Annotated in this window: 40 protein-coding genes and 1 pseudogene; 25 read left to right on the top strand and 16 right to left on the bottom strand. The window is 45.1% G+C overall.

All coding sequences use genetic code 11. The features are described from left to right. Window positions 1-342: 342 nt before the first annotated feature. The gene (locus QUB64_RS26565; protein ID WP_333275700.1) at window positions 343-909 is read left to right on the top strand and encodes a transposase; all 567 of its coding nucleotides are present in this window, start codon (window positions 343-345) and stop codon (window positions 907-909) included. A gap of 282 nt (window positions 910-1,191) precedes the next feature. Here QUB64_RS26565 and QUB64_RS26560 read toward each other — a convergent pair whose 3' ends face one another. Continuing rightward, the gene (locus QUB64_RS26560) at window positions 1,192-3,690 is read right to left on the bottom strand and encodes a tetratricopeptide repeat protein (RefSeq protein WP_333275702.1); all 2,499 of its coding nucleotides are present in this window, start codon (window positions 3,688-3,690) and stop codon (window positions 1,192-1,194) included. 167 nt (window positions 3,691-3,857) lie between these two features. Here QUB64_RS26560 and QUB64_RS26555 point away from each other — a divergent pair, with 167 nt between their 5' ends. The 4 genes from QUB64_RS26555 to QUB64_RS26540 all read left to right on the top strand — a co-directional run bounded on the left by QUB64_RS26555 (window position 3,858) and on the right by QUB64_RS26540 (window position 6,800). Next, complete coding sequence (locus QUB64_RS26555; RefSeq protein ID WP_333275704.1) at window positions 3,858-4,337, top strand: glycine-rich domain-containing protein; 480 nt, start codon at window positions 3,858-3,860, stop codon at window positions 4,335-4,337. A gap of 223 nt (window positions 4,338-4,560) precedes the next feature. Further along, entirely contained in the window at window positions 4,561-5,511 is a 951-nt protein-coding gene (locus QUB64_RS26550) for a CHAP domain-containing protein (RefSeq protein WP_333275706.1), read from the top strand. Window positions 5,512-6,020: 509 nt separating this feature from the next. Continuing rightward, on the top strand, window positions 6,021-6,164 hold the full coding sequence (locus tag QUB64_RS26545) for an element excision factor XisI family protein (protein ID WP_442921720.1): 144 nt from the start codon (window positions 6,021-6,023) through the stop codon (window positions 6,162-6,164). Between the two features lie 84 nt (window positions 6,165-6,248). Next, the gene (locus QUB64_RS26540) at window positions 6,249-6,800 is read left to right on the top strand and encodes a Uma2 family endonuclease (protein WP_333275708.1); all 552 of its coding nucleotides are present in this window, start codon (window positions 6,249-6,251) and stop codon (window positions 6,798-6,800) included. A gap of 211 nt (window positions 6,801-7,011) precedes the next feature. Here QUB64_RS26540 and QUB64_RS26535 read toward each other — a convergent pair whose 3' ends face one another. Then, window positions 7,012-7,884, bottom strand: a complete 873-nt coding sequence (locus QUB64_RS26535; protein WP_333275709.1) for a sensor histidine kinase — start codon at window positions 7,882-7,884, stop codon at window positions 7,012-7,014. 33 nt (window positions 7,885-7,917) lie between these two features. Further along, window positions 7,918-8,247 carry a hypothetical protein gene (locus tag QUB64_RS26530; RefSeq protein ID WP_333275711.1) on the bottom strand — a complete coding sequence of 110 codons (330 nt, stop codon included), beginning with the start codon at window positions 8,245-8,247 and terminating at the stop codon, window positions 7,918-7,920. An 81-nt stretch (window positions 8,248-8,328) separates the two neighbouring features. On the opposite strand from QUB64_RS26530, the gene QUB64_RS26525 reads away from it, so the two are divergent. Continuing rightward, window positions 8,329-8,544, top strand: coding sequence for a hypothetical protein (locus QUB64_RS26525; RefSeq protein WP_333394260.1), 216 nt, complete (start codon window positions 8,329-8,331; stop codon window positions 8,542-8,544). Here QUB64_RS26525 and QUB64_RS26520 read toward each other — a convergent pair. Further along, window positions 8,514-9,269 carry a class II glutamine amidotransferase gene (locus QUB64_RS26520; RefSeq protein WP_333275715.1) on the bottom strand — a complete coding sequence of 252 codons (756 nt, stop codon included), beginning with the start codon at window positions 9,267-9,269 and terminating at the stop codon, window positions 8,514-8,516. The two genes, QUB64_RS26525 and QUB64_RS26520, sit on opposite strands and share 31 nt — an antisense overlap. A gap of 1,035 nt (window positions 9,270-10,304) precedes the next feature. On the opposite strand from QUB64_RS26520, the gene QUB64_RS26515 reads away from it, so the two are divergent. Further along, window positions 10,305-12,254: an iron uptake porin gene (locus QUB64_RS26515; RefSeq protein WP_333275717.1), complete on the top strand. Its 1,950-nt coding sequence runs from the start codon at window positions 10,305-10,307 to the stop codon at window positions 12,252-12,254. A gap of 262 nt (window positions 12,255-12,516) precedes the next feature. Here the strand turns inward: QUB64_RS26515 and QUB64_RS26510 are convergent, their stop codons facing one another. Further along, entirely contained in the window at window positions 12,517-13,476 is a 960-nt protein-coding gene (locus tag QUB64_RS26510) for an aldo/keto reductase (protein WP_333275719.1), read from the bottom strand. Between the two features lie 125 nt (window positions 13,477-13,601). Between QUB64_RS26510 and QUB64_RS26505 the strand changes: the two genes are divergently transcribed. Both QUB64_RS26505 and QUB64_RS26500 read left to right on the top strand, forming a co-directional pair. Further along, on the top strand, window positions 13,602-14,216 hold the full coding sequence (locus QUB64_RS26505) for a DUF1802 family protein (RefSeq protein ID WP_333275721.1): 615 nt from the start codon (window positions 13,602-13,604) through the stop codon (window positions 14,214-14,216). 414 nt (window positions 14,217-14,630) lie between these two features. Next, a complete protein-coding gene (locus QUB64_RS26500; RefSeq protein ID WP_333275723.1) occupies window positions 14,631-17,927 on the top strand; it encodes a PAS domain-containing protein in 3,297 nt (1,098 codons plus the stop codon). Between the two features lie 155 nt (window positions 17,928-18,082). Here the strand turns inward: QUB64_RS26500 and QUB64_RS26495 are convergent, their stop codons facing one another. From QUB64_RS26495 to QUB64_RS26485, 3 genes are all read right to left on the bottom strand, one after another. Beyond that, entirely contained in the window at window positions 18,083-18,733 is a 651-nt protein-coding gene (locus QUB64_RS26495; protein ID WP_333275725.1) for an ABC transporter permease, read from the bottom strand. Window positions 18,734-18,965: 232 nt separating this feature from the next. Next, window positions 18,966-19,706 (bottom strand): ATP-binding cassette domain-containing protein, encoded by a 741-nt coding sequence (locus QUB64_RS26490; RefSeq protein ID WP_333275727.1) that lies wholly within the window; start codon window positions 19,704-19,706, stop codon window positions 18,966-18,968. Between the two features lie 67 nt (window positions 19,707-19,773). Beyond that, complete coding sequence (locus QUB64_RS26485; protein ID WP_333275729.1) at window positions 19,774-20,331, bottom strand: NUDIX hydrolase; 558 nt, start codon at window positions 20,329-20,331, stop codon at window positions 19,774-19,776. Between the two features lie 425 nt (window positions 20,332-20,756). Between QUB64_RS26485 and QUB64_RS26480 the strand changes: the two genes are divergently transcribed. Next, window positions 20,757-21,023 carry a hypothetical protein gene (locus tag QUB64_RS26480; RefSeq protein WP_333275731.1) on the top strand — a complete coding sequence of 89 codons (267 nt, stop codon included), beginning with the start codon at window positions 20,757-20,759 and terminating at the stop codon, window positions 21,021-21,023. Window positions 21,024-21,397: 374 nt separating this feature from the next. Here QUB64_RS26480 and QUB64_RS26475 read toward each other — a convergent pair whose 3' ends face one another. Continuing rightward, window positions 21,398-21,817 carry a hypothetical protein gene (locus QUB64_RS26475; RefSeq protein ID WP_333275733.1) on the bottom strand — a complete coding sequence of 140 codons (420 nt, stop codon included), beginning with the start codon at window positions 21,815-21,817 and terminating at the stop codon, window positions 21,398-21,400. A 508-nt stretch (window positions 21,818-22,325) separates the two neighbouring features. Here QUB64_RS26475 and era point away from each other — a divergent pair. From era to QUB64_RS26460, 3 genes are all read left to right on the top strand, one after another. Then, window positions 22,326-23,237, top strand: a complete 912-nt coding sequence (era, locus tag QUB64_RS26470; protein ID WP_333275825.1) for a GTPase Era — start codon at window positions 22,326-22,328, stop codon at window positions 23,235-23,237. A gap of 168 nt (window positions 23,238-23,405) precedes the next feature. Continuing rightward, a complete protein-coding gene (locus QUB64_RS26465; protein ID WP_006634608.1) occupies window positions 23,406-23,636 on the top strand; it encodes a DUF433 domain-containing protein in 231 nt (76 codons plus the stop codon). Then, window positions 23,633-23,965 carry a DUF5615 family PIN-like protein gene (locus QUB64_RS26460; protein WP_333275735.1) on the top strand — a complete coding sequence of 111 codons (333 nt, stop codon included), beginning with the start codon at window positions 23,633-23,635 and terminating at the stop codon, window positions 23,963-23,965. Before QUB64_RS26465 ends, QUB64_RS26460 begins: the two co-directional genes overlap by 4 nt. A 216-nt stretch (window positions 23,966-24,181) precedes the next feature. Here the strand turns inward: QUB64_RS26460 and QUB64_RS26455 are convergent, their stop codons facing one another. Beyond that, window positions 24,182-24,361 carry a tyrosine-type recombinase/integrase gene (locus QUB64_RS26455; protein ID WP_442921719.1) on the bottom strand — a complete coding sequence of 60 codons (180 nt, stop codon included), beginning with the start codon at window positions 24,359-24,361 and terminating at the stop codon, window positions 24,182-24,184. Between the two features lie 188 nt (window positions 24,362-24,549). Between QUB64_RS26455 and QUB64_RS26450 the strand changes: the two genes are divergently transcribed. From QUB64_RS26450 to QUB64_RS26435, 5 genes are all read left to right on the top strand, one after another. After that, a complete protein-coding gene (locus QUB64_RS26450; RefSeq protein ID WP_333275738.1) occupies window positions 24,550-25,116 on the top strand; it encodes a GNAT family N-acetyltransferase in 567 nt (188 codons plus the stop codon). Between the two features lie 340 nt (window positions 25,117-25,456). Next, window positions 25,457-25,594 (top strand): hypothetical protein, encoded by a 138-nt coding sequence (locus tag QUB64_RS26445; protein ID WP_333275740.1) that lies wholly within the window; start codon window positions 25,457-25,459, stop codon window positions 25,592-25,594. 147 nt (window positions 25,595-25,741) lie between these two features. Next, window positions 25,742-25,846 carry a DUF6888 family protein gene (locus tag QUB64_RS33070; RefSeq protein ID WP_442921718.1) on the top strand — a complete coding sequence of 35 codons (105 nt, stop codon included), beginning with the start codon at window positions 25,742-25,744 and terminating at the stop codon, window positions 25,844-25,846. Window positions 25,847-25,917: 71 nt separating this feature from the next. Beyond that, window positions 25,918-26,160: a DUF6887 family protein gene (locus QUB64_RS26440; protein WP_333275742.1), complete on the top strand. Its 243-nt coding sequence runs from the start codon at window positions 25,918-25,920 to the stop codon at window positions 26,158-26,160. Window positions 26,161-26,387: 227 nt separating this feature from the next. After that, a complete protein-coding gene (locus tag QUB64_RS26435; RefSeq protein ID WP_333275744.1) occupies window positions 26,388-27,938 on the top strand; it encodes an ATP-binding protein in 1,551 nt (516 codons plus the stop codon). A gap of 60 nt (window positions 27,939-27,998) precedes the next feature. Here QUB64_RS26435 and QUB64_RS26430 read toward each other — a convergent pair. Further along, window positions 27,999-28,133 (bottom strand): annotated as a pseudogene (locus QUB64_RS26430) (tyrosine-type recombinase/integrase); the annotation flags it as partial. Window positions 28,134-28,702: 569 nt separating this feature from the next. Here QUB64_RS26430 and QUB64_RS26425 point away from each other — a divergent pair. Next, window positions 28,703-30,247 (top strand): serine/threonine-protein kinase, encoded by a 1,545-nt coding sequence (locus QUB64_RS26425; protein WP_333275746.1) that lies wholly within the window; start codon window positions 28,703-28,705, stop codon window positions 30,245-30,247. An 18-nt stretch (window positions 30,248-30,265) separates the two neighbouring features. Here QUB64_RS26425 and QUB64_RS26420 read toward each other — a convergent pair whose 3' ends face one another. Next, window positions 30,266-32,104 carry a tetratricopeptide repeat protein gene (locus QUB64_RS26420; protein WP_333275749.1) on the bottom strand — a complete coding sequence of 613 codons (1,839 nt, stop codon included), beginning with the start codon at window positions 32,102-32,104 and terminating at the stop codon, window positions 30,266-30,268. A 394-nt stretch (window positions 32,105-32,498) separates the two neighbouring features. Further along, window positions 32,499-33,044, bottom strand: coding sequence for a COP23 domain-containing protein (locus QUB64_RS26415; protein ID WP_333275751.1), 546 nt, complete (start codon window positions 33,042-33,044; stop codon window positions 32,499-32,501). A gap of 550 nt (window positions 33,045-33,594) precedes the next feature. On the opposite strand from QUB64_RS26415, the gene QUB64_RS33065 reads away from it, so the two are divergent. The 4 genes from QUB64_RS33065 to QUB64_RS26400 all read left to right on the top strand — a co-directional run bounded on the left by QUB64_RS33065 (window position 33,595) and on the right by QUB64_RS26400 (window position 34,889). Beyond that, the gene (locus QUB64_RS33065; protein WP_366930885.1) at window positions 33,595-33,819 is read left to right on the top strand and encodes a helix-turn-helix domain-containing protein; all 225 of its coding nucleotides are present in this window, start codon (window positions 33,595-33,597) and stop codon (window positions 33,817-33,819) included. Then, a complete protein-coding gene (locus QUB64_RS26410) occupies window positions 33,816-34,019 on the top strand; it encodes a hypothetical protein (RefSeq protein ID WP_333275753.1) in 204 nt (67 codons plus the stop codon). Before QUB64_RS33065 ends, QUB64_RS26410 begins: the two co-directional genes overlap by 4 nt. Window positions 34,020-34,022: 3 nt before the next feature. Then, window positions 34,023-34,442: a hypothetical protein gene (locus QUB64_RS26405; protein ID WP_333275755.1), complete on the top strand. Its 420-nt coding sequence runs from the start codon at window positions 34,023-34,025 to the stop codon at window positions 34,440-34,442. Between the two features lie 285 nt (window positions 34,443-34,727). Further along, window positions 34,728-34,889 (top strand): hypothetical protein, encoded by a 162-nt coding sequence (locus tag QUB64_RS26400; protein WP_333275757.1) that lies wholly within the window; start codon window positions 34,728-34,730, stop codon window positions 34,887-34,889. 104 nt (window positions 34,890-34,993) lie between these two features. Here the strand turns inward: QUB64_RS26400 and QUB64_RS26395 are convergent, their stop codons facing one another. The 3 genes from QUB64_RS26395 to petM form a co-directional block, all read right to left on the bottom strand. After that, on the bottom strand, window positions 34,994-35,911 hold the full coding sequence (locus QUB64_RS26395; protein WP_333275759.1) for an NAD(+) kinase: 918 nt from the start codon (window positions 35,909-35,911) through the stop codon (window positions 34,994-34,996). Between the two features lies 1 nt (window position 35,912). Continuing rightward, on the bottom strand, window positions 35,913-36,890 hold the full coding sequence (locus tag QUB64_RS26390) for an NmrA family NAD(P)-binding protein (RefSeq protein WP_333275761.1): 978 nt from the start codon (window positions 36,888-36,890) through the stop codon (window positions 35,913-35,915). A gap of 196 nt (window positions 36,891-37,086) precedes the next feature. Continuing rightward, window positions 37,087-37,191, bottom strand: a complete 105-nt coding sequence (gene petM, locus QUB64_RS26385; protein ID WP_333275763.1) for a cytochrome b6-f complex subunit PetM — start codon at window positions 37,189-37,191, stop codon at window positions 37,087-37,089. Window positions 37,192-37,262: 71 nt separating this feature from the next. Between petM and pdxA the strand changes: the two genes are divergently transcribed. Both pdxA and QUB64_RS26375 read left to right on the top strand, forming a co-directional pair. Then, on the top strand, window positions 37,263-38,360 hold the full coding sequence (pdxA, locus tag QUB64_RS26380) for a 4-hydroxythreonine-4-phosphate dehydrogenase PdxA (protein WP_333275765.1): 1,098 nt from the start codon (window positions 37,263-37,265) through the stop codon (window positions 38,358-38,360). Between the two features lie 120 nt (window positions 38,361-38,480). Further along, the gene (locus tag QUB64_RS26375; RefSeq protein WP_333275767.1) at window positions 38,481-42,089 is read left to right on the top strand and encodes an OmpA family protein; all 3,609 of its coding nucleotides are present in this window, start codon (window positions 38,481-38,483) and stop codon (window positions 42,087-42,089) included. The last annotated feature ends 333 nt before the right edge of the window (window positions 42,090-42,422 follow it).

Below are 42,422 nucleotides of genomic sequence, written 5' to 3'. Positions count from 1 at the left end.
CGCACATCCAAGAAACCGGGTTTCTCCGATAGTTTAGGCATCCTCACCAAAATTTAGGAAGAAACCCGGTTTCTGAGCCCCCGCCCATAGAGCTCTGGCGCACATCCAAGAAACCGGGTTTCTCCGATAGTTTAGGCATCCTCACCAAAATTTAGGAAGAAACCCGGTTTCTGAGTCTCCGCGCATAGAGTCCTCGCGCACATCCAAGAAACCGGGTTTCTCCGATAGTTTACGCATTGTAGCTAAGATTTAGGAAGAAACCCGGTTTCTGAGTCCCCGCGCATAGAGCTCTGGCGCACATCCAAGAAACCCGGTTTCTCAACCCCACGCAGAGAGTATAATATGCCACGTCGCGAAGTTATCTTACAAACGGGTAATTACTATCATGTTTATAACCGAGGTAATGACCGTCAGCTTATTTTTTTTGAACGAGACAACTATATTTATTTTTTACGCCAATTAAGACACCATCTGATTGCTCGTGGTGTCGATATTATTGCTTATTGTTTGATGCCCAACCACTATCATTTATTAGTTTATCTCACAACCGATCGTTTTTCCAAGCTGATGCAGGCGTTTACTCTGTCCTATGCCAAGGCTATCAATAACCGCTATGACAAGGTGGGTTCACTATTTCAGGGGCGGTTTCAGGCGATTCATGTAGATACAGAAGAATATTTGTTACATCTGACTCGTTATATTCACCTAAACCCAGTATGTGCTAATATAGTCGAAAAAGCCGAGGATTGGGAATTTTCCAGCTATCAAGAATATATTGATTTGCGCCGTGGAACTTTACCTAAAATCGATCGAGTGCGATCGCAATTTAACTCAGCAGATACTTATCGTAACTTTTTAGAAGACTTAACTAGCGATCGATTAATCCAGCATTTAACCTTTGAAGAATAGGAAAACCCCGCGCGCGCACATCCCAGAAACCGGGTTTCTCCGATAATTTAGGCATCCTCACCCAGATTTAGGAAGAAACCCGGTTTCTCAACCCCCGCACACAGAGCCCCGTGCACATCCCAGAAACCGGGTTTCTCCGATAATTTAGGCATCCTCACCCAGATTGAGGAAGAAACCCGGTTTCTCAACCCCCCGCGCACAGAGCCCACGCGCACATCCCAGAAACCGGGTTTCTCCGATAATCTCAGCATCATCACCGAGATTTAGGAAGAAACCCGGTTTCTAACTCCCCGCAGCATCACCCCCAAATCCAATTGCCCGCCGCACTTTCTCAACTTGCTTGGGTGCTTCCATTTCCTCGAAAAGTTGAATCGCTTTATCGAAATTTTCCTGACTTTGGTCAATCACACCCATCTTTTGATAAGTTAAGGCGAGTTGATAGTAAGCTTCAGCTAGGTCGCATTTAGCCCCGATTTGTCTGCTTATCTCGATTGCTTCTTGATACAAATCAATCGCCTTTTTAGTATCCATTTTTGCTTGAAAATAAAACAATGCTTTGGTGCGAATCAAAGTGGTTTTAACATAATTATGTGACGACAAATGAACTAGCCTAGAAAGATTGTCAACATTATCAATAGCTTGTTGGGCTAATACAAAATTTCCTGTTTTTAGGTAGGATTGGCATAAAATACATTGAGCAAATACCTCACTGATATGATCTTTGATTTGATCGAAAAAATCAATAGCATCTTTTGTCAAGTCTATTGCTTTTGTAATATTATCAGTCGCCAAATACCACTCAGCTAAGTAAGCAAGTGCATCCGCTTTTTCTCTTATATACTGCTTGCCACCACTGTCAGCTACTTTCAACGCCTTTTGCAGGTAGTCAATGGCAATTTTATACTCTCCCTTATTGCAATACAAACTACCTAATCCATTTAATGACCTGATTTCGCAACCATCGTTAAACTTTTTTGTATTTTTCAAATTATCTGATACTTCTAAAGCTTGATTAAAATACTTAATAGATATGGGGAAATTACCCAAACGCAGATGGTTTTTAGCCATATAATAAACAGCCCAACTATAGTAATAGCAATCTTCTAGGTCTTTGAATAATTGCTCGGCTTTTTGCATACTTTTAAGGGATTTTCTGTATTTGGCGAGATAATAATAACACACGCCTATTGTTCCTAATCTTTGTGCTTGACTATCTATCGCTAATAACTTCCCATCTATTGAGCCGAGAAGATCGATTAGTTGTTGAGAATATCCCCAATATCTTAGTTGATCTCTAATTTTTTCATAGCTTTTTGGTAAATTAACGTTTTTTTCAAAAAGTTCAAATATTTTATCAAAAGCTGAGATTTTACTGTAATGGTTAAGCGATTCCAAAACTTTAATAGAATCATCTCTTGATTGTATTTCAGAGCTATTGCTAAACCAAAACTCTGCTGCTTTACGATTAGCCTCTTCCCAATATTCACTTTCCCTCAACCGCGCGATCGCCTCTTCCCGAATCACCGGATGCAGCCAATACTCTCGATTCTGACACTCAACTAACGACAGATTTCGCAACGATTCAATTACCCGCCGCTTCTGTCTTTCTGGCACATCCCACAACAAACACAATAACCCCTCAGTCGGGACTGTCGGCACATCCTGATAGCGATAACATCCCAAACGACAGAGTAGTTTATAGGCTTCAGGATAAATTTCTTCTAAACGCTTGAACTGCTCTTCGACAAGGTTTTTTACAGCTAACTCTACCAATAACCCAGCTTCGACTTGATATTCTTGCCAATAGGCTACCATACCTCCATATCTCTGTATGGGAGCGCAGAGGATATTCATAGCTAGGGCATTGCCACCATAGGCCTTGTGCATTTCCCTGAGAGTTGTTGCATCTATATCAAGATCGCGGCGGCTAAAAAAATCTTGCCACGCTTGTTCATTGAGGCTAGGTAACGAGTAGTTAGTGATACCCCCACATTCAGCCAAAGGCTCGCGACTGGTAATCAGCGTCACGGATTGTAGCGACGAATCAGCCAAAACTCGTAACAATTCAACGTAGCGGCGATGGGGTTCAATAAATCTGCCTTGTCCATCTAGCGCGGGTTCCAAATTATCAATTAATATCCCTACTCTGCGTATCTGGAGTTGTCGCTTCAGTCTCGCAAGGGTAATTCCAAACTCCCGCCCTGGTTCTTCCTGAAAGTCCTGCTTCAGCCATTCTTCGATCGCACTTTCGACTGGGGTAATATTCTCTTTTTCCTTTGCCATCAGCAGTTCCACCACTAAGTCAAAACCCTGAGACTTGAGATATTCCTTCGCTAAAGTCGTTTTGCCGACACCGCCGGGGCCTTGGATGACGATGAGTTTTGCTCCTTGGTTGATACGGGTGTTAAGCTGGGCGATCGCCTCTTCACGTCCCACAAAATTTAGGTTTGGGGGTGGGGGAAGTGCGAGCTTAGCAGCAGCCACAGGTTGCGCTGGTTCCTGAATTTCACTAGGTTCAGCAATGTCTTCCCAGTTGAGTTTGAAAACTTGACAGTAAGCTTTGAAAATATCAGCGTTGATAGGACGCTTTCCGTATAGAAAAAATTTCCAGCTTTCGTGACTTACTCCTGGATAGAAATAGTCTTCTTTTTTCCAATTAGGGTCTAGAAGCTTACTGGCTCGACGAAGCGGCTCTTTATTATCGAGAGTCCACATTTCTTGCTCTCTAGCTTTCTTAAGAATTTGTTTAACTGACGAACAAGTTTTGAGCTTCGAGATCATAGAGCCTACTGCTAGTTTTGTCAAGATCAGTTTAGATCGGCTAGAACTAGCCTTTTACTGATCTTAATTGATCTAGCGATCGCTTAAAACATCCATCATGCTAAAAGGTGTAACGAATCGAAATCGACTTTGACACCAATTTCAAAAGGTAATGGAGGTAATTTGCGATGTCTGAACAACATAAAGGATACGATCGCGATCGCACAGAAGACATAGAACAGCGAAACGGAGAAGTCGTAGATTCAGACTTTAATCTTGATTCTGTTGTTACCTACGTCCTCAAAAATCATCCAGAGTTGAACGAAGGAATTGATGAGTTAGTAAAGCAGTATCGCTGCTTCATCTACCTCTGTGGTGTATTTAATAGTAGCTTAAATGTGCCATCCCTGGAAATCGACAAGATATGGCACGGTCACATACTGCATACCAAGGACTACGCAGAGTTCTGCAATGCAGTGGCTGGTCAGTTCATCCACCATAATCCTTTTCCAGAAGAAGAGAAGAATGATCCTCAAAGAATTGAGCGTGCTCGACAAAAATTAATTGAGGCTCAGCAAAAGCACTTTGGACGGCTGGTCTTTCAGAATATTTCTGCTATTTACAGCATTGGAGGCTGTGACGACCAGCTAAGTTTTAGCGATAGCTAATCTTCTCCCACAGCAGGAGGCTAGGCAATGCTCGCTCTCCTGCTTAGATAATAAGTGCGATCGCGATTACCAATTTGTGATTGCTGGGAGTTCAGTTATGAATTTATCTAACCATTGAAACACGCATTAATTGAGTGCGAAGCGGGTTATGTAAAGCGCATAACTTTGAATTTTCTTGTCCGATACAAATACAGAACAGATTAGTAGTAAAAAAGGAAAATCCATGCCTTCACCGTCTGATTTTGGAATCAATCTTAATTCAAGTAGCTACACCAACTCTACCGTCAACCCCTTCGCTGCTGTTGGCAACCCCAATGGAGTACCAGCTAGTCGCAATTGGCTTTGGTGTACCGAGTTTGCTTTCGGTCGAGCCGTTGAGAAAGGCTTAGTTAATGCAAACTCGGGTGTAGGTGCGAAGATTCGCGGGAACGCTGGTGAGTGGGATAATCAAGCGGTGACGTGGAGCAAAACTCCCAGCGCAAACAGCTTTATCGTTTGGGAGGCAAACACTGGTGGTGCTGGGTCTGTTGGGCACGTTGGCTTTGTTGAGCGCGTCAATAGTGACGGCTCTTTGACGATTACAGAAGCCAACTGGGACACAGCCAGGGGTTCATTTAACTCTCGGACGATCGCACCTGGCACCACTAAATACCGCGATGCTAAGTTTATTAGTCTCGCTGGGAACACTACACCACCCTCTCCTCCATCAACTTCTGGTCAGGTCTTGCGAGGCACAGAGGGACCCGATCGTCTATCGGCACCCAATACTAACGATACCTTGATTGGTAACGCTGGCAACGACACCCTCTATGGTGAAGCCGGTAACGATTACCTGAACGGTGGTGCCGGCAACGACTACCTCGACGGCTACGCGAGCTTCAACAGCCCCGATTTCGATACTCTTGAAGGTGGAGCGGGGGCCGATACCTTTGTGTTGGGGAACTCACGCCAGGGAATGTTCTACCTAGGAAACGGTCAGGCGACTATTGTCGATTACAACTTCCGCGATGACTACATCCAGTTGCGCGGCAATTCTAGTCAGTATCGCCTGACTCGTCAAGGCAATGACACTCTGGTGCAAACCTCCGGCGGCGACATCCTAGCAGTAGTTAAGAACGTGACGGATTTGAGCTTCAACGTCACACCTTCCCGTAGCGACTTTAAGTTTGTTTAATTTGCTTAGAGGAAAGGAGTAGTCCAAGAAACCGGGTTTCTGCGATAATTTAAGCATCCTCACCAAGATTTAGGAAGAAACCCGGTTTCTGAGTCCCCGCGCCAATCCAAGAAACCGGGTTTCTCCGATAATTTAAGCATCCCCACCAAAATTTAGGAAGAAACCCGGTTTCTGAGTCCCCGCGCACAGAGCCCTCGCGCACATCCAAGAAACCGGGTTTATCCGATAATTTACGCATCCCCACCCAGATTTAGGAAGAAACCCGGTTTCTGAACCCCGCGCACAGAGCCCTCGTGCACATCCAAGAAACCGGGTTTCTGCGATAATTTACGCATCCCCACCCAGATTTAGGAAGAAACCCGGTTTCTGAACCCCGCGCACAGAGCCCTCGCGCACATCCAAGAAACCGGGTTTATCCGATAATTTAGGCATCCCCACCAAGATTTAGGAAGAAACCCGGTTTCTCAACCCCGCGCGGTAGTTTAGAGAAGAAGTAGAGAAAATTTTGGATTGAGGAAGACTGGACAGAATATGGGATTGCAACGGATTTAGTAGCAGCAGGAGTTCCCAAGGAAGATATCGTGTTGGCATTTCACGAGGTTGAGTTATTTGATATGTTGGGAAACACTGTAGCAGTTGTCACTATGGCGTGAAGTTTTTTACGATCGCCCACCAGTGCAGACAGACCTACACTCGCCTATAATCTAAAATTAGACCAGCCATCAAAAACCTTCGCCATGAGCGTAATTGCAGTTAAATGGTCGATCGACGAATACCACCAAATGATCTCCTCGCGCATCTTGGAAAATCGGCGCGTCGAACTGCTGAAGGGACAAATTGTTGAAATATCGCCAGAAGGGGAACCCCACGCTTATTTTAGCAGCGAAGCCGGAGAATATCTGATCCGGCTGTTGGGCGATCGCGCTACCATCCGTTCAGCCAAGCCGATTACGCTTCCTCACGACTCAGAACCAGAACCCGATATTGCGATCGTACAACGATTGGGCCGCACGTATCTCGAACATCACCCCTATCCCGAAAACATTTTCTGGCTGATAGAATACTCAGATTCCACTCTCGTTAAAGATTTGGAGACGAAAACGAAAATCTACGCGGAAGTCGGAATCCCTGAATACTGGGTGATTAACCTCAAAAGAAGACACCTCATAGTATTTCGAGCTCCTCTTGATGGAGATTACACTTCCAAGCTGACGCTAACCGCCGGAATCGTTAACCCGCTGGCGTTTCCCGATGTAGCTGTGTCGGTAAGTGCGATCGTCAGCACGTGATATTTACTAAAATAGGCTTAACCCAAGTTATTATCTATTTTGGCGATCGCTGCGGACAAGTATTTAGCAGCGACTGAAATTATCGCTCGCCATCATGCCACAATTTTAGCACTCGCGCAGAACATAGCATCACAAAATCATACATCAGAGGCGATCGCCCAAGATTCCTTATTCCTGACCTCCGTTAACGAACTTCCTGCTTCCTTCTGCATTATTTTCCATCGCCCATTTTCTGCTGAATCGGAATCTGAATGATAAACTCTGTGGGTTTTCCGGGACTTGAGGAACAATTTAGCTGACCGTGATGTTGGTCGCAAATAATCTGATAGCTAATAGACAGTCCCATTCCTGTACCTTTACCGATCGGCTTTGTGGTAAAAAATGGATTGAATATTTGCCCTTGAATCGATTTGCATATGCCGCATCCATTATCGCCGATCGCAATTTCGATGTATTCATTAACTCTAGATGTCCTAATAGTAATTTTACTCAAACTTGACTCAACTTGCTTGCTGTTTTTTTTAACATTTTGTTCATCAATAGCATCAATCGCATTAGCCAAAATATTCATAAATACTTGGTTTAATTGTCCGGCATAACACTCAACCTTTGGCAGCAATTTATAATCTTTGATAATCAGAATTTCGGGGCGAGATGAGGTAGCCTTAAAGCGATGACTTAAAATTAGCAGAGTGCTATCAATTCCTTCGTGAATATCGACTGCTTTTAACTCGGATTCATCCATACGATAAAAGTTACGCAGCGACAATACAATATCTTTTATCCGGGTCGTTCCGACATTCATAGAATGCAATATTTTGTGAAAATCTTCTTTGATAAAATCAATATCTAGCGCGTCTAGTTCAGTTTGAATTTCAGTAGGAGGATGCGGGAAATATTGATGATAAAGCTGTATCAGGTGCAGTATCGTTTGAGTATATTGATCGAGATATCTGAGATTGCCGTGAATAAAACTAACAGGATTATTAATTTCGTGGGCAATACCTGCCACTATTTGTCCGAGACTGGACATTTTCTCACTCTGAATCAGCTTCGCCTGTGTCTTTTTCAGCTCAATTAACATAGTCTCTGTTTCGACTTGAGCCTGATGGTAAATTTATTGACTAACTCGTGTTGTTAATAATTGCTGCAAGGTATTGTGATAGAGATTAATATTAAGTAAAACAAATAGTGAACCCAGACTAAATACTAAGCCAATCAAAATAGGAAGGAATTCCCACTTATGGGTAACAAGTAAGAAAAAAGCTAGGCAATATCCAACTAGAAAAAAACACATCAAGAATCGCAAACTTTTCCAAGCTCTAAGTCCAACTTCTTCTTGCAGAAGAGTAAAAATAGTTTGAGTTTTGACTATTGACAAGAGCATAAATCCCGCTTTTGTCGCAATCATTAGCAAGGAAACTATTAATAAAGTATCGAAATTCATAGATGTGAATTACTCTTTGAAAGTATTCTAGGTAAAATTGATATCTGCACAACAGCTATTAATTAGAGCGGAACTAGGTCAGTGCGAAACGATACACTAAGACTTTTTGGTAGAGCTTTAAGATTCGCCAAATTGCCGGAGTCAATATTTATGGTAACACTAGCAATTGCTGTGCTGCAAGCAAACTGGACAGAATATCTGAAGGGAGTGGGATTGGGAAATATAAGTCGGATTTTTTATACTTTATTAATTTTGCTTTCTCACTTTCAGCTTAAGATGACGGGCGAACCATCCTGAAATACCAGCAATTCTCCCGGTTTAATTTGCGTCCAAACTTCATTATCAGTAAGCGGGAAAGTAGCAATAACCGCCACGCGATCGCCCTCCTTGGTCAATTCCCGAAAATCGACAGTCACATCTTCGTCGATCGAGTGCGCGCTGGCAAAAGGTGCTTGTCGCACAATATAATGCAGATTAGTAGAACAGTGCACAAACAAGTGTTCTCCATCAGAAAGTAAATAGTTAAAAATTCCTTTAGCTGCTAAAGTTTTAGTAATTTCGTTGAGTACCGCGTAAATTTCCGTCAAAGTCGGCTTATTTTCAGGGAAACTTTCTCGCAAGATTTCTAAGATCAAACAAAAAGCTTTTTCGCTGTCAGTTGTGCCGACTGGCTTGTAAAATCCAGGAATTTTAGGATTGAAGTTTTCCAGATTTCCGTTGTGAGCAAACACCCAATAGCGCCCCCAAATTTCCCGAATAAAAGGGTGGCAGTTTTCCAAAGCAATTTCGCCTTGGGTAGCTTTGCGGATGTGAGCAATAACGTTAGTTGAATGAATGGGATAGCGACGCACTACTTCAGCAAGTGGAGAAGCAATCGCAGGTTTCGAGTCTATAAACAGGCGGCATCCCAAACCTTCAAAAAAAGCAATTCCCCAACCGTCTTGATGAATATCTGTTCTGCCGCCCCTTGCAGAAAAACCTTCAAAAGAAAAGCAAATATCTGTTGGAACATTGCAGTTCATTCCCAGTAATTGGCACATAGCTTTTAAATTTCTGGAGTTTGGATGGATGCCGCAGCTATTGGCAGCTACGGATTTACGATGATACCATTATAGTATGAATTGATTTGGCACGCTCGAAAAAACATAATAATTTTGGATGGTCAACCGTAATGTTACTGAGATTTCAGAAAAAGGCGATGCCCCAAATTTCAGTCGCGTATCCCCGCAGTCTTGATTGTTCCGTGTATGTTGCAAATCTTCGCTGATGTAGGGCTGACGGGGTATCTATGGCTGCGAAACGCTCAGTCGATTTTCCATTTTTCGATTTTTCGATTTTCGATTCTTCGACTTCGCGAGCGAACAAGTTTTCGATTTTCGATTTAATCCACAGATGAATCACCGGAGCTTGAACAGGAATCTAATTTTTTGGGACTTCCATGACTGAAGTCGGGGCTTGTACCCGTTTTTGGGCGGGGTAAAAAATTGGTCAATAAACTGGGAATTCACTTGCAGCAAAAAGTCATAGCATTTTAGATGGGAAATTCAAAAATAGGAAATAACTTATTTTATCTGCTTGGGAGCTTGACTAGAGTTACATTCTTTTTTAAACTGGTATCAGTTATCGCATTGACCAGCACCTCGATGCCTATCTCGCAACTCCCCATCAAATCAATCAGATTAATGGCAATGCGATCGAATTTGGATAGCTAAATAGCCAAAACATGACCGAAATGGCGCGTTATTTTTGGCGACAATTAGCAAGTGTCTAATGTTGGCTACATTAACTACACGTCCGCAGTAATTTTCAGGTTGCTCCGGGGCGGTTCACTACTAATATCTTTAATTTCACAGCATCAATTTTGATCGGCCCGTCCCGTTTTTATATTATGTCCTGTCAGTTAATCCTAGTAAAAACGGTTTGAGCCTTCGGAATGCGAGTCCTCTGATTTTGAGGACTCGCATTCCGAACGATCAAACCAATTTTATAATGGGAGTTCTCCGAGGACATGATATCACATATATTCAATCAACAAGCACCAAGTATAACAACTGAAAATGAAAAATCTCAATCAAAAAGACGATCGCCCAAATCGACAAATTCTCACCGGCTTAATCCTGGGATGGGGATTGCAGGGATTATTTTGCCTTCGGGCCCTAGCAGAACCAAGTTTACCTGCATCACCCGCTGGGATGGAAAACCAGGGTGAACCCGCCACTGCGGCAATTGCGGAAATTGCCGTTGATGCACCGGAGACCATCTTACCCCAAAATCAGCAATTTGTCGATCGGCATATTCAAACATCCTCACCCAGTCTACCTGAATCTCTCGCTACTATTCAAAACCCGGGTGAACCCGCCCCTACGGAAATTGCGGTTGATTCAGCCCAGAAAATGTTAGCCGAAAATGCTCCATCAGTTAATCAGAATATCCCAGTCGATGGGAATTTACCTGCATCTCCCGCGACTATTGAAAACCAGGGTGAAACTGTCGCAGAGGAAAGCACAGAACAAGTCACATCTGTTGCTCAACTCAGCGACGTAAAACCCACCGATTGGGCATTTCAAGCACTGCAATCCTTAGTAGAAAGATACGGGTGCATAGCTGGATATCCCGACGGATTTTTTCGCGGAAATCGCGCTTTAACTAGGTATGAATTTGCCGCCGGACTCAATGCTTGTTTAGATAAAATTAGCGAATTAATCGGCACAGGAAATGAGAATCGAGTCAAGGGAGAAGATTTGGTAAAAATCCAAAGAGTGCAAGAAGAATTTGCCGCAGATATCGCCGTGCTGCGGGGGCGCACCGACTTGTTAGAAGCGCGAACAACAGAACTCAAAGCCAATCAATTTTCGCCCATAGTCAAGCTGTCAGGATTCACAGTTGTGGGGATACAAGGCCGCAGTCCCAACCGTGCAGATCGCGATCCCAGAGACGGCAAAAGAGATACCAAAGACCCCGGTACAAATGTCAATACGATCGTTTTAAGTCAGATATCTTTGACTGCTCAATTCAGCCCGCGCAGTAACTTATTAATCGGTCTTTTAAGTCAGAACGGGAGCACTTCACCCCAATTAACCGAAGATGTAAACCTTGCTTACGATTTCGGCGCAAGTTCTACCCTGACGCTTAGCGACCTTAACTATCGCTTTCTAGTCGGCGATAAATTGGCAGTATTTGCAGGGACAGCGGGAGTTAACATGATTAGCGGTTTCCGAGGGCCGAATCGAGCAGAAAGTGCAGCTTCTGGCCCGATTTCAACCTTCGCTCAAAGAAACCCTATTTTGAATACTGGTTTTGGTCAAGGCGGCGCGGGTATTGACTGGCAATTTGCCAAAAGAGCGAGTTTGCAAGCAGTTTATTCTACTACTGTCCCCGGATTTTTTGTCAGTTCTAACGGGCCTACCGGACACAATACACTGGGATTGCAATTAACTCTGACTCCCGCCGATCCCGTGGATCTTACGGTTTATTATGTCAACGACTATTCGCCTAACGGCAATTTGATTAGTTTCGCGGGAGACAGCCAATTAACTGCTGTCAATCCTAGGACGGGAAAGTCAGCATCTCTGCAAACAAATGCTGTGGGAGCGAGTTTAAATTGGCGGGTTTCGTCGCGGGTTTCCCTGGGAGGTTGGGCAGGTTATACTAATTCTCGGATTCCCGGTAAATCTGGGAGTGTGGCAACTACCAATTATATGGTATTTGTGAATTTTCCAGATTTGTTTGGCACCGGAAATTTGGGGGGTATTTATATCGGGCAACCTCCTAAAATTGTCAGCAGCAATTTACCGACAGGAAACAACATTCCTGATTTTTTAGATACGGGTTTAGGGCGCAAAGGTGGCCAACCGGGAACGACTACTCATGTAGAGGTCTTCTACCGCTGGCAGGTGAATGATAATATCAGTGTTACTCCGGGATTTATGTTGATTTTTGAACCAGATCACAGTCGCAATAGCGATCCGATTACGGTTGGTGTGTTGAGAACTTCGTTCTCTTTTTGATTGGGTTTGTAGCGATCGCTCAAGTCCAATGGCACTGCAAAAGTCTCAATCAGCGAGCCAGTGCGAGCTCACTCTTGCCAGCAGCATGAGTAATATCATGTCCGGTCGATTGACCACAATAAGTAAGGCTCGTAGTGCGGACTGAAGTCCGCTCTCATGCTGCGGACTTCAGTCCGCACAGATCCGTTTTTGTTATGGTCATCGACGGGACATGATATAACTGATTAAAATGCTCGCTACAAACTTTGGGAAATTAACTATTTTAGAAGTTCCACATGACGGGGTTGTCGTCTAAATGGTCGGTGACGGTTCGCCCGATCGCGTCAATCTCTTTTAAGTCCTCCTGACTCAATTTTACCTCAGCAGCTTTAGCATTGTCGGCGGCTTGTTCTGCGTCGCGGGCGCCGACAATTGCATTGGTTTGCGGCTGCGCAATCAACCATGCTAATGCTAAGTTTCCTAAGCTTGTCTGGTGGCGATCGGCAATTGGCTTGAGTTGATTTAATGCTGTTTGCACTCGGGCATAATTTTCTTTGAGGAACAGCTTATTTTTGGCGCGGTGATCTCCTTCTGCAAATTTGTGTTCTGGCCCAAATTTACCTGTCAATATTCCTTGAGCTAGAGATGAATAGGCGATGATTGAGATATGATTTTCGGTACAGTAGGGCATAGCGTCTTTTTCTACCCAGCGCCAAAACAGAGAATAGGGCGGTTGCAAGCTGTCAATGCGTCCGTATTGGGCGGCTTCTGCTATTTGGGCGCGGGAAAAGTTGGAAACGCCGATCGCCCGAATCTTCCCCTGTTCCTTTAATTTGTTCAAGGCGTCCATGGTTTCGGCAATTGGTACAGCTTCGGAATTCCAAGTGCCGGCGGGCCAGTGGATTTGGTAAAGGTCGATATAATCGGTGTTGAGGTTTTTTAGCGATCGATCGCACGCCTCGACTACCAAATCGGGTTTCAGGTGGTTGGCGAAGACTTTGCTAGCATAAATTACTTGCGATCGCACATCCGACAGCGCTTTACCGATAATTTGTTCGGAATGTCCTTCGCCGTAAACCTCAGCGGTATCAAAGGTGGTAATACCGGCCTCAAAAGCGGCACGCATGGCTTTGACAGTTTCGGCATCGTCAATTCCCACCCACATCCGCTTCCCGGCTTGCCAAGTCCCCATAATTATCGGGGTAATTTGAATTTCCGATGTCCCCAATTGTCGCTTTTCCATAGCTGTAGCCCTAATTTTGTTTTTTACTATTTATTGTCAAGCTATCTAATTTTAACAGAAAAGATTTGCTACAATTGCTTTTAACTACCAATTCGATCGCTTTGGTAAAACCCAAATAAATTCCTATGAAATCCACCACTACTCGTGCGCTTAAAGAATGGAATGTAGCCGTTGATGCTTTGGAAATAGGCAGAACGATTGTGCTGTTGCGAAAGGGCGGCATTCGCGAGCAAGCAGGACATTTTAATGTGGCTGACAAGCAGGTTTTGTTGTATCCAACTTTTGAACACCAACAGCCGGATTTGTTAAAGCCAGATTTTGCGAGTCAGGTAAAAACTGTAGAATCTGGTTGGCATCCAGAAAATATTAGGATTGGCAGTTGGGCTGAGATTACTGATGCTTTTTTGGTGGCTTGGGAGCCAGCAATTAAGGCGCTGTTTCCTTACCATGTTTGGAATGAAAAATTTGTCGCCGATCGCCTGAAATGGAAACAAAATCAGCCAATTTATATTTTATTGCTGCGCGCTTATCGCCTCGCAGAAATAGCAGAAATTCCTTACATTTCTGAATACGGTGGTTGCCGTTCTTGGATTGATTTGGCGGCTCCGATTTCGCTGGAGGGCAGTGAAGCTGTTTTGAGCGATCGAGAATACGCGACACGCTCAAACGAAATCCGCAGTCTGATGGCGAATCCTCCGAATGCAGATGGTTTGGCTAAAATCACAACGCTGGCGGTTTAAAATTTATGCACGTATAACTTGTTGCAAGTAGATAGAATGTATTGGTATTGTTGTATGGATAGCAACGATGAGGCTTTTTAAGCCGATACCAAAAATATACTTTCTGGGTTTGGCTCGTGTTTTCCAATTATCTATTACACATTATATCTGTACGATCGCTCCGATGAATGTTCGTCAATGGAAGGGAAGCATCCAGACTTTACAGGATGGGTGCTGTGATATCGACATGAAGATCCAGGGCTATTTCATTCTTTGTAGGGGCAATCCCCCTGTGGTTGCCCCGATGCCTGAAATGACCGACAACTCTTCGGTGGGGGGGGTAGGCACGGGGGCACTACCCCTACAAAACCCTCGTTTTTTCGAGAATGAAATAGCCCTGATGAAGATCGATCGCGCTAGCAAGGAAGGTGTGCAATGAGTCAGATCCCGCGCACCGTCTTGATTGTCGATCGCAACCAGGAAGACTGCCATAAGTACCGGCAGTATCTGCTGCGCGATCGCGAGTACCAATACAAAATAATCGCAGCGCCGTTAGGGCAAGAAGGCTTGGCGCTGTGGGAAAGGCACCAGCCAGATCTGGTGTTGCTCGATTATCGGCTGCCAGATATGGACGGTTTGGAATTTATCGCCCAACTGCGAACCAAAATAGTATCGCAGCGATATTTGCCTGTAATTGTAGCCGGGGAAGGAAATGAGACGATCGCAGTCCAAGCCATCAAAGCCGGCGCCCAAGACTATCTGATTAAAGGACAAATCACGCCGGAGAATTTGCGGCTGGCGGTGAATGCGACGATCGACAAAGCCCAATTGCACGCCAAGTTGCAACAAAACGAAGAACGCTTGCATCTAGCTCTGAAAGCGGCTGGGATGGGTACTTGGGAATGGCAGATTCCTAACAATTGCGTGGTGTGGTCTAATCTGGTAGGGCCGATTTTTGGTCTACCGCTAGGTACTTCTCTAGCAAGTTATGAAGATTTTCTCCAACTCGTGCATCCCGAAGACCGCGAGATTATCGGTCGGGCGATCGCCAGTACCCTTGAGACAGGCATTAACTACGAAGTTGAATTTCGCACTGTCTGGGCCGATGGCTCGCTGCATTGGGTAGGGGGTAAAGGGCAACTCTACTATGACTGGGCGGGGCAACCGCTGCGGCTCGTCGGCATAGTAGTAGACCTCACTTTGTCGAAACAGGCAGAAGCAGAACGCCTGCAACAATTGCAGCGAGAGCGGGCGATCGCGCTGATTGCCCAGCAAGTTCACCAATCGCTGGATTTAGAGAGTGTTTTGCACACAACCGTAGAGTCAGTGCGACAGTTTCTCGACACGGATCGGGCGATCGTGTTTCGCTTGCAGCCGGATGGCGGCGGGACTGTGGTAGCAGAATCTGTGGGGAGTCGGTGGCGATCGATCCTAGCTTCCCAAATCTACGATCCCTGTTTGGCAGACAGTTATCTCGAACCCTACCGTCAAGGATTGGTGACGGCAAAAACAGATATTCACGATGGCTCGATCGACCCTTGTCACGTCGAACTGCTGGCTCAATTTCAAATCAGGGCAAATCTAGTCGTACCGATCCTGCACGAAAACCAGTGTTGGGGATTGCTGATTGCTCATGACTGCGGCGCCCCGCGCCTGTGGCAACATTTAGAAATTGATTTGCTCCAGCAGTTGGCTCAGCAGGTGAGCATTGCTATCCGGCAGGCCGAGCTTTATCAACAAGCACAACACGAACTGCAAGAGCGCCAGCGCACCGAAGTAATTTTGCGCGAGAGCGAAGAACGCTTCCGTCAGTTGGCAGAAAACATCGATGCTGTGTTCTGGATTTCCGATTACCCTTCGGGGCGAGTGCTTTATGTCAGTCCGGCTTACGAACGGCTGTGGGGATTGAATCCCCAGTGTTTGTACGACGACTATCGGGTGTGGCATGATTTGGTGCATCCAGAACACCGCGCCTCAAATGCCCGAGCGTTTCAGGAGAAAGCTGCTGAGGGTAAGTTCGATGAAGAGTACCGGATTGTTTTGCCCTCGGGCACTGTACGCTGGGTGAGAGACCGCTGTTTCCCGGTCAAAGATGAGACAGGAAGGATTTATCGGTTCACAGGAATTGCTGAGGATATTACCGATCGCAAACAAGCAGAAATCGCTCTGCAAGAAAGCGAACGTCAGTTTGGAACTCTAGCAGAAGCCTCTCCCGCTGCCATTTTCCGGTTCGATCTTGAAAATAACTGTCTGTATGTCAACCGCCGTTGGGGGGAAATGACGGGGCGATCGGCAGAGGAGGCTTTGGGGATGGGATGGCTGCAAGCTTTGCATCCCGACGACAACGATCGCTTGCGGCGGGAATGGGTGCAATGGTGTGAAAAACCGGAGCCCAGAGGACTTTACCAGAACGAGGGCAGGCACGTACACCCGGACGGCAGCATTACTTGGTACTACACGCAGGCGCTGCCCTACCTAGACAGTAACGGAACGGTGACGGGCTACGTGGGAACGCTGATCGATATTACCGATCGCAAACAAGCTGAGAAAGAGATCCGCGACAGCGAAGAACGCTATCGATATTTAGCGGAATCGATCCCGCAATTGGTATGGACAGCAAACGTTGAGGGGTTGTTGCTCGATGTCAACCAACGCTGGTTAGATTTCACGGGGTTGACGCTAGCACAAGCTCAAGCTGAAGGTTGGCCGGCGGTTGTCCATCCTGAGGATGTCTCTGTGATGGGCGATCGCTGGATGTCTGCTCAACAAGAGGGCAGCCCTTATCAAGCCGAAGGCAGAATGCGGCGCTGCGACGGCGTGTATCGCTGGTTTCTGCACCAAGCTATTCCCGTCAAGAATGAATCGCATCAGGTGGTCAAATGGTTTGGTACGGCGACTGATATAGAAGACCAAAAATGCTTGGAAGAGCAGCGCGAAACTATATTACAGCAGGAAAAAGCTCTGCGCGAAACAGCGGAAAAAGCCAACCGCAGTAAGGATGAATTTCTGGCTGTGCTTTCTCACGAATTGCGATCGCCCTTGAATCCGATCCTGGGATGGACGCAACTGCTAAAAAGTCAAGCCTTGAATGCCGCTCAAACTGCTAAAGCTTTAGAAACAATCGAACGCAATGCCAAATTGCAGACTCAATTGATTGATGATTTGCTGGATATTGCGGGGATTATGCACGGCAAAATGCGTTTGAACTCAGCCCCGCTGAATTTGACTTTGGCTGTGGAATCTGCGATCGATACGGTGAAAACGACAGCGGCTGCGAAGTCGATCGAGATTTATCCGGTGCTGTCGGATCTGGGGCTGGTGTGGGGCGATGCGGTGCGACTCCAGCAGATTGTCTGGAACTTGCTTTCTAACGCGATTAAGTTTACTCCCAATGGTGGCAGAGTGGAGGTGCGTTTGGAGCGATCGGGCGTTAGCTGCGCCCTCTGCGAGGATCGGGCGACGATTGCCGTCAGCGATACTGGTAAAGGCATCCACCCTGACTTTTTGCTGTCTATTTTTGATTCTTTCTACCAGGAAGATGTGTCTCTGACACGCAAATATGGCGGGCTGGGATTGGGACTGGCGATCGTCCGCCACTTAGTGGAAGCACACGGCGGGACAATTACCGCCGAGAGTGGGGGCGAGAATCAGGGTTCTACTTTTACGGTGAGTTTGCCGCTTTTGCGCCCTGAACTACAGATGAGATTAGCAGAGGAAGTGCGATCGGCTTAAACATCTCTCCCCAAGTTTGTAATACTGAGATATTGCACCATTGCCAATAAGTTTTTTTCACGGCGGGCGGGACACCCCACAAGAAATTTAATGTTTTGTGGAACAGGCATCTTGCCTGTTCTTGATAATCATGCAATATCTCAGTAGTGAGGAATTCAGTCTTCATTAACATTCCTTAGCGTACTTTTCGAGAGGCGCCCTTCCACCAAACTCAGCCCAAAATCCGCAGCTAATGCGATCGCAGCCGCTGGAATTGCTCCTGCTAAAAGTAACTGATTGTTGACTGTAGCAACGCCCCGAAAAATCAACACGCCCAAGCCACCAGCACCAATTGCTGCGGCAATGGTTGCTAGCCCGATCGCAATTACCGCCGCCACTCGCACGCCCGCCAGAATCACGCCCAGGGCTAGGGGAAGTTCCACTTGCCACAACAGTTGCATATCCGTCATTCCCATGCCTGTGCCGGCTTCGCGAATTGCCGGATCGACGCCGACAATGCCCGTGTAAGTGTTGCGGATAATCGGCAGTAGCGAATAGAGAGTGAGGGCAATGATTGCCGTGCGATCGCCGATTCCGCCTAAAACTGGCACCGGAATTAACAAACCAAACAAAGCTAAACTAGGAATTGTTTGCATAATATTCGCAAATCCCAGAATCGGCTTTTTCAATTTCGGTTTTCTCGTAACTAAAATCCCTAGAGGAATCCCGACAACAATCGCTATCAAAATTGCAACACTTACTAAATACAAGTGTTCGATCGCGCGCTTAATTATCTCCGCACCGTACCGATTTATAAATTCTATCATTTCGTTATTGCTACTAATATCATTTAATAGGAAAAAACAGTAAATTGGTTCGTAGTGAGGACTTTAGTCCTTTCTTTGATGCGGACTAAAGTCCTCACTACGAACCTTTTTTATTACTGGTAATTGACGCTACGCCCATGACTTTTTTTGATGCGGACTAAAGTCCCATAGCGGTTAATGAAATTAATCATTGGGTAATTCCTGATTGCTAACAGCATTCAAATTTAGCTAATTAAAAAGATTCCAAAAATGCGCGAGCTTCTGGGTGCTGAGATTTGATAAATTCATCCGGTGCCGCCAATTCAACCAACCTTCCGTCTTGCATCAAACCAATTCTAGATGCTAAAAAAAAAGCTTCTTGAATGCCGTGAGTCACAAAAATCACTGTTTTAGAGAGTTGCTGTTGCAATTGATAGAATTCCCGCTGCAATTCCAGGCGAGTAATAGGATCTAAAGCACCAAACGGTTCGTCCATTAACAGCAGCGGAGGGTCTGCTGCAAGTGCTCTGGCTACGCCTACCCGCTGTCGTTGTCCGCCGGATAACTGATGGGGATAGCGTTTGGCGAAGTGCTGGGGGTCGAGGTTGACTAATTCTAACAGTTGGCGGACGCGAGATTTAATGCGATCGCCCTCCCAGCCTTCCAATTTCGGGACTAAACCAACATTTTGCTCGACGGTAAAATGGGGAAACAAGCCGATTTCTTGAATCACGTAGCCAATCTTTCGCCGCAGTTGAATGGCATCCCACTGAGTTGTCGGTTTTCCCATGACGAGCACTTCGCCGCTGCTTGGTGTCAGCAAATTGTTAATCAATTTCATAGTGGTAGTTTTGCCACTGCCGCTGCGTCCCAGCAATACTAAAACTTCTCCTTGGAACACTTTAAAATTGAGTTTGTCTACTAAATGTCTGCGGTTGAGGCGATATGTAACGTCGAGGCATTCGACAGCAACTTCACGATTGTTGACAGGCATGATTAGTTTGGGTGATATTGGTTTTATTTAATAAATCGTCAATCGTCGAGAATTGCAAATCCCCAATCTAAAATCTAAAATCGTCTTGGTTTTGCCATTCTAGCAATAATGCTCGACATTGAAGGCAAGTTAATTTTTTGAGCAAGTCGCGAATTCCGTCGGGGGTTACAGGATATGCAGCACCGATGAGTTCGGGGTTTACGGTGGCTGTCGGGTGCAATTCTGCTGCAAAACCGTAGAGTTTTTGATTGGAGAACGAGCTGTTGATTTCCCAGCCTGTGGTGTTGATTGGTTTGATGCGGGCGATCGCGCTTTCTGTCACGCCTAGTTCTTTTTTGATTATAGCTGGAACTGCGGCTGCTGGCGTTGTGGCTTCTGGTAAGCGACCGCCGGGAAAGTCGAGGGTTGCTGCTGCTACGCCGGGGCGATACATTGGTGGAGGAAATAGCAATTTGTCAGCTTGAATTGTTAAGACTACCACTGAATCGGCTCTTTCTACTCGCCAATATTCTACTCTTTGTCCTTCGGTTGTTTCGAGATGTTCGCCAATTAGTTTTACCCAATTAGAGTTGATTTCAACAAATCTGTCTAGGGTTTTCCAGTGGGATTTTTCAGTTGAGTTCATTTTGGCAGGAAGTTCGGAAACGGATCTAATGGATGTAACGGATGGATATTGCATGAGGCCCAGAAACCTGGTTTTTGTGCGTCTACTTCGTTGCAGCCCACAGATTGGGTAAAAAACCCGGTTTCTAAGAGTCGGAGTGCGTCCAAGACTGAGGAATTAAAAACTTCCTAGCCGTCGGGTGCGGTTGCTATAAATCAGACGTTTTTATCGATCGTAATTGATAATTGTCGATCGCCCCAATAGTCGATCGGTCTTTTCAGCTTTGACTTGATTTTTCCCTCTCGATTGTAAATTTTTGCTACAACGTTTCACATTTTCCAAGAAAATTCCGTAGCATAGACTACATAATGAAGTTGATCTGCGCCTTCGCCGGGGTTGTTGAAACCGGGCAAGGAGTGTAGACTCTTAGCTCAACAGGAGTATTTATGCAACTGCAAACAGATATTCGCACTTGGCAACCTGAACAAACCCTAGCCAGCGCCGCGAGTGCCTTCGACTGGGCAAAATTTGGCTGCGCCGTACCTGCACCCAAATTGGCTCCTTCAATGTGGGTCAAATTGTTCAATCCGCCAACAGCATTCAGTTTTGATGAAGCGTGGCTGTTGTGTCAGCACTCCGAGGACAAGTGGCTGGCTTGGATTCCTGATTATGGGGAAATTTTGTTGAGTACAAATGAATTTTGTGCTACTTAGGAATGAAATTTTAATAACTGTTACTTGTTTGCTTGTTACCAGGCTCTGCCTGGTAACGCAGATCCGGAGGCAGAGCCTCCTTATTACCTCACAGCTTATAGCGCAATACGGTTCACTTAAGAGATTCCAACAGAAAAAAACCATGAAAAATAGATACGGAGATTGCTTAGTTCCTCGCAATGACCATCTGCGAGTGAACCATATTTGCTGATAGCAGAGAGGACTAAGGACTAAAGACTAAGGACTAAAGTCCTCACTACGAACCAATTAATTGACATTTTGTCAACAAAAAGAGCAATAGGTTTTCTATTGCTCTTTTTGTTGTTGCAAAAACACTGTTTAGTTTTTGTTTTCAGATAGCGGAACTTACTCGCTTATTTGCAAACTGCACGGTTATTTGCATTTCTGACAATCGTGCCTACTCTGCCATTAATCTGAATCGGGTTCTTGGTGCTCGCCCGGATCAAGCGGGGCTGTTTACCCAGACATTCTCTGATTGATTCTGACCAAGTGGTGAGAGCGCGGGTGTATTCTGTACGAGTCGCGGGCGCGCGAAACTGCTCGGTAATTAGGTGATCCGTGGTGATGCTAGTATCAGTAGCAACATTGGTAATAATTGGAAAGTCAAAGGCTCTGGGTAAGGTTCTTTCAGGAATTTTGCCCGGTACCATTTGGTACTTCATTGAGCCGCCTTTGTAGTCAATACCTGCTTGGGGGGCTGTTTGAGCGAAGCTGGGAATAGGCAAGCTTGCTACCAAAACGGTGCAGCAACTCCAAAATAATTTCGATTTCATCCGATTCATCTCCTCAACTTTATGACGGTTAGCATTAATTAGATTGGCTCCAAAAACATTAGCTTCAATTGAGAACAAATCTGATGCTAATGAATTTTATATCTGGAGTTTTACCCACCTAATTTATTACCACACATCTTCAAAAATGTTAAAACTGGTTGGTATGACCAACTGTAGAATTGTTTCATTTGAGTAATAGATTTACACATCTGAAGTTGTTACAGCATTGGGGACTCGGTTTTACCAGAATGATTCATTTTCGATCGATGTCATTGGAACTTTATCAAATTTTGTGTCAGATATCAAGTTTTGTCGATCGCGTATCGCATTTTAACAGTGGTTGACGGCTCGATCGCCCGCAAGAGTGTTACGCGCTATACCAGAGCCAGAAAGATGCTAGAGTGAGCGATCGCCGTTTGAGTATTTTCAGGCGACAATAGGCAAAGAAGGGGCTTGAAAATAGGTGAATTTAGTGGAAGATAGCAAGATTATAGACTTATCGGAAATTATGGGTGTTCCCGCGGCTCCGGCGGGGTACAAATCCGGCTTTGTGGGTATTATCGGGCGCCCGAATGTCGGTAAATCGACGCTGATGAATCAGTTGGTGGGGCAGAAAATTGCGATTACTTCGCCGGTGTCTCAGACGACGCGCAACAGGCTGCGGGGTATCCTGACGACGCCGGAAGCACAAATTATTTTTGTCGATACTCCGGGAATTCACAAGCCGCACCACCAACTGGGTAAGGTTTTGGTGCAGAATGCGCGCGCTGCGATTCAGTCTGTGGATGTGGTGCTGTTTGTGGTGGATGGTTCGGTGGAATCGGGCGGGGGCGATCGATATATTATCGAAATTCTCAGCAATTGCCAAGTTCCGGTGATTTTGGGGATGAATAAGCTAGACGAACAACCGGAGGATTCTGGGTTGATCGATCGCACTTACGAACAAATTGTCAATCCAGAGTGGCCTGTAGTAAAATTCTCCGCTCTCACGGGCGAGGGTGTCGAACCGCTGCAACAATTATTAATCGAACATCTGGAGGTTGGGCCCTATTATTATCCGCCCGATTTGGTAACAGACCAGCCGGAACGCTTTATTATGGGCGAGTTGATTCGAGAACAGATTTTGCTGCTGACGCGGGAAGAAGTGCCACATTCCGTAGCAATTGCGATCGACATCGTTCAAGAAGAAGCGAAAATCACGCGGATTCTGGCGACGATTCACGTCGAACGGGATTCCCAAAAAGGTATTTTAATCGGTAAAAGCGGCAGTATGCTCAAGTCGATCGGCAGCGCGGCCCGCGAACAGATTCAAAAGTTGATTGAGGGTAAGGTATATTTGGAGCTCTTTGTCAAGGTGCAGCCGAAGTGGCGGCAGTCCCGCACTCGTTTAGCAGAATTGGGCTATCGGGTAGAAGAATAAAACTTTGAGAGTTGGTCGATCGTTTCCATCTCAGGTCTGAAGACGCTAAGTTTATCACTTATAGTAATTCTGTATGAAGCTGCACAGAATGGGAAGCCTGAAATCTTTTCCTGTAAAGGATACATTCTATGCAGCTTCACATAAAAATGGTATTACCGAGTGTTTTTTATGAACTACCGAAACCACATCACGATCGAAGCAAATAAACGCGGTGGTAAGCCTTGTGTACGCGGCTTGCGAATTACGGTTTATGAAGTGCTTGAGTACCTGGCTTCCGAGATGACTGAAGCAGAAATTCTCGACGATTTCCCCGATTTGACGCGAGAAGATTTAAAAGCCTGTATAGCTTATGCTGCTGACCGCGAGCGTCGGTTTATGACTGCGACCTTATCGGCATGAAATTACTTTTTGATGAAAACTTGTCGCCCAAGTTACCGAACCGTTTGAGCGATATTTTCCCAAATTCGCTTCACGTCCGAGATGTGGAAATGAAAGCAACGATCGACCCAATAGTTTGGGATTATGCAAAGGACAATAATTTGATGATTGTCTCGAAAGACGCGGATATGCACGATCTGAGCTTGGTATTTGGAAATCCACCGAAAGTTATTTGGCTTCGCCTTGGAAACTGTTCGACCTCACAAGTTGAAAATTTGCTGCGTCGGGAGTTCGACGCGATCGAATTATTTTATGAAGATGATAATTTATCGCTGCTTGCTTTATCATAATTGTACCGATGGCTTTGGGCTTATTTTCACGGTTTTTACAAAGGTCGAAAACAGAATTTCGAGCGTCACGATAATGCACCGGAGTGGGAAAAACGGTAGAATACTGAAATTTATACAACGAATCTGGGGCGATCGATTACAGTAATTCGAGCGTGAAGAAGTTGCGATCGATGTCTCGATTTTTCCGATAGCCGAGGGTGTTCGATTGGCTCTCTTTCACTCATCAATTGGACTTTTCACACCCCGTCCACCTCGATTTAATACATGAGTATAAATCATCGTTGTTTGCACATCTTTGTGTCCGAGTAACTCTTGTACAGTGCGAATATCGTAACCGGCTTCTAATAGGTGCGTGGCCAAACTATGACGTAGAGTATGAGGACTAGCATTCTTAATAATTTATGACTTTTTTAAAGCTTTTTTGACAGCTCTTTGAATTCGGTCTTCCGACAAGTGATGTCTTCATTATTCGATTATATCCAGTATTGTACCGCAAATGCGATACAATTATAAGTTGGGCGGCTAACCAATCAATTTGCCGAGAATAATGCACATAGTCTGACACTTCCACAGGACACGCAAAGATGCCGAACGACAAGTTGTATGTCCGCGATGGGCTCTACCTATCCGGTGTTAAGCCGAATGACAAAGCGGCATTTGTGGAACATCTCAAAGAAAAGGCCATCCATGAGACAACCAGCAATATTCCTTACCCCTATTCGGAAGAAGACGCTGTAAAGTGGATCAATAGATGTACAGCCGGGGCCGAAAAACAGGGCAAGGAACAACTGTTTGCTATTCGCCAATCGAACGGTTATCTGATTGGCTCCGTAGGGATAGGCGATATTGAAATCGGCCAAACGCATCGCGCCGAACTTGGCTACTGGCTAGCTAAACCTTATTGGGGACAAGGAATTACGACAGACGCTGTTCGTGTCTTTGTGAAGTATGCATTTAAAGAACTTGCAGTGGTTCGCTTGTACACGCAAGTCTATGATTTCAACATAGGCTCCTGGAAGGTCTTGGAGAAGAACGGCTTCAAACTTGAAGGGCTGTTACGCAAACACATCTACCGTGATGGCCGATATATCGATGACCGTCTTTATGGACTATTGAAGGAAGAGTGGGAAGCAATGCTTGGGGATGCCTAATAGCTAAGCGGCCCAACAAGGGCTTGCAGTGGATGGTCTCAATACTCTGGTGGTGACGCGAATATCTTTACCACCACTGAAGCCCAAGCCGTTCGACCGCTTAAGTTATCAGTTGCGGCATGACCTAAAAATTAACTGTGGGGCAATCCAATCCAATTCACATTTGATTGGCTCTCCCGTAATTGTGGTGATAACACAAGGTTATAATATAGCCGCATCAAGATTTTGAGCCTTCATTATCGAGAGGATTTGTATGATTCGTTACTTTTTACACCAAGCATTCGGGAGAGCCCAAATGCCCCAGCCGCTACATCCTGATAAAGATTAGGATTGAGATGATATGTCTGAATCATTAAAGGAATTAACTCAGCGAGAGACATGGTTTAAACTCGCAGAAGTACGAGAATATATCGATCGCAAACGCTGCCTGACTTTGGATATGGTTCGGAAGCTCGATCGAGAGTTAAGGATTCCGTAGGAGATTCTCATCAGATCCTATGAGTCGGTACAAACCCCCGCTTAACAAAAATAGAACGCCATTCCAACAACAGTAAAGTAAACTGATGAGTTCATTTGAACTCGGAGCACCTGTTAAAATAGGCAGTAGGTGGAGTGAGTGACCGAAATGCCAACTACTGCTCAATTAGAGAGTTTATATCGCGTCAGCTATCAGTTAACGTTCATCATGTTGCAACCGATTCATCTGGTTTGTATCGATCGTCGTACTTGAAACGTATACGTTCTAGCTGGATCTGGTGAAGACGTTGAGTTTGAAATTGTACCGAATGGGGAGGTATTCTGATGAGCCAAGTGAATTTTGATGCTATGAGCGATGCCGAATTGAGACGGTACTTTCTGGAAAATCGCCAAGATGGAGCGGCTTGTCAGGCATATTTAGACAGGTTCAGTCAGCGTCCGAAATCAATCATTGCCAGCCCAAGCGATCCCGATTTTGACGCTAAAATTCAGGCAGCAATTCGGCAGAAATTAGAAGCATCGCGTCGCAGCCAGCCAGCTAACAACACAGTGGAGCGGACGGAATAGAGTCTTTTCGCTTCGTTGCGGTGTTACTTGCCGCCACTGCGTTTTGCCGTTATCTCGCAAACGCTGCCTGACTTTGGAGATGATTTGGAATCTCGATCGAGAATTAAGGATTCCAGCGGAGATTCTCATCAGACCCTATGAGTCGGTACAAACCCCCACTAACAATAGAACCCATTCCAACAACAGTACAGTAAACTGAGAGCAGCCCCATTCGCCCCAGTTGACCTATGCCGCGTTGGTTCAATACAGCCGGCCCTTGTCGCGCCGACATCCACTATATGTTACCGGCAACCCGTCGCCTCCCGAATTTAGAGCGACTCATTGCCCAAGAAAACTATTTCGTCATCCACGCACCCCGACAAATTGGTAAAACGACCGCCATGCTGGCTTTAGCCAAGCAACTCACCGATAGCGGGCGCTACACTGCGATCGTGGTTTCAGTGGAGTTAGGTTCGCCCTTTAATGACAATCCACAACAAGCCCAAGCAGCCATCTTAAGTTCTTGGCGAAGTGAGGCGCGAGTATATTTGCCACCGGAGCTCCATCCGCCAGCAAAACAAGAGATGGAGGTGGGACAAGGAATTGAAGAAACCTTGCGGCAATGGGCACAAACTTCACCTCGCCCTTTAGCAATCTTCATTGATGAAATTGATTCGCTCCAAAATGAAATATTGCTATCCGTTTTGCGTCAGTTACGCAATGGTTATCCCTCTCGTCCTCGTGCCTTTCCTCAGTCTATCGGATTGATTGGTTTGCGAGATGTTCGCGATTACAAAGTGGCTGCGGGTGGCAGCGATAGACTCTATACATCCAGTCCGTTTAATATTAAAGTGCGATCGATTACTCTCAGAGATTTTACGGCTCAAGAAGTCGCCGAACTCTACGCGCAACATACCCAAGATACCGGACAAGTTTTTACACCTGAAGCCGTAGCCTTAGCTTTTGAACTCACTCAAGGACAACCTTGGTTGGTGAATGCTTTAGCTAAGGAAATTGTCGAAGAATTAGTGATAGATGAATCTATAGAAATTACCCCGGAACATATTTTATCAGCTAAAGAAATCCTAATCAAACGACAAGATACGCATTTGGATAGCTTGGCAGAACGACTCAGAGAAAACCGAGTCAAAGCCATTATCGAGCCGATGTTGGCGGGTTTGGAACTGGGCAATATCCCCAATGATGATATTCAGTTTTTAATCGATTTGGGTTTGTGTAAGATGGATATTCAGGGTGGATTGACGATCGCTAACCCAATTTATCGCGAAGTTTTGCCCCGCGTGCTCACCGTAACGCCAATGGCTTCATTGCCGCAAATTGCACCGAGTTGGTTGACATCAGAAGGCAAATTAGACACCCAAGCATTACTCAAAACTTTTCTAGAATTTTGGCTGCAACATGGCGAGCCCTTACTCAAAAGTGCGTCTTACCCCGAAATTGCCCCGCATTTAGTATTGATGGCATTTCTGCATCGGGTGATTAATGGTGGGGGAACATTGGAGCGGGAATATGCGATCGGGCGCGACAGAATGGATTTGTGTTTGCGTTATGGTGAAGTAACTTTGGGAATTGAGCTAAAAGTTTGGCGGACTCGGAAAGTCGATCCGTTGAGTAAAGGGTTGGAACAGTTAGATGGGTATTTGGCACGATTGGGACAAGATTCCGGTTGGTTGGTGATATTCGATCGCAGAGATAATGCACCGGAATTAGAAGAGCGGTTGAATACTGAAATTCATACTACTCCTATGGGGCGATCGATTACATTGATTCGTGCGTGAAGAAGTTCTGATGAATGTCTCGATTTTGGCGATCGCCGAGAGTGTTAGATCGACTCTCTTTCACCCATCAAGTGGACTTTTCACACCCCGTCCATCTCGATTTAATACATGAGTATAAATCATCGTTGTTTGCACATCTTTGTGTATGAGTAACTCTTGTACAGTGCGAATATCGTGACCGACTTCTAATAGTTGGGTGGCAAAAGAATAAGCTGGCTACTAAATTCTCGACCCCTTCAATATTACTTAACAGAGTTTTCACTTCTTCACGGGTCAAAACAACAGGGAAATGCCGAGTTTGTCTAGCTTTTTCAATATTCTCAATATTAGGGAGATCGACCCTTAGCACTTGACGATAAAGGAATAAAAGTGCCCAAAGCGCAATATTTTGAGTGGAAGGAGTAATTTTTTGGTCAGTAGCAAGATAGGAAAGATAAGCCCGAATCTCTCAAATATCAAGTGAATTTCTGTATCGTTGGGCGATCGATTTTTAGTGCGAGTTTCCAGGATTTTCTCCACCAATTCGGGATAATCTAGTTTCTCCACAATACAATCTCCGTTGATGGTAATGGCAAAAGCTCAGATTGCGATCGACTCTTTTGGAGATGAATCGGCTTATCAAGAATTGCAGTTGAACTAACAAGAGTTAGCCATCGAGCCAAAGAAACCGGGTTTTTTGCTGAATCTGCGGGCTGAAACGAAGGATTTTCCTAAAAAACCCGGTTTCTGACTACCCGTGCGTAAGTCCGATCGCCAAAAGTGAGATGCACAAGAGATCGATCGCCCGCGATATGCACTATGATACTAAAAAGTTCAGTCCGCAAACTACTGCTACTCACCTAAATCTCATGCTGGGACAAACACTCGCAGGACGTTACCACATCATAAAACACTTGGGAGGCGGTGGCTTTGGTCAGACATACCTGGCTGAAGATAAAAAGCGATCGGGTAATCCTCGGTGTGTCGTCAAGCAACTCAAGCCATATTATAACGATCCGCAGACTCTACAGATAGCTAGACGTTTATTTAAAACCGAAACAGAAACCCTCCACCTCTTAGGGACTCATCCTCTGATTCCTGAACTCTTGGATAGCTTTGAGGAAAATCAGGAATTTTATTTGGTTCAGGAGTTAATTGAGGGTAGAGATTTAAGTAAAGAACTTATTCCTGGTAAACGCTTTAGCGAGTATGAAGTTATTGCTATTTTGCAGAATATTATCGAAATATTAGTATTTGTTCAGCAGCACAAAGTCATCCACCGAGATATTAAACCTCCTAATTTAATGAGGCGCAATTCTGACAATAAAATATTTTTAATAGATTTTGGGGCTGTCAAACAAGTTACTTCTCAAATAGTTAATTCCGGGGGACATACTCCGCCAACTGTTACGATTGGCACAGAGGGCTATATGCCTGCGGAACAAAAGGACGGACATCCTAATTTTTGTAGTGATATTTATGCTGTTGGCATGATTGGCATTGAATGTCTTACTGGCATATCTCCTCACCAGTTTTCCAAAGATGCTAATGGTGAAGTTGTTTGGCGCAATTATGCACAAGTTAGCGATACTTTGGCTAATATTTTAAACAAAATGGTGCGCTATCATTTTCGCGATCGCTACCAGTCAGCAGCAGAAGTATTGCAAGCTCTCAACAACTTGAGAACTCGACAAGTTGCTACTCCGGTAGCTTCTACTGTAATATCATCTCCTAATTTATTCACATTAATGAATACCTGGACGCGAGATCATAAAATAGGTATAATCGGGGTTTGTGTGGCTGTCATATTTGGTGTAGGGGCATTTTTTACACCAGAAATTAGAAAAATGATGGGATTGGATGCTGCGGATAATTTTGCGAGTTATGAAAATACAGACAATGGGATTAAGATGAAATATCCCGATACTTGGAACAAACAGGAAGAGTCTAACGCAATTAGCAAAGAGGTTGTTCAGTTTATTTCACCTAAAGAAAGTGATAGCGATGGGTTTCAAGAACTTCTGATTGTCTCGGCTGAACCTACAAAAGATTTGACTCTGGATGAGTTTACCAAATTATCTAAGCAAGAAATCCCGAACTTAGATAAAAATATTAAGATTACTGAAGAAGGTGCATCTACTCTAGCAGGAAAGAATGGGTACAAAGTTGTTTATACGGCTAAGGAAGGGAATTTGGAGTTAAAAAAAATGGAGGTTTGGACGCTGAAAAATAATAAGGCTTATTCGATTACTTATGTGGCGGAAGCGGGGAAGTATGAGAAGTTTTTGCCGATTGTTGACAAGGTGATTAAGTCGCTGGAAGTTAAATAGTGGAATTGGTGCAGTTATTCATTGCAACTCTGTGATTAATTCGATGGTTTTATTGTATAGCTCTCTGTTTCCTTGCTGTTCAAAAAGTTTTGCCACTCCTTGGATCACCGCAATTACCCTTTGCCTGTCTTCTAACTTAAAACCATTCGATAACTGTCTAATTTGCTGAATGGTATTGTTAGAATCAATTCGCATGGCTTGGCTATAATCAGCGCTGGCACCTTGATTGTCTCCGAACTCGGATCGGATAAAACCCCGGGTGAGATAAGCCATGATATGGTTGGGATTAATTCGCAAAGTTTCGTTGTAATCTGCGAGCGCACCCTGCTTGTCTCCTAATTGATAGCGGGTAAGTCCCCGGTTGTAGTAGGCTTCATGAAAGTTAGGATTAATTCGCAAAGCTTCGTTGACATCAGCGAGCGCACCCTGATTATCTTTTAAACCAAGGCGGACTACTCCCCGGTTGTTGTAGGCTGGGGCAGAGTTAGGATCAATTTGTAAAGCTTGGTTGTAATCGGCGAGCGCTGCCTGCTTATCTCCTAAACCAAGGTGGGCAGATCCCCGGTTTAAGTAGGCATAGACAAACTTAGGATTAATTCGCAAAGCTTGGTTGTAATCGGTCATCGCACCCTGATTGTCTCCCAAACCATAGCGGGCAATTCCCCGGTTGTAGTAGGCATCGGCATAGTTGGGATCAATTTTCAGGGCTTTGTCGTAATCGACGAGCGCTCCCTGCTTGTCTCCTAAGTTTGAGCGGGCATTACCCCGGTTGGTGTAGGCAGCCACTAAGTTGGGGTTGATTTTCAGGGCTTGGTTGTAATCGGCCATCGCTCCCTGCTTGTCTCCTAAGTTGCGACGGACTATACCCCGGTTGTTGTAGGCTTCAGCATAGTTAGGATTAATTTGCAAAGCTTGGTTGTAATCGGCGAGCGCTCCCTGATTGTCTTCTAACTGGTGACGGGCATTACCCCGATCAAAATAGGCAGGAGCATAATTAGGATTAAGCTGAATCGCTTGATTGTAAGCATTTATAGCACCTTGAGAATCTCCTTTTTCCCGCTTATCCCCACCCTGAATATAAAAATCATCAGCTTTTGGCCCAGTCGCCACAGGAGCACTCGGAACCTTCACCCCCAAATCCACCCTTGCCGAAGCCAACAATCTCAAACTCGTATTAATCGGAATCCCCAGATTAAAACCAGTTTTAGCAATTTGAATCTTATCATTAATATTGCTAGATTCCGCCGCCCTCGTATCCGCCCTCCCGTGAATTGCCACCACCTCGCCATTCTCATTCAACACCGGCCCGCCGCTCATTCCCGGCAGCGTATTGTTACTATAAACTAAACTATAACCATCATCATTTATTGGCTTAGAAGCATTAGCAGTAATCCGCCCATCGGTGAAATTGTAAATTGACGTATTAATCGCCGCTGAAGTCTTCGGAAATCCAGCCACATAAGCCGCTTTCCCTTCCGTCGCCAAATCCGAATTCCCAATCTTAGCAACTGTATAACTTTTACTGCTAGTAAACTCTACAACTGCTAAGTCAGCACTTGGCAGTTTTTTCACACTGCTGTAAATGAGGGCATAGCGACTACCATCCGGCGTGACAATCTCATATTTAGCTTGAGGATCTTTGAAAACGTGACGCGCACTGAGAACCGTGTAAGTGTTGCCTTCTCGCTTGATAATTACTCCCGAACCAGGCTCTTTACTGTCAATCAGCACAGTGATTGATTTGGCAATTTGACTGACTCGATCGGCAGATATGGCGTAAACTGCGGGCGGTTTGGCGATGACAATAGTTGCAGTTACACCAATTAATGCTGCTGATAGTCCGTGATGGAAGTTCATAAATTTAATGTGAAATAGAGTGTTTTTTTACTGTAAATAAATCACGAGTTAGGCATGAAAGCCCAAGAAACCGGGTTTTTAGATAATCTTCGGGCTACAACGAAAATTTTGGAAAAAAACCCGCTTTCTCACCACTCGCTAGGGCCAAAGAAACCGGGTTTTTTGCGGTTTCTCCCGGCTACAACGAAAGTTTTGGGTAAAAACCCGGTTTCTCACTACTCGCTAGGGCCAAATAAACCGGGTTTTTTACTTAATCTTTGGGCTACAACGAAAGTTTTGGGGAAAAACCCGGTTTCTCACCACTCGTTAAGGCCAAAGAAACCGGGTTTTTGACCTAATCTCTGGGTTCCAACGAAAGTTTTGGGGGAAAACCCGGTTTCTCATCAGCCATGAATTAAGGAGAAATAGGAGAAACATTATCCTCAACAGGTACATCATCTAAATATCTATCCACATCAACAGAACCAGACCCTGTTTCAGATAAAATATATCCAGATGCCAACCCACGACGATCCATTAATCTTTGCAATGTAGCGTCAGCATCACTTCCTCGCTTGAGAGTGAATAACAAAGTTCTATTCGTACAAGCATCATCTTTATTAAGAGCAGCACAAACCACCGATTCTCCGTTCAGCCTCCCAGTATTGATATATTTGAGAGTACCGTTATCGTAGTTTCGCTGAAATCTTTTAGCTACTTCTTGACAGCGTTTTTCTGCTGTCCACGGTGGCGGAAAATAGTTGTTAGAAACCCAGCGAACCATCGGCACGTTGCCCCGCGGGGTGCGAGCCAAGGTAACAGGCTGTCTGTTGAGAACAGCACAGAAAAAGCTATTATTTCCCGCATGGCTGGGTTGACAAAATATCGCACTTGTGCTGAGCGAGACAACTAAGCCTGTCAGCAGTCCAGTCAGAACTTTGGACTTCATAGTAATGCCCATATTTCTAAAATCTCACAGAGAGATTAGCTTTGAATTTATTAACGATTGATAATTTTAATGAATTATCTCACAGTTGAGCTAAATTTGCACCCTCGAATTTATGGTAATTCTTGATTTGATATAATTTTGAGTAATTTGCACAGTCGGGCCTTGTCTAGGAGCATCTCAGTTTTGCTTTAAAAGTGGTGGTGAGGTTGACTTCTGAGGTAATTGTTAATCTCCGATCATCTTGCTCCCCTCCCTTAGCAAGGCAGGGCTGCTGGGGGAGTTTCGTTGCTGCACTATGGCTGTATGTGCGCTATGCGTGAGGTCTTGATGTGCCTCAAAATTTTCAAAGTTTTTGATAGCAACGATTTTCCGTAAGGTTTAGCAGCAGGCGGTGCAGTCGCGTCTCCTCCTTGGCACTACAGCTAGTATACCAACCAGTAGTAAGACTATGACTGGTTAGGCTGATGATAGTTACATATTCATTGGTAGTCTTTACATGAGAGATACTAATAGTTAGACTACTGTAAGTACGCTAAAGTATTAATTGAGTAGTTATTAATTAATGGTTGTGAAAATCAGGCTTAAAGATGTCAGGACATCAAGATCGATCTCCCAAAACGAGTTAGCTAGAATACTAGAGATGTCCCTGGCTAACATTCAAAAAATTGAGAGAAACAAGGCAAAATCTATTCCCTTGGACACTTTAGATCGGCTGTGTGAGGTTCTAAATTGCGAAGTCGGTGATTTGCTAGTTAGAGTCAGCGATGGAGAGTTAGAAGCATCGTGAGCGAAAACCAGCAGCCCGAACAAGTCACTTCTAGCCATTCTGTTACCGATCGCTGGCGATGCACAGCAATGGAAAAGAAATATAGTTGGAGGTTATTACGGATTGAGCGCAACCAAAATAATCCCGTTCTCAAGTGGGATTGCATTTTTAATGGCAAAACTGAATTCCCCGATTACATGGAAGAAACCGAGGAGGATTAACCAATGGGTAGAAAGTACATAATTTTTCGTGCCGAATTGACTGAAGATGAGGGGGAAGATAATCGGTTGTTAGCCCACACTGGAGCATACACTGATATCCTTGCAGAGTATTTTGATTCATCCAATCAACCCATCCCCGCGCCTGGGTACAGATTGCTGGAGTTTCACTGCGCTGATGGTTCCGGTTCTAGCACTCACTATCGTACAGGAGACTGGGAAGTTGTCAGGGTTGAGGAGTACCCAACTGCTATACCGACTCATGAGTTTGAGGCGATTATCATCGGATATTGCAAGTATGTCCCCGTTCAATCTCCGTTGATGGTAATGCCAAAAGCTCAGATTGCGATCGACTCCTTTGATGATGAATCGGCTTATCAAGAATTCGTCAAGAGCGATGCAGTTAAAAATTATACTCCAGCTTAACCAACAGGAGTTATACATCTAGCCAAAGAAACCGGGTTTTTATCTACCAATACTTCGGACAGTTTTAGGGGCTAATCGAGTACCCCAAACCCAGGCGGGCTTAGTTGTGGACTATTTTTTGACAGTTAAGTCTAGTCCTAACTTTCAAAAAATGTGTTAAAAATGGCTTGCCCTGTAAAGCTTACAGGGGCTTTAAAAAACTGTCCGAAGTATTGATTTGAAAGTTGGCTATTTACCCACGCTACGATTAAGACCGAACGTCTAACCATTAACGGTAAAAAAGCAGTGCGATTGTATGAATACTATGACGACGGGTTTCCCGCAGGCATTGTCACCTATGTTGCCACAGGGAAAAAAGAAACAATTATGCTACAGACCCTTTACTCTGACAGTGATACTGAAAAGCAAGTTCAGCAAATTCAAGATTCGATTCGCATTACTCAATAGCAGTCAAGAACTTAAATTCGGCACGTTCAACAAGAAGGCTTTGTCCATCTGGTTGAGCCAACAATCCCCGTACCTTGATAGTCGGGGAGTGTCAACAACAACTATTAAGGCAACTCAACCGAACTCGGTTTAGCAATGTGAGGCAAACCCCAACCCAATTTTTCCCGCAAAATGTGGAAAAACTCAAAAGATTTGATCCGAACAAAGCGGGCTGGGTAGGGCGATCGCTCGATTTGCACCCAATCCTCCGGCAAAACATAACATCCGCCGTTCCCATCTACCACCATTACCAGGCGGTTGGGACTAGCAGGCAAAATTTTGATCGGTTCGGTGTTAGAAAACACCAAAGCCCGCGAAGCCATTGAATGCGGGCAAATGGGCAGCAATTGCAGCACCGGCACCCCGGGAATAATTACAGGCCCCCCTGCAGAAAGGGCGTAAGCCGTCGATCCTGTCGGAGTCGAGATAATTACTCCATCTGCGGCAATGTCCACAGATGCGTGCTGACCGATCGCCACTTCAAAATGACACATACAAGTCAGAGGTTCGCGGTGCAGCACCATTTCATTGAGACAAAGCGCTTCCCAAAGGCAGTCGTTTTCTCGAAACAGCCGCACGGCTAGCATCGATCTTTCTTCTATTTCGTATTCTCCAGCGATCGCCTTTTCCAAAGCTTGCGGGAGCAAGTTTAGGTAAGTTTCTGTTAAAAAGCCCATGTGACCGGTATTGACAGTCAGCAGCGGCACTCCGATGGGAGCAACTTGGCGAAATGCCGACAGCACAGTGCCGTCGCCACCCAAAACCACTGCAAACTCCATGTCGCTGTCAAAACCGGGGGGGACAAGTTGGTCGATCGGAGTGTGGCACATGGGGCGATCGGGACTAGAATAGCCCAAAATTCCCCCGGCACCGGAAACCGCACAGACCTCCCAGCCGCGAGCAGTCAGCTTGTCTTTCAACTCTTCGGCGATGCGACAAGAGACTGGTTTAACGTCGTTGTATATAATCCCAGCTTTCGGCACTTTAAAATGTAAAGGGCATTTTTTGTTTACTCCGTTTTTTAGTCTTGAGCTGCTCGTACTCTATTTCCTTGAGCTTCTTCATAATCAGATTAAAGTATTCTTCGAGATAAGACTCCAAAGTAGTAGTTTCTTTGGGGTCGATTCCGAAGACGCTGTAAACGTCATCCATCGGAGCTTTCAAGGGTTTTCCGGCTGCTAAAACTTCTGAAAAAGCCAATCTGTCAGCTACGTTCCAACTCCACTGAAAGAACTTAGCAAATTGACGGGTAGCCTGCAACAAGGCATCTGGCGTGCGGGTGATTTTGGCTTGTTTGCCAGAAAGCCGCTCGCACAACCGCACGATTTCCTCAGCATCCCAAGCGCGATTTCCCACCACCGGAAAGGTTTTTTTCTCGGTTTCGGGAACGGAAAGGGCTCGGACGGCAAACTTCGCAACGTCCTGAGTGTTCATGTAAGCAAGGGCTGACGGCTTGTTGGGGAGCCAGACTCCCTGACCGTCCAAAATCGGCATTGCATACAGGCTTAGCAGTCCTTGTAAAAAGCCGCAAGGTCTCAATATTGTGTAGTCTAGACCGGATTCTGCTAAAAACAGCTCGGTACAGCGCTTGATTTCCAACAAGGGGACTTGCGGATATTTCTCGGCGTCGAGAAAGGAAAAGAATATGTAACGCTTGATGCCTGCTGCTGCTGCTGCTTGAATCAGCGATACTTTTCCGTCCCAGTCTACTCTTTTGATGCTGACAGAATCTGCCGCGCTGGCTGTTGCTGCATCGATGATAGCAGTGACGCCTTCTAGTGCAGGAATCAAGCTGTCGGGCTGGCAAAGGTTCCCCGGTACGAGTTCGGCGCCCCATTCTTTCAAAAAGGCCGCTTTTCTGTAATTTCTGACTAAACAGCGCACCTGGTAGCCCTCGTCTAGGGCGCGGCGGGCTATTTGACGGCCGAGGGTGCCGGTGGCTCCTACAATCAATAAAGTCATCTAGGGATTAATTTATGAATCTTAAACTTTCTATAAGATGGTATCAGGTTTTCGTTATGTTTTTTATAAAAACTTAACAAAAACCTGAAGATTTCTCATTTTCGGCTTGAGAGCCTAGGCAGCAGGCTGGCTTGGGGACGCAGGCAGAAGCTAGAAGGCTTAACCTAGAAGACTTCTGAATGATTGTTACAAAAACTTATTCTTCGCCGCCTTGCAGTTTGAGCAGGAGGAAGCCTCCGCCTATACCCACGAAAATTAGGGAAAAGGACAAAAAGGCTGCATTGAAAAATTCAGGATTCATGGTTCTATATGTCTAATTGGGCGATCGCAGTTAAGTCAACATAATATCATTTGGGGCAATCAGCTAGCTAAATGCTAAAATTTCAGTGCCCAAATTCCTGTATTTTGTTGGAGAGAACTGCCTTGAGTCTCGATCGGGAATCAAAACTAGCTGTAACTCTGGGAGATCCGGCGGGAATTGGCCCGGAAGTGATTCTCAAGGCTTTGGCAGATCCGGCTGCTGCTTTGATGGTGACGGTTTTCGGATCTAGGACAATTTTGCAGCAAACTTACGATCGGTTGCGATCGATCGATCCAGCCACAGCAGTGGCAAATCCTGCAACATTAAACATTATTGATATCGAACCCGACAGCAAGTGGGGCGAAATTATCCCCGGTGTCGGGAATGCGGCTAGTGGGGCAGCTAGCTTTGATTATATGGAAAAAGCGATCGCCCGTACCCTTGCCGGCGAATTTTGTGCGATCGTCACCGGCCCGATTTCCAAAACTTGCTGGCAGGCGGCGGGTTACAATTATCCCGGACAAACAGAACTACTCGCAGAAAGGGCGAAATCGCAGCGGTTCGGAATGCTGTTTGCCGCCACATCTCCCCACAGCAGTTGGACACTCGTAACTTTACTCGCTACCACACATATTCCCCTGCGTCAAGTACCCGAGGCTTTGACTCCAGAATTGCTGAGCGAAAAACTAGAATTGCTGATAAAGTGTTTGCGGGAAGATTTTGGGTTGGAAAGACCAAAAATTGCGATTTCTGGCTTAAATCCTCACAGCGGCGAAAATGGGAAACTGGGAAATGAAGAGCAAGATTGGATGATACCTTGGTTGGAAACGCAGCGCGATCGTTTTCCTCAAGTGCAATTAGACGGGCCAGTCCCCCCGGATACCATGTGGGTAAAACCGGCTAAAGTTTGGTACGGCTTAGCCAAAGAAGCTCACGACGGTTACTTGGCAATGTACCACGACCAAGGCTTGATTCCTGTCAAATTGATGGCTTTCGACAAAGCAGTCAACACTACAATTGGCTTACCCTTTGTCCGCACATCTCCCGATCACGGCACAGCTTTTGATATTGTAGGTCAAGGAATTGCCGATGCCTCCAGCATGACAGCAGCGTTGCAGTTGGCGGCCCAGTTGGCTAGTCGCAGAGCAGCAGTTAAAATAGGGCGATAGCCTTAATACGTCTGACACTGCACAAAATTGTGTCATTCCTATTGATGTTCGCTGGCGTCAGGCGACAAGCAAGCTGGTCATTTTAGTCGAGCGGTTAAAATCAGATTTTGGTAGCACAGTATGGCAGCATCTCATGATAATTTAGGCAAAATATATCAGTCAGAAAAAGAGGTTTCTGATGCGACTCAGGCAATTCCTAAAGCTGGAGAGCAACTTCACGAATTGCTAATCATACTGACTGAATTGCACTTATTGAAGCAATCTAAAAAGGAACCAAGCGAGCTGAAGTTACCGCTTTCTGACAAGCCGATCGAGCGACTTGAGGATGAGGAAAATCGGCGCCACCAATTGTCTTTTTTGATCGAATCACCGGCTATTGTACCGGAAGTGTTGAATCATCATGAAGAGATACCATCTCAAAGACGAGAAAACAAAAACGAGGAAGCAGGTTTATCTATAACCGCGAATGTAGCAAAGAATTATCGACCGTCGGAGGAACAATTAGAACAAGCAGTGGAGGAGTTTAAGCGGTTGCAGAAACTGCTATTTGAAAGGGATTTGCCGGAATTTTATAGTAATGTTTTTAGCGTGGAACAAAGGTTAGAAAATTTTGAGAAGCTCATGTCTGAACCGAAAGAATTGATGCATTTACTGAAGCCGTTAGTTCCTGAGCTAGTGAAAGAAGAATTAGAGCGGTTGAAGTCGGAATTAAACAAGACGATGGAACTGGCCAGCAACGATAAAATTAATCGCCTCGAATTGCAGGCAAAATTAGCGGATTTGGAAAATCAAATTGCTAACTTCAACCAGCAGGAACTGCCAAATCCTGAACAGTTAATCAAACGGCTGATGCCGGTGGTGGGCGAGCTGCTCAACCGGAAGGTAGAGGAGTCTAAGTTAGAGGTAGCTGCGGCGATCGCACCAACAATCAATCAAGTAATTGACAATCAAAACGGACTGGAAGAACAAGTAGTAAGAATTGAAGATAAACTTGCGAATATTCAGCAGCGCTCCCAGCAGCAACCGGAAGATTTAATCAAGCAGCTAGTGCCGGTAGTTAGCGAGTTGCTGAATCGCAAAATTAGTGAATTAAAGTTAGAGATTGTAGAAGCACTCGCACCCTCAGTACAGGTAAGAATAGCTTGGGTAGAAATAGAAGAAAAAGTATTGAGCATCATCGAACGCCGGCTGGCTACCCAACAGTCGCCAATTCAGACGCCGGAAGAGATAATGGCGATGCTAATGCCCGCAATCACTGATTTGCTGAACCGGAAAATCGATGAATCAAAATTAGAGGTAGCAGCGGCGATCGAACCTTTGATTGAATCAGCAATTCTGCAAAGAGAAGTTCAAGGAAAATTGAGCGATGTAGAAAGTAGACTCAATCATCTTCAGCGACAGCAAAAGTCTCAGCCGGAAGAAATTATGGCACGGTTGATGCCGTTAATGATTGAGTCGCTGAACCGCAAAATAGACGAGACAAAGTTCGAGGTGAGAGAGGCGATCGCACCTGCTGTCAATACTGCTATTCAAAACAGCGGTATTGCAGCACAAATATTAAAGAATGAACATCAAATCGTCGAAGTTCAGCAGCAAGTTTTAGGCGAGATCGAAGGGTTGATGGCAAGAATCATGCCCGCGATCGTAGAAATGCTGTCCGGAAGTATCCGGGAAGCAAAGCTAGAGATAGAATCTGCGATCGCCCCGGCTGTCGATGCCATCATTCAGAATAAAAGGATTGATGAAAGACTCGGGAAGATCGAACAAAAGATTGTGGCGATCGAACACCGGATTTATCAATCGACCGACTTGTTTACAGATTTACTGAAACCTTTGATTGACGAGCTGATGGTTAGCCATCACTCCCAACTAGAAAAGTCGGTAATCCAATCTATTTTACCATTATTAGATGAAGTTGTAACTTACAATTACAGACTAAACGATAAAGTTGGGGAACTCGATCGCAAAATAACTGATGCGGAATGGGGAGGAAATCAGGAAGAATTAGTTGCCAGAATTAAACTACTTTTTCCCGGACTGATGATCCAAACAATTAATGAGTGTAGAAAAACATTTACCGAAACCATAGCTCCAATAATTGATGAAGTAATTAATACCAAAACCCGAGAAAACAGGCACTCGATGGGAGTAGCCATATCGCCTGCTATTTCTGTAGGAATCAGCCACAGAATCAGTGAAGTTCCTGATGAAATTGCAATGGCGATCGCACCGGAAATGGCCGTCGCTATCAAACAACAAATCGCTCTCAAGCAAGAAGCCATGTCGGATGCGCTTTATCCGATCATCGGCAGCACAATTTTAAAATACATGGCCGAGACGATGCGGGAGATTAATGACAAGCTCGAATCATCGTTAAGCCCAGAGGGAATTACTCGCAAAATCAAAGCCAAATTGCAGGGAATTTCTGAAGCAGAATTGCTGATGAAAGAAACAACACCGCTGACTGTGAAAGCTGTATTTTTAATTCAAACAAAATCGGGATTGGTAATTTCAGGAGTGCAGCCGTCTGAAAGCGAACAGCTAGAATCAGAAATGATAGCGGGGATGCTGACTGCTATTCGCTCTTTTGTCAACGACTGCATATCTCAATCGGGAAATCTTGCAGAGATTGATGCCATAGAATACGGGACATCTACGATAGTATTGGAAGTAGCCGGTTCGTGTTATCTAGCAGTAGTAATCCAAGGAGGAACCCGCCAGTGGTTTAAGTATAAAATGCGAGCGATATTCAAAAATATTGTTCAAGAATACGGGGCTCGAATTCAGGCATTTAACGGCGATCCAACTACTGTGCCGGCAGAAGTAAACTTGAATTTGCAAAAGTTAATTGATCCCGATGTAAAAGTTAAATCTCCCAAAAGGCAAATTTTACCAATTATTGGTTTAGCAGCGTTAGGTTTAATTGGCGTACCTTGGGGAATTCATCAATACCGCAGCGGAGTTGCAGCCCGCTTAGAAGCAGATACGAATTTAGCTTTACAATCTGCTCCCGAGTTATCAGTTTATCGCCTGGCGGCAGATGTTAAAGATCAAGTCTTGGAGATTTCGGGACGAGTTCCGAATCAAAAGCTGCGAGCGAAAGCAGAAAAAATCGCTCAGCAATCGGCTCCACAATTAAGAATTGACAATAAAATTATAGCCGTTGAAGTGCCTCCAGATCCGGTTTTAGCCGAAGCCGATGTCAAGCGAACTGTGGCTCTTTTGAATAAATTAGAAAGCATTAATATCTCGGCTCGCTATGCAGAGGGAAAAGTCGCCGTTTCAGGTAGCGTGAGCCAAGCGACAGATGCTCAGAAAATAACTCAAGCTTTTGAGAAAATTCCGGGGGTAAAGTCTGTAACAAATACAGTGGGAATAGGCACTGAACCGCCGTCACCGCCAATAGAAGTTCGCCTTTATTTCGGTGCGGGTTCGGCAATTTTGTCGCCGAAAGACTTAGCACAAAAGCTGATAAAAATCAAGGAATATATGGAGGAAAATAGCACGAAGAATTTGAGGATAATTGGTTACAGCGATTTTAACAGCAGTCCTGCGGAAAATCAAAAGTTGGCGCTGGAAAGGGCGACAAATGTGAAAGCTGCTCTGGTTAAACAAGGGATAAATGGCAATAGAATCCAAGTTGCTTCTACTAAGGGCCGTCCGGAAGGTGTGGAGGCTAATCAACCGTTGGGGCTGAGCAGATTGGTCATATTTGAGGTGGTAAATTAAATTTGGGAATTGGTAATGGAAAATTGGTAATGGGGAATTGGTAATTGGTAATTGGTAATTGGTAATTGGGTAGTATCAAATCCGGTTGCATCGTCCTGGGTAGGGGCTGGGCGGGTTTAGATAATTTGTCGATATTTATCAAATATATCGGCAAAATGGCCCCGACAAAACTCCATCAGATCAAATTCAGAATCAAAGGGATATAATTGGTAATTGGTAATTGGTAATTGGTAATTGGTAATTGCTAATTGGGTAATATCAAATCCGGTTGCATCGTCCTGGGTAGGGGCTGGGCGGGTTTAGATAATTTGTCGATATTTATCAAATATATCG

Source organism: Microcoleus sp. Aus8_D2 (assembly GCF_036702665.1).
In the GTDB taxonomy this organism is placed as follows: Bacteria; Cyanobacteriota; Cyanobacteriia; order Cyanobacteriales; family Microcoleaceae; genus Microcoleus.
The sequence above is the reverse complement of the archived record's forward strand: the minus strand, read 5'-3'. Positions and strand labels throughout refer to the sequence as shown.

Coding starts and splice junctions, on each gene's coding strand:
- QUB64_RS26565 (WP_333275700.1), top strand. CDS start 343: ATGCCACGTCGCGAAGTTATCTTACAAACGGGTAATTACTATCATGTT.
- QUB64_RS26560 (WP_333275702.1), bottom strand. CDS start 3,690: ATGATCTCGAAGCTCAAAACTTGTTCGTCAGTTAAACAAATTCTTAAG.
- QUB64_RS26555 (WP_333275704.1), top strand. CDS start 3,858: ATGTCTGAACAACATAAAGGATACGATCGCGATCGCACAGAAGACATA.
- QUB64_RS26550 (WP_333275706.1), top strand. CDS start 4,561: ATGCCTTCACCGTCTGATTTTGGAATCAATCTTAATTCAAGTAGCTAC.
- QUB64_RS26540 (WP_333275708.1), top strand. CDS start 6,249: ATGAGCGTAATTGCAGTTAAATGGTCGATCGACGAATACCACCAAATG.
- QUB64_RS26535 (WP_333275709.1), bottom strand. CDS start 7,884: ATGTTAATTGAGCTGAAAAAGACACAGGCGAAGCTGATTCAGAGTGAG.
- QUB64_RS26530 (WP_333275711.1), bottom strand. CDS start 8,247: ATGAATTTCGATACTTTATTAATAGTTTCCTTGCTAATGATTGCGACA.
- QUB64_RS26520 (WP_333275715.1), bottom strand. CDS start 9,269: ATGAACTGCAATGTTCCAACAGATATTTGCTTTTCTTTTGAAGGTTTT.
- QUB64_RS26515 (WP_333275717.1), top strand. CDS start 10,305: ATGAAAAATCTCAATCAAAAAGACGATCGCCCAAATCGACAAATTCTC.
- QUB64_RS26510 (WP_333275719.1), bottom strand. CDS start 13,476: ATGGAAAAGCGACAATTGGGGACATCGGAAATTCAAATTACCCCGATA.
- QUB64_RS26505 (WP_333275721.1), top strand. CDS start 13,602: ATGAAATCCACCACTACTCGTGCGCTTAAAGAATGGAATGTAGCCGTT.
- QUB64_RS26500 (WP_333275723.1), top strand. CDS start 14,631: ATGAGTCAGATCCCGCGCACCGTCTTGATTGTCGATCGCAACCAGGAA.
- QUB64_RS26495 (WP_333275725.1), bottom strand. CDS start 18,733: ATGATAGAATTTATAAATCGGTACGGTGCGGAGATAATTAAGCGCGCG.
- QUB64_RS26490 (WP_333275727.1), bottom strand. CDS start 19,706: ATGCCTGTCAACAATCGTGAAGTTGCTGTCGAATGCCTCGACGTTACA.
- QUB64_RS26485 (WP_333275729.1), bottom strand. CDS start 20,331: ATGAACTCAACTGAAAAATCCCACTGGAAAACCCTAGACAGATTTGTT.
- QUB64_RS26480 (WP_333275731.1), top strand. CDS start 20,757: ATGCAACTGCAAACAGATATTCGCACTTGGCAACCTGAACAAACCCTA.
- QUB64_RS26475 (WP_333275733.1), bottom strand. CDS start 21,817: ATGAAATCGAAATTATTTTGGAGTTGCTGCACCGTTTTGGTAGCAAGC.
- era (WP_333275825.1), top strand. CDS start 22,326: ATGGGTGTTCCCGCGGCTCCGGCGGGGTACAAATCCGGCTTTGTGGGT.
- QUB64_RS26465 (WP_006634608.1), top strand. CDS start 23,406: ATGAACTACCGAAACCACATCACGATCGAAGCAAATAAACGCGGTGGT.
- QUB64_RS26460 (WP_333275735.1), top strand. CDS start 23,633: ATGAAATTACTTTTTGATGAAAACTTGTCGCCCAAGTTACCGAACCGT.
- QUB64_RS26450 (WP_333275738.1), top strand. CDS start 24,550: ATGCCGAACGACAAGTTGTATGTCCGCGATGGGCTCTACCTATCCGGT.
- QUB64_RS26445 (WP_333275740.1), top strand. CDS start 25,457: ATGTCTGAATCATTAAAGGAATTAACTCAGCGAGAGACATGGTTTAAA.
- QUB64_RS33070 (WP_442921718.1), top strand. CDS start 25,742: ATGCCAACTACTGCTCAATTAGAGAGTTTATATCGCGTCAGCTATCAG.
- QUB64_RS26440 (WP_333275742.1), top strand. CDS start 25,918: ATGAGCCAAGTGAATTTTGATGCTATGAGCGATGCCGAATTGAGACGG.
- QUB64_RS26435 (WP_333275744.1), top strand. CDS start 26,388: ATGCCGCGTTGGTTCAATACAGCCGGCCCTTGTCGCGCCGACATCCAC.
- QUB64_RS26425 (WP_333275746.1), top strand. CDS start 28,703: ATGCACAAGAGATCGATCGCCCGCGATATGCACTATGATACTAAAAAG.
- QUB64_RS26420 (WP_333275749.1), bottom strand. CDS start 32,104: ATGAACTTCCATCACGGACTATCAGCAGCATTAATTGGTGTAACTGCA.
- QUB64_RS26415 (WP_333275751.1), bottom strand. CDS start 33,044: ATGGGCATTACTATGAAGTCCAAAGTTCTGACTGGACTGCTGACAGGC.
- QUB64_RS33065 (WP_366930885.1), top strand. CDS start 33,595: ATGGTTGTGAAAATCAGGCTTAAAGATGTCAGGACATCAAGATCGATC.
- QUB64_RS26405 (WP_333275755.1), top strand. CDS start 34,023: ATGGGTAGAAAGTACATAATTTTTCGTGCCGAATTGACTGAAGATGAG.
- QUB64_RS26390 (WP_333275761.1), bottom strand. CDS start 36,890: ATGACTTTATTGATTGTAGGAGCCACCGGCACCCTCGGCCGTCAAATA.
- petM (WP_333275763.1), bottom strand. CDS start 37,191: ATGAATCCTGAATTTTTCAATGCAGCCTTTTTGTCCTTTTCCCTAATT.
- pdxA (WP_333275765.1), top strand. CDS start 37,263: ATGCTAAAATTTCAGTGCCCAAATTCCTGTATTTTGTTGGAGAGAACT.
- QUB64_RS26375 (WP_333275767.1), top strand. CDS start 38,481: ATGGCAGCATCTCATGATAATTTAGGCAAAATATATCAGTCAGAAAAA.